This is a genomic window from Streptomyces desertarenae (assembly GCF_042681365.1).
Classification (GTDB): Bacteria; Actinomycetota; Actinomycetes; order Streptomycetales; family Streptomycetaceae; genus Streptomyces; species Streptomyces desertarenae.
Genome location: NZ_JBHUFU010000001.1, coordinates 1 through 57671 on the forward strand (window position 1 = coordinate 1; position 57671 = coordinate 57671).

General features: G+C 76.4%; 43 protein-coding genes and 1 tRNA gene. 23 read left to right on the forward strand and 21 right to left on the reverse strand.

Annotated elements, in window-relative coordinates; all coding sequences use genetic code 11:
- From ACFSJS_RS00005 to ACFSJS_RS00020, 4 genes are all read left to right on the forward strand, one after another.
- Positions 1-1003 (forward strand): acyl-CoA dehydrogenase family protein (locus tag ACFSJS_RS00005; protein WP_380895228.1); only part of this gene is annotated, 1003 nt, incomplete at its 5' end.
- Positions 1000-1851, forward strand: coding sequence for a phosphate/phosphite/phosphonate ABC transporter substrate-binding protein (locus ACFSJS_RS00010; RefSeq protein WP_380895230.1), 852 nt, complete (start codon positions 1000-1002; stop codon positions 1849-1851). The genes ACFSJS_RS00005 and ACFSJS_RS00010, both read left to right, overlap by 4 nt.
- Positions 1848-3059, forward strand: coding sequence for a ferritin-like domain-containing protein (locus tag ACFSJS_RS00015; RefSeq protein WP_380895232.1), 1212 nt, complete (start codon positions 1848-1850; stop codon positions 3057-3059). Before ACFSJS_RS00010 ends, ACFSJS_RS00015 begins: the two co-directional genes overlap by 4 nt.
- 192 nt (positions 3060-3251) lie before the next feature.
- The gene (locus tag ACFSJS_RS00020; RefSeq protein ID WP_380895234.1) at positions 3252-3563 is read left to right on the forward strand and encodes a DUF6416 domain-containing protein; all 312 of its coding nucleotides are present in this window, start codon (positions 3252-3254) and stop codon (positions 3561-3563) included.
- 471 nt (positions 3564-4034) lie between these two features.
- On the opposite strand, the gene ACFSJS_RS00025 is transcribed toward ACFSJS_RS00020, so the two are convergent.
- A tRNA-Arg gene (locus tag ACFSJS_RS00025) sits at positions 4035-4110 on the reverse strand.
- A gap of 300 nt (positions 4111-4410) precedes the next feature.
- Here ACFSJS_RS00025 and ACFSJS_RS00030 point away from each other — a divergent pair.
- From ACFSJS_RS00030 to ACFSJS_RS00060, 7 genes are all read left to right on the forward strand, one after another.
- Positions 4411-6048, forward strand: a complete 1638-nt coding sequence (locus tag ACFSJS_RS00030; protein WP_380895236.1) for a dynamin family protein — start codon at positions 4411-4413, stop codon at positions 6046-6048.
- Entirely contained in the window at positions 6045-8024 is a 1980-nt protein-coding gene (locus tag ACFSJS_RS00035; protein ID WP_417822921.1) for a GTPase, read from the forward strand. Before ACFSJS_RS00030 ends, ACFSJS_RS00035 begins: the two co-directional genes overlap by 4 nt.
- 157 nt (positions 8025-8181) lie before the next feature.
- Positions 8182-8577: a single-stranded DNA-binding protein gene (locus tag ACFSJS_RS00040; protein WP_380895238.1), complete on the forward strand. Its 396-nt coding sequence runs from the start codon at positions 8182-8184 to the stop codon at positions 8575-8577.
- A gap of 178 nt (positions 8578-8755) precedes the next feature.
- Positions 8756-10222, forward strand: coding sequence for a Cys-Gln thioester bond-forming surface protein (locus tag ACFSJS_RS00045; protein ID WP_380895240.1), 1467 nt, complete (start codon positions 8756-8758; stop codon positions 10220-10222).
- A gap of 708 nt (positions 10223-10930) precedes the next feature.
- Entirely contained in the window at positions 10931-12595 is a 1665-nt protein-coding gene (ettA, locus tag ACFSJS_RS00050; RefSeq protein ID WP_380895242.1) for an energy-dependent translational throttle protein EttA, read from the forward strand.
- Positions 12596-12609: 14 nt separating this feature from the next.
- On the forward strand, positions 12610-13050 hold the full coding sequence (locus ACFSJS_RS00055; protein ID WP_380895244.1) for an acyl-CoA thioesterase: 441 nt from the start codon (positions 12610-12612) through the stop codon (positions 13048-13050).
- Complete coding sequence (locus ACFSJS_RS00060) at positions 13047-13787, forward strand: DUF8010 domain-containing protein (protein ID WP_380895246.1); 741 nt, start codon at positions 13047-13049, stop codon at positions 13785-13787. The genes ACFSJS_RS00055 and ACFSJS_RS00060 overlap by 4 nt, the downstream gene beginning before the upstream one ends.
- Positions 13788-13845: 58 nt before the next feature.
- Here the strand turns inward: ACFSJS_RS00060 and ACFSJS_RS00065 are convergent, their stop codons facing one another.
- The 3 genes from ACFSJS_RS00065 to ACFSJS_RS00075 all read right to left on the reverse strand — a co-directional run bounded on the left by ACFSJS_RS00065 (position 13846) and on the right by ACFSJS_RS00075 (position 16188).
- Entirely contained in the window at positions 13846-14250 is a 405-nt protein-coding gene (locus ACFSJS_RS00065; protein WP_380895248.1) for a globin, read from the reverse strand.
- 82 nt (positions 14251-14332) lie between these two features.
- Entirely contained in the window at positions 14333-15463 is a 1131-nt protein-coding gene (locus tag ACFSJS_RS00070) for an ABC transporter permease (protein ID WP_380895250.1), read from the reverse strand.
- A complete protein-coding gene (locus tag ACFSJS_RS00075; protein ID WP_380895252.1) occupies positions 15460-16188 on the reverse strand; it encodes an ABC transporter ATP-binding protein in 729 nt (242 codons plus the stop codon). Before ACFSJS_RS00075 ends, ACFSJS_RS00070 begins: the two co-directional genes overlap by 4 nt.
- 85 nt (positions 16189-16273) lie before the next feature.
- Between ACFSJS_RS00075 and ACFSJS_RS00080 the strand changes: the two genes are divergently transcribed.
- The gene (locus ACFSJS_RS00080; RefSeq protein WP_380895254.1) at positions 16274-17314 is read left to right on the forward strand and encodes a methyltransferase domain-containing protein; all 1041 of its coding nucleotides are present in this window, start codon (positions 16274-16276) and stop codon (positions 17312-17314) included.
- 42 nt (positions 17315-17356) lie between these two features.
- Here ACFSJS_RS00080 and ACFSJS_RS00085 read toward each other — a convergent pair whose 3' ends face one another.
- The 7 genes from ACFSJS_RS00085 to ACFSJS_RS00115 form a co-directional block, all read right to left on the reverse strand.
- Positions 17357-18619 carry an FHA domain-containing protein gene (locus ACFSJS_RS00085; RefSeq protein WP_380895256.1) on the reverse strand — a complete coding sequence of 421 codons (1263 nt, stop codon included), beginning with the start codon at positions 18617-18619 and terminating at the stop codon, positions 17357-17359.
- A gap of 541 nt (positions 18620-19160) precedes the next feature.
- Positions 19161-20645, reverse strand: coding sequence for a PP2C family protein-serine/threonine phosphatase (locus ACFSJS_RS00090; protein ID WP_380896717.1), 1485 nt, complete (start codon positions 20643-20645; stop codon positions 19161-19163).
- A gap of 2 nt (positions 20646-20647) precedes the next feature.
- On the reverse strand, positions 20648-22816 hold the full coding sequence (locus tag ACFSJS_RS00095; protein ID WP_380895258.1) for a serine/threonine-protein kinase: 2169 nt from the start codon (positions 22814-22816) through the stop codon (positions 20648-20650).
- A 293-nt stretch (positions 22817-23109) separates the two neighbouring features.
- On the reverse strand, positions 23110-24369 hold the full coding sequence (locus tag ACFSJS_RS00100) for a hypothetical protein (protein WP_380896718.1): 1260 nt from the start codon (positions 24367-24369) through the stop codon (positions 23110-23112).
- Between the two features lie 217 nt (positions 24370-24586).
- Positions 24587-25696 (reverse strand): glutamate ABC transporter substrate-binding protein, encoded by a 1110-nt coding sequence (locus tag ACFSJS_RS00105; RefSeq protein WP_380895260.1) that lies wholly within the window; start codon positions 25694-25696, stop codon positions 24587-24589.
- 14 nt (positions 25697-25710) lie between these two features.
- On the reverse strand, positions 25711-27093 hold the full coding sequence (locus tag ACFSJS_RS00110) for a hypothetical protein (RefSeq protein ID WP_380895262.1): 1383 nt from the start codon (positions 27091-27093) through the stop codon (positions 25711-25713).
- A 178-nt stretch (positions 27094-27271) separates the two neighbouring features.
- Positions 27272-28006 (reverse strand): TioE family transcriptional regulator, encoded by a 735-nt coding sequence (locus ACFSJS_RS00115; protein WP_380895264.1) that lies wholly within the window; start codon positions 28004-28006, stop codon positions 27272-27274.
- A gap of 58 nt (positions 28007-28064) precedes the next feature.
- On the opposite strand from ACFSJS_RS00115, the gene ACFSJS_RS00120 reads away from it, so the two are divergent.
- Positions 28065-29282, forward strand: a complete 1218-nt coding sequence (locus ACFSJS_RS00120) for an erythromycin esterase family protein (protein WP_380895266.1) — start codon at positions 28065-28067, stop codon at positions 29280-29282.
- Positions 29283-29385: 103 nt separating this feature from the next.
- Here ACFSJS_RS00120 and ACFSJS_RS00125 read toward each other — a convergent pair whose 3' ends face one another.
- From ACFSJS_RS00125 to ACFSJS_RS00140, 4 genes are all read right to left on the reverse strand, one after another.
- A complete protein-coding gene (locus tag ACFSJS_RS00125; protein WP_380895268.1) occupies positions 29386-30393 on the reverse strand; it encodes an N-acetylglucosamine kinase in 1008 nt (335 codons plus the stop codon).
- Positions 30384-31655, reverse strand: a complete 1272-nt coding sequence (locus ACFSJS_RS00130) for a family 4 glycosyl hydrolase (RefSeq protein WP_380895270.1) — start codon at positions 31653-31655, stop codon at positions 30384-30386. The genes ACFSJS_RS00125 and ACFSJS_RS00130 overlap by 10 nt, the downstream gene beginning before the upstream one ends.
- A 121-nt stretch (positions 31656-31776) precedes the next feature.
- Positions 31777-33015, reverse strand: coding sequence for an ROK family transcriptional regulator (locus ACFSJS_RS00135; RefSeq protein WP_380895272.1), 1239 nt, complete (start codon positions 33013-33015; stop codon positions 31777-31779).
- Between the two features lie 106 nt (positions 33016-33121).
- Complete coding sequence (locus ACFSJS_RS00140; protein WP_380895274.1) at positions 33122-34222, reverse strand: mechanosensitive ion channel family protein; 1101 nt, start codon at positions 34220-34222, stop codon at positions 33122-33124.
- Between the two features lie 214 nt (positions 34223-34436).
- Here ACFSJS_RS00140 and ACFSJS_RS00145 point away from each other — a divergent pair, with 214 nt between their 5' ends.
- Positions 34437-34976, forward strand: coding sequence for an HNH endonuclease (locus tag ACFSJS_RS00145; protein WP_380895276.1), 540 nt, complete (start codon positions 34437-34439; stop codon positions 34974-34976).
- Between the two features lie 87 nt (positions 34977-35063).
- On the opposite strand, the gene ACFSJS_RS00150 is transcribed toward ACFSJS_RS00145, so the two are convergent.
- Positions 35064-38384 carry a beta-N-acetylglucosaminidase domain-containing protein gene (locus tag ACFSJS_RS00150; RefSeq protein WP_380895278.1) on the reverse strand — a complete coding sequence of 1107 codons (3321 nt, stop codon included), beginning with the start codon at positions 38382-38384 and terminating at the stop codon, positions 35064-35066.
- 492 nt (positions 38385-38876) lie between these two features.
- Between ACFSJS_RS00150 and ACFSJS_RS00155 the strand changes: the two genes are divergently transcribed.
- The 4 genes from ACFSJS_RS00155 (at position 38877) to ACFSJS_RS00170 (ending at position 43281) form a co-directional block, all read left to right on the forward strand.
- Positions 38877-39134 (forward strand): hypothetical protein, encoded by a 258-nt coding sequence (locus ACFSJS_RS00155; protein WP_380895279.1) that lies wholly within the window; start codon positions 38877-38879, stop codon positions 39132-39134.
- Positions 39135-39162: 28 nt separating this feature from the next.
- The gene (gene malQ, locus ACFSJS_RS00160; RefSeq protein WP_417822930.1) at positions 39163-41484 is read left to right on the forward strand and encodes a 4-alpha-glucanotransferase; all 2322 of its coding nucleotides are present in this window, start codon (positions 39163-39165) and stop codon (positions 41482-41484) included.
- 9 nt (positions 41485-41493) lie between these two features.
- Positions 41494-41790 (forward strand): hypothetical protein, encoded by a 297-nt coding sequence (locus tag ACFSJS_RS00165; protein WP_380895283.1) that lies wholly within the window; start codon positions 41494-41496, stop codon positions 41788-41790.
- Positions 41791-42066: 276 nt separating this feature from the next.
- A complete protein-coding gene (locus tag ACFSJS_RS00170) occupies positions 42067-43281 on the forward strand; it encodes an SMI1/KNR4 family protein (RefSeq protein WP_380895285.1) in 1215 nt (404 codons plus the stop codon).
- A 67-nt stretch (positions 43282-43348) separates the two neighbouring features.
- Here ACFSJS_RS00170 and ACFSJS_RS00175 read toward each other — a convergent pair whose 3' ends face one another.
- Positions 43349-45061: a TIGR03767 family metallophosphoesterase gene (locus ACFSJS_RS00175; RefSeq protein ID WP_380895287.1), complete on the reverse strand. Its 1713-nt coding sequence runs from the start codon at positions 45059-45061 to the stop codon at positions 43349-43351.
- A gap of 216 nt (positions 45062-45277) precedes the next feature.
- A complete protein-coding gene (locus ACFSJS_RS00180) occupies positions 45278-46030 on the reverse strand; it encodes a Clp protease N-terminal domain-containing protein (RefSeq protein ID WP_380895289.1) in 753 nt (250 codons plus the stop codon).
- Between the two features lie 191 nt (positions 46031-46221).
- Between ACFSJS_RS00180 and pepN (ACFSJS_RS00185) the strand changes: the two genes are divergently transcribed.
- Positions 46222-48792 (forward strand): aminopeptidase N, encoded by a 2571-nt coding sequence (gene pepN, locus ACFSJS_RS00185; protein WP_380895291.1) that lies wholly within the window; start codon positions 46222-46224, stop codon positions 48790-48792.
- A 70-nt stretch (positions 48793-48862) separates the two neighbouring features.
- On the opposite strand, the gene ACFSJS_RS00190 is transcribed toward pepN (ACFSJS_RS00185), so the two are convergent.
- Together ACFSJS_RS00190 and pepN (ACFSJS_RS00195) are read right to left on the reverse strand one after the other, a co-directional pair.
- Positions 48863-49957 (reverse strand): hypothetical protein, encoded by a 1095-nt coding sequence (locus ACFSJS_RS00190; RefSeq protein WP_380895293.1) that lies wholly within the window; start codon positions 49955-49957, stop codon positions 48863-48865.
- 267 nt (positions 49958-50224) lie between these two features.
- The gene (pepN, locus tag ACFSJS_RS00195; protein ID WP_380895295.1) at positions 50225-52828 is read right to left on the reverse strand and encodes an aminopeptidase N; all 2604 of its coding nucleotides are present in this window, start codon (positions 52826-52828) and stop codon (positions 50225-50227) included.
- Positions 52829-53052: 224 nt separating this feature from the next.
- On the opposite strand from pepN (ACFSJS_RS00195), the gene ACFSJS_RS00200 reads away from it, so the two are divergent.
- A complete protein-coding gene (locus tag ACFSJS_RS00200) occupies positions 53053-53700 on the forward strand; it encodes a DsbA family oxidoreductase (protein ID WP_380895297.1) in 648 nt (215 codons plus the stop codon).
- 136 nt (positions 53701-53836) lie between these two features.
- Here ACFSJS_RS00200 and ACFSJS_RS00205 read toward each other — a convergent pair whose 3' ends face one another.
- Positions 53837-55291 (reverse strand): amino acid permease, encoded by a 1455-nt coding sequence (locus ACFSJS_RS00205; protein ID WP_380895299.1) that lies wholly within the window; start codon positions 55289-55291, stop codon positions 53837-53839.
- A 406-nt stretch (positions 55292-55697) separates the two neighbouring features.
- On the opposite strand from ACFSJS_RS00205, the gene ACFSJS_RS00210 reads away from it, so the two are divergent.
- From ACFSJS_RS00210 to ACFSJS_RS00220, 3 genes are read left to right on the forward strand one after another with little or no spacing between them, the layout of a single operon-like run.
- Positions 55698-56306 carry a biotin transporter BioY gene (locus tag ACFSJS_RS00210; protein ID WP_380895301.1) on the forward strand — a complete coding sequence of 203 codons (609 nt, stop codon included), beginning with the start codon at positions 55698-55700 and terminating at the stop codon, positions 56304-56306.
- Between the two features lie 14 nt (positions 56307-56320).
- Positions 56321-56809 carry a ribose-5-phosphate isomerase gene (locus ACFSJS_RS00215; RefSeq protein ID WP_380895303.1) on the forward strand — a complete coding sequence of 163 codons (489 nt, stop codon included), beginning with the start codon at positions 56321-56323 and terminating at the stop codon, positions 56807-56809.
- A 7-nt stretch (positions 56810-56816) separates the two neighbouring features.
- On the forward strand, positions 56817-57644 hold the full coding sequence (locus ACFSJS_RS00220) for an Fpg/Nei family DNA glycosylase (protein WP_380895305.1): 828 nt from the start codon (positions 56817-56819) through the stop codon (positions 57642-57644).
- Positions 57645-57671 lie beyond the last annotated feature (27 nt).

The following is a 57671-nucleotide window of genomic DNA, read 5'->3' on the forward strand; positions in this document are numbered from 1 at the left end:
CGGCGGCGGGCAGGGGCTGCCCGCCGCCGCCCACGTGGTGGAGAAGCTCGCCGCGAGCTGCGGCTCGACCGCCATGGTCGTGCTGATGCACTACGCGGCCACGGCCCTGATCGAGGCCCACGGCCCCGCCGAGGTGCGCCGGGCCGTCGCGGGCGGCTCCCACCTGACCACCCTGGCGTTCTCCGAGGCCGGCTCCCGCAGCCACTTCTGGGCCCCGCTGAGCACCGCGCGGCCCGGCGGCGCCGACGAGGTCGTCCTGGACGCCGACAAGAGCTGGATCACCTCCGCCGGGGAGGCCGACAGCTACGTCTGGTCCAGCCGGCCGCTCGGGGCGGACGGGCCGATGACGCTGTGGCTGGTGCCCGGTGACGCCGACGGGCTGCGGGTGGCCGGCGGGTTCGACGGGCTCGGCCTGCGCGGCAACTCCTCCAGTCCCGTGACCGCCCGCGGCGTCCGCGTCCCGCGCGGGGCGATGCTGGGGGCCGACGGCACCGGCATGGACATCGCCCTGGCGACGTGCCTGCCGGTCTTCCTCGTCCTCAGCGCGGCGGCCTCACTGGGAATCATGGAGGCGGTCCTGGCCGCCGCCCGGAAGCACCTGACCGGCACCCGGCTGGCGCACCTGGGGCAGACCCTGGCCGACGACCCCTCACGGCGCGCCCGGTACGCCGAACTGCGCACCCGCGCGGACGGCGTGCGCGCCTTCCTCTCCGACACCCTCGCGGCGCTGGAGGCCGGCCGCGAGGACGCCACCGTGCGGGTCCTCCAGGTCAAGGCGGTCGCCGCCGAGGCCGCCACCGAGGTGACCGACGGCGTGATGAAGCTCTGCGGCGGCTCCGCCTTCCGCCGCGACCTGGGCGTCGAGCGCCACTTCCGCGACTCCCTCGCGGCCCGGGTCATGGCGCCCACCACCGAGACGCTCCACGACTTCACCGGCCGGGCGAGCCTCGGGCTCCCGCTCCTGGACGCCCCGGCGGGGCCCGGCGGAGGGGAGCGGCCGTGACGCTGCTGATGGGCGCGGTCGCCTACGACCCCAAGGTCGTCACCATCTGGGAGGGGTTCCGCACCTGGCTGCGCCACCAGGGCCTGCCCTTCGACTTCCTGCTGTACTCCCACTACGAACGGCTCACCGAGGACCTGGTGGCGGGCCGGCTGCACGCCGCCTGGAACTCGCCGCTGGCCTGGGTGCGGGCCCGGCGGCTGGCGCGGGCCCGCGGCCGGGAGGTCCGCGCCCTGGTGATGCGCGACACCGACCAGGACCTGACCTCCGTCGTCCTCGTCCGCAGCGACTCGCCCGTCACCTCGCCCGCCGACCTCAAGGAGCGCACGGTCGCCGTGGGCGCCGTCGACTCCCCGCAGGCCACCCTGCTGCCGCTGTCGCTGCTGCGCCGGACGGGGCTGCGGCCCGGCCGGGACTTCACCGTGCGCCGCTTCGACGTCGGCACCGGACTCCACGGCGACCACGTCGGAGGGGAGCGGGAGGCGGTGCGCGCCCTGCTGGCGGGCGAGGCGGACGCCGCGTGCGTCCTGGACGCCAACCACCTGCTGTTCGGACGGGAGGGCACGCTGCCGCCGGGCGGGGTGCGGCTGCTGGCGCAGACGGAGCCGTACGACCACTGCACCATGACGGTCGCCGGCACCGCGCCCCCCGAACTCACCGGGGAGTTCGAGCGGTTGCTGCTGTCCATGGCGTACGACGACCCCGAGGTGCGGCCCCTGCTGGACCTGGAGGGGCTCACCGCCTGGCGCCCCGGCCGCACCACCGGCTACGCCGCGCTGGAGACCGCCGTGGACGAGGCGGGCTTCTACGACGCGGCCGGGCGGATCACCGCCGCGGAGTACGCGCCGTGACCGCCCCCGGCGCCCCGGTGCTCCGCCTGGGGGCGCTGGGGTTCGACCGGGGCGCCCACCTGCTGGTGCGGCGCACGCTCGACGGTCTGCGCCCCGGCGAGGAACTGGCGGTGGCGGGCGGTGACCCGGCGCTGGCCGTCCACCTGCGGGCCTGGTGCCGCACGAACGGCCACGGGATGCGGGAGGCGGGGCCCGGGGAGCCGGACGGGGTGCGCGCCCGGATCGTCCGGGGCCGCGCCGACCTCGACCGCCGGACGGGCGCCGTCCGGGCGGGCGGCCCCGGGCCCGGCGGGGTGGTCGCCCACCCCCCGCCCGCCTGGGGACTGGCCGCCCGCGGCGCGCTGGTCGAGGCCGGCGGGCCGCCGGGCCCCTTCGACCTGACCGACCGCGACCACGTCTGGGCGGACGTCGCCCCCGCCCTCTACGCCCGCGCCGCGGCCTCCCAGTGGGACCCGGCCCGGGCCGTGGACTGGGACGCGCCCTTCGTCCTCCCCGACGAGGTGGAGCGGGCCGTCGTCCAGGTGATGACCTACCTGGTGGAGAACGAGCAGGCCGCCCTCGTCGTCCCCGCCCGGCTGCTGGCCCGGGTCCACCCCCACTTCCGCGAGGTCCTCCAGCTGCTGGCGGTCCAGGCCGCCGACGAGGCCCGCCACATGGAGGTCTTCACCCGCCGCGCCCTGCTGCGGGGCGGCGAGATGGGCACCTCCTCGGCCGGGGGCCGGGAGTCGCTGCACACCCTGCTGACCGAACCGGACTTCTCCCTGGCGGCCTTCCTGCTCTCGGTGCTCGGCGAGGGGAGCTTCCTGAGCCTGCTGGAGTTCCTGGAGCACCACGCCCCCGACCCGGTCACCCGCCGCGTCACCGCCCTGGCCCGCCGCGACGAGGCCCGGCACGTCGCCTTCGGCGTGGCCCACCTCCACCACCGCTCCACCGTCGACCCCGCCCTGCGCGGCCGCCTCCGCGCCGCCGTGGAGCGCCGCCACGACGCCCTGCAGGACACCGCCGGGCTCAACCAGGACGTCTTCGACTCCCTCGTGGTCCTCGCCGCGGGCGAGTGGACCCCGGAGGCGATCGCCCGCGGCCACGACGCGGTCGCGGGGCTGCGGGCCGCCATGGACGAGGGCCGGCAACGCCGCCTGGTCCACCTCGGTTTCCCCGCCGACGAGGCCGCCGAGCTCTCCGCCCTCCACACCCGCAACTTCATGTGACCGCGGCAGCCGGGCACCGGCCGGGAGGGCAACGCTTCCGTGGTGTGTCCGGAGCGGGGGCAGAATGAGGGCTCTCGAAGACCGGACGCGGGGGCAGAGGTGACGACGTACCTGACTGAGGCTGATCCGCGGTGGGCTGAGCACTCCGGCGGGGAAGGGCACAGCGATGCCCCGGACTGGGGGCCCGGGGACTTGGAGCGCGCTGCGGTGTTCCTGGCCGAGCTCGCGCCGCAGGCCCGGCGGGTGCTCGAGTACCTGCTGCGCAACCCCGGCCGGAGGGTCCACTGCACGGAACTGGTGGACAAGGTCCTGGGCGGGCCGGACGAGGGCGACCCGGCACGCCGCGTGGCAGGCGTGCTGTCCGGTATGAGCAGGGCACGCAGCAGGAGCGGGCGGCGGTATCCGTTCCACTGGTGGGAGGCTCCCGAGGGGAGTGCGGGTGCGACGTACGCAGTCCGCCCCTCGGTGGCAGCGGTGTTCCTGGCTGCTCGGCTCGGTCGGTGACTTCACCGCCCGCTGGGGACGGCCGGCCCCGTCGTCGGTGTTCCGGGCACGGTCGCAACGGCGCTCGTCGTCCTCCGCGGGGGCGCCGAGCGGGGGTCGGCCCGAGCGGTCCGCCGAGTCCCGGCCCGAGTGGGAAGACGGGCTCCGCCGGCGGCCGTCTGCCATCGGTGGGGCCCGCGGTCCTGCATCTTCGCGCTGTGGGCGTCGGTCACCTCGCGAGGTGCGGCCGGCGGTCGATCGGGATCCCGTGGGCGATTTCGCAGTGAGCGGCGGGCACCACGATGTCCGCCGTCTCCACGGGCCGCCCCTGGCCGCTGTGGTACGTCCGCCGGTTGTGCGTCACGGGTGCGGGCTTCCGGATGCCCGGGAGGGACGCCTCCTCGGCGGTCGCCTGCCTCGGCCCCGGCTGCTCCGGAAGACGGGAAAAGGTCTCTGGCCTGCAAGAGAACGGCCCAGCCGAGGCTGGGCCGGTGGCGCCCCCGGCAGGACTCGAACCTGCGGCCAAGCGCTTAGAAGGCGCCTGCTCTATCCACTGAGCTACGGGGGCCTGTGCGGTCACGGACGGACGGTGGGGACGCCCCCGGGGACCTTGCCGCGACAAGGATAGGGGTCCGGGCGCTTCCTCCCCGTTGCTTCACGTCCGCGACACCCTGTGGAGGTTCAGTGAAGCGGTCCGATAATCGCAGGCGAGTACGAATCATGCATCGGTTTGCGCGCTCCCGCGGAGGGGTGTTGTGCAGTCGTTATGCCGCTCGACCTCACCGTTACGCGAGGCACAGGGGTCAAAACACCCTGTTCTAGGCCGAATGCGCTTCAAAAAACGCTCTAAATTGGGCATTCTGCGCATGTGGCGATCTTGGAAGCTAGGACCGAACTTCTCGACGCGATCAGCACCCTGCGTGATCGCGTCGCCGCAGTCCGCTTTCCGCTGCCGCTGCCCGGGGCCGAACGCGCCCGCCGCTCCCGCGGCGAACTGCTCGCCCAGCTCGACGACTACCTGGTGCCCCGGCTGCGCACCCCCGAGGCGCCGCTGCTGGCCGTCGTCGGCGGGTCCACCGGCGCCGGGAAGTCCACCCTGGTCAACTCGCTGGTGGGGCGGCGGGTCAGTGACGCGGGGGTGCTGCGCCCCACCACCCGCACCCCCGTGCTCGTCTGCCACCCCACCGACCAGCACTGGTTCGCCGGTCCCCGGGTGCTGCCCCGGCTGAGGCGGGTGTGGACGCCCCGGCGCGAGGACCGCCCGGCGGACGGGGCGGAGCCGTCCGCCGTCCCCGACGACGACCACTGGGCCGAGGAGGCGGACGCCCCGCCCGCCCTGGCCGTGGAGACCGACGAGTCCGTGCCCGCCGGGATCGCCCTCCTGGACTCGCCCGACATCGATTCCCTGGTGACCTCCAACCGCGAGCTGGCGGCCGAGCTGTTCTGTGCCGCCGACATCTGGGTGCTGGTCACCAGCGCCTCCCGGTACGCCGACGCCGTCCCCTGGCACCTGCTGCGCGCCGCCCGCGAGTACGACGTGACCCTGGCCACCGTGCTGGACCGGGTGCCCCACCAGGTGGCCGCCGAGGTCTCCCGCCACTACACCGCCCTGCTGGAGCGCGCCGGACTCGGCGACGTGCCCTGCTTCACCGTCCCCGAACTCCCCGAGTCCACCCGCGGCGGCTGCGGACTGCTGCCCGCCACGGCCGTCGCCGAACTGCGCGAGTGGCTGCTCCACCACGCCCGGGACCCGGCGGTCCGCATGGTCGCCGCCGACCGCACCGCCTCCGGGGCCCTGGCCTCGCTGCGCTCCCGCGTCCCCGAACTGGCGGGTGCGGCCGCGGCCCAGCACGCCGCCGCGCTGCGGCTGATGCGCCACATCGACGGCGCCTACGACGCGGCGGGCGAGCGGGTGCGGCGGCAGCTCGCCGACGGGGAACTGCTGGCGGGCGACGCCCTGGCCCGCTGGCACGGCTTCCCGCAGGACAGCGGCGGCGACGAACTCCTGGACGCCTTCTGCGACGGCCTGTCGGCCCTGCTGCGCGGTGCCGTCGGCGACGCCGACGAGCAGGCCGCCGACGCCTGGAGCCGCGAGCCGGGTGCCCCGGAGTGCGGCCGCGCCGACGAGCTGGCGGCCGAGCGGATCGACATCCAGGTGCGGCGCTGGCGGCGCTGCCTGGAGGAGCTGGCGGAGGAGGAGCTGCGGACCGCCGACGGCTGCCCGCCGACGGCCGAGGAGACCGCCGCCCTGCTCGCGGTCGCCGCCCTGGGCGGGCACCGGGCCCCGAGCGCGGGCGACGCGCTGGCCGCCGCCCTGGGCGGCGGCGTCGCGGCACGGTTGCGCGAACAGGGCGACGAGTTGCTGGAGGAGTGCCTGGACCGGGTGCTGGGCGGGGAGCGCGCCTACCGGCTGGCGCCCCTTCAGGACCTCGACGCCACCCCGGACCAGCAGGTGGCCCTGATCGCGGCCCTGTCGGTGCTGCAGAGGGCGAGGAGGAGGAGGTGACCGAGATGACGGCGGACGTCCGTGCGGAGACGGAGCCGGGTGCCTGTGCGGGAGAGGGCGCGTACGGGGGAGGGGCCGCGGAGGCCGGCGGCTCCTGGGACGACGGGCTGATCGCCCGCCGGGCCCGCCCGGACGCCGTCCGGGAGGGCCGTGCGCCCGGCGCGCCCGGCGTGCGGGGAGGGGACCGCGGGTGGGACCCCTTCCCCCCGGAGCCGCCCGCGGGCGCGCGCTGGGAGGACGCCCGCCGGGAGGGCTGGGAGACCGGGTGGGACGCGGGACCGCGCGCCGGTGCCGCGCCGCCGCCCGGCGGCGCGGCGGAACCGCTGCGCGGGAGGCTGCGCGCGCTGCGGGAGCTGGTCGGTCTCTCCCGCACCCGGCTGGACGGCGGGGTGCTGGAGGAGGCCGGGCGCGTCCTGGACGAGGCGGCGGCGCGCCGCCGCCTGCCGCGCACGTACACCACCGTGGCCGTCGCCGGGGCCACCGGCAGCGGCAAGTCGATGCTGTTCAACACGCTCGCGGGGGTCCGGTTCTCCGAGACCGGGCTGCGCCGCCCCACCACCGCCGTCCCGGTCGCCTGCGTCTGGGAGAGCGAGTGGGACGGCGGCGCCGACGGCCTGCTGGAACGGCTCGGCGTGCCGCCCCGGGCCCGCCGCCGGGTGCAGCCCCGCGACCCGGCCCTGCGCGGCCTCGTCCTCATCGACCTGCCCGACCACGACTCCGCCGCCCCCGGCCACCGCGAGCAGGTCGACCGGCTGCTGCGCCTGGTGGACGCGGTGGTCTGGGTGACCGATCCGGAGAAGTACGCGGACGCCGCGCTGCACGAGCGCTACCTGCGGCCGATGGCCGGCCACGCCGAGGTGACGTTCGTGGTGCTGAACCAGACCGACCGGCTCCCCGCCGACGCCGTCGACACCGTCATGGACGACCTGCGGCGGCTGCTGGACGAGGACGGCATGGCCCTCGGCGAGCACGGCGAGCCCGGCGCGACGGTCCTGGCGCTGTCGGCCCTCACCGGCGAGGGCGTGGAGGACCTGCGGCACTCGCTGGGCGAACTGGTCGCGGGGCGGCGGGCTGCGCAGCTGCGGCTGGCCGCCGACGTGGACGGCGCGGTCGCCCGGCTCCGGCCCGTCTACGTGGTCGACACCCCCTGCGGCCCGGCCGGTCTGACCGAGCGGGCCCGCGAGGACTTCGAGGACCGGCTGGCCTCGGCGGTGGGCGCGGCGGCCGCCGGGCAGACGGCCGAGCGTCTGTGGCTGCGGCACGCCGAGCACGCCTGCGGCACCCCCTGGGCCCGGTTGCTGCGCTGGTACGAGACGCGGCGCGGGCGCGGCGGGACCGCCGCGGAGTCGCCGCGCCCGGCCGCGGGGGGCGCGGGCGGCGAGGTGCCCGGGGGACCTCCCGCGGTGGCCCGGCCCGTCCTGGCGCAGGCGGTGCGCACGCTGGCGGAGGAGGCGTCGGCCGGACTGCCGCAGCCGTGGGCGAAGTCGGTGCGCGACGCGGCCTGGCGCGGCGCCGCGGGGCTGCCGGAGGCGCTGGGGGAGGCGATCGCCGGGGGCGGGGACGACGGCGGGGGCGGCGGAGGCGCGGACGGCGCGGGGAGGGGGGTGCGGCTGCCGCGTCCGCGCTGGTGGACGGTGGCGGCGTGCACGCAGTGGCTGCTGCTGGCCGTGCAGCTCCTGGGCGCGTACCTGCTGGTGGACCTGATCGCCGGAGGGCCGGGGCGGGGCGGCGTCTGGCTCCCGGTGGGGCTGCTGACGGGCGGGGCGCTGGCCGGGCCGCTGCTGGCCTGGTGCTGCCGGATCGCGGCGCGCGGGCCGGCCCGCGCGTACGGGCTGGAGAGGGAGCGCAGGCTGCGGCGGCTCGCCACGGGCTGGGGCCAGGCGTGGGTGCTGGAACCGGTCGCCGCCGAACTGCTGCGCTACCGCGAGGTGCGCGAGCAGTACGCCATCGCGGCCGGCGGCGCCGACCGGGCCTGAGGCGCCGCCCGCCACCCCGTCACCCGCGGGGGTGACCGGGTTGTCCACAACCGGCCGGTACTCCACAGGGCGCGGCGGCGGACGGCGCGGCCGGGCAGCATCGGGCCGTGGAGGCGGTGCGGCCGGCGGCCGCGCCACGGCCCGGGACGGGGGAGACGTGAACGAGACGATGGTGACGGTGGTCGGCAACGCCGCGTCGGCGGTGGAGACGAGGACGACGGCGGCCGGCCGCCCGATGGCCCGGTTGCGGCTGGCCACCACGGTGCGGCGCTACGACGAGGCGCGGGGCGGCTGGACGGACGCGTACACCAGCTTCTACACCGTGTGGGCGTTCCGGGGGCTGGCGGAGAACCTGGCGGCGTCCGTGGGGATCGGCGAACCGCTCGTCGTACACGGGAGGTTGCGAGTGCAGCAGGGCGAACGCGACGGGAGACGCTGGACGTCGGCGGAGATCGAGGCCACGTCGGTGGGGCACGACCTGGCCCGCGGCACCTCGGCCTTCACCCGATGCGGCCGTCCGGTTCCCGGGAGCGAATCCGAGGCGAATACGTGACGGCATGTCATGACCGGGCGGTAACAACGCTGATGACGGTTAAAGACCGACTCCTGCGGATTCTCGATAACGATTCGGCTTCGGAGTGTGTACCGTTTGGCTTTCCTGGGGACCAGGGTCCGTTCGCTCCCTACGATCACCCCCTGAGACACGGGGGTTGACGAGGGGACGACCACAGATGATTTCTGTACGCGGACGGGGCCCTGCCCGTCTCGCCGCCGCGGCAGCCGCCACGGGCCTGCTGGCGGCAGGAGCGATAGCCGGCGCGGGGAACGCCGTCGCCGACGAGAACAGCCCGCACCCGGGGGGTGCGACCGCCACCCTGGGTGGTCTGAAGACCTACGACCAGGCCGTCATCCACGGTCGCGGCGGGGACAAGAAGATCGGCGCCGGTGTCTTCGAGATGGCCGTCGACGGCGGCGGCGTCCTGAAGACGTACTGCATCGACATCCACACCGGGACCCGCAAGGATGCCCGGTACAAGGAGGCCTCCTGGGCCGAGTCCTCGCTCCACAACAACCAGAACGCGGGCAAGATCCTCTGGATCCTGAAGAACTCCTACCCGCAGGTGAACGACCTCGTGGCGCTCGCGCAGAAGGCCGGCGCCGGACAGCTCACCGAGAAGACCGCCGCCGCGGGCACCCAGGTCGCGATCTGGCGCTTCTCCGACAACGCAAACGTCGAGGCGGTCGACCCGGACGCCGAGAAGCTTGCCGACTACCTGCAGCAGAACGCCCAGAACCTCGCCGAGCCCCAGGCGTCGCTGACGCTCGACCCGCCGGCCGTCTCCGGCAAGGCCGGTGAGAAGCTCGGCCCGATCACCGTGAACACCAACGCGCAGGCCGTGACCGTCGCGCCCGGCGCGCAGGCCGAGAACGCCGGTGTGAAGGTCGTCGGCGCGGACGGCGCCCCGGTCACCTCCGCCAAGAACGGCGACCGGCTCTTCTTCGACGTGCCCGAGGGCACGGCGGACGGCTCCGCGTCGCTGACCCTGCAGGCGGCCACCGAGGTGTCGGTGGGCCGGGCCTTCACCAGCATCGACCCGAAGAACCCGAGCCAGACCCAGATCCTGGCCGGCTCCAGCGGCTCCAGCGTCACCGCGACCGCGACCGCGACCTGGGCCACCGCGGCCCCGGCCCCGGCCGTCACGGCCGAGAAGAAGTGCGCCGCGGGCGGCGTCGAGGTCTCCGTGACCAACAAGGGCACCGAGCCCTTCACCTTCACCCTCGCCGGCAAGGAGCACCAGGTCCCGGCCGACGGCAAGCCGGTCTCCGTGCTGGTGCCGGTGAAGGAGGACCAGCCCTACAAGATCACGATCACCGGGCCGAACGGCTTCGAGAAGACCTTCGAGGGCACCCTCGACTGCGAGACCGACAGCGAGGGCACCACCGGCGCCACCGGCACCACCGGCGGCGGCGCGGAGACCCCGGAGCCCTCGACCGCGCCCAGCCCGGCCACCGTCGGCGGCGAGACCGGTGGCGACGCCGGCGGCGAGACCGGCGGTGAGGGCAACCTCGCCGAGACCGGCTCCAACAGCAGCACCCCGGTCATCGCGGGCGTGGCCATCGCCCTGGTGGTCCTGGGCGGCGCCGCGGTCTTCTTCCTGAGGAAGAGGAAGCCCGCCACGGCCGGCTCCGACGACTGACCGACCGCGTTCCACCGCACCACCGGTCCGGGCGTGACCGCCTGATCCGCCCGGACCGCCCGGCCACGTGCTGCCGCACCCCCACGCGGCAGCACGTGGCCTTCTCCGTCCCCGCCCCGGGGTGCGGCAAGGGGCGTGGCCACCGCTTCCCGAGCACCGCAACAGCCCTCCCGCAGCGGCTTCGCCGCCAACAGGGGGCGTCCCACGCGGCCCGGACCGTCTCCGGCTCCACCGGCGGCCCGGTGCGTGGCGCTGACGGCCCGTCGGCCCGGGCCGGTGCTCCCGGCCCTCCGGCCCCGAACCGGCCTCGAACCGGCCCCGGAACCGGCATCCGATGCGGTTCGGGGCGCCTGCCTGCGGCGCCGCCGGGAGGCGGGACCCCGGCAGGGGGCGTCCACGGCGCTGCCGACCGGCCCCCGGCGTCTCCCGCCCGCACCGGTCACGGCCGGAGAGCGGGGCGGCGTGCCGGGTGCTCGCCGGGGGCGTCCTCGCCGCGCCGGCCGCCTTCCGGGGCGGCGCCGTGCCCCTCGGCCACCGTCCCGGGCCGTCCCGGGCCGCCCGAAGGCGGCCGACACCGGCGGAAGCGACCGGTGAGTGCGCAGGCCAGGGGCGTGCCCCAGGTCACTGGCCCAGTCGTTTTCGCCCCAGCGCGGGGGTGCGGCAAGATGGGGTGTATCTGCCCACTCCCTGATTGCCGGACGGTTTCTCTTGGCTGAGTACATCTACACCATGCGCAAGGCGCGTAAGGCGCACGGCGACAAGGTGATTCTCGACGACGTCACGCTGAGCTTCCTGCCCGGCGCCAAGATCGGTGTCGTGGGCCCCAACGGCGCCGGCAAGTCCACGGTGCTGAAGATCATGGCCGGTCTGGAGCAGCCCTCCAACGGCGACGCCTTCCTCGCCCCCGGCTACAGCGTCGGCATCCTCCTGCAGGAGCCCCCGCTGGACGAGTCCAAGACCGTGCTGGAGAACGTCCAGGACGGCGTCGCGGAGATCAAGGGCAAGCTCGACCGGTTCAACGAGATCGCCGAGCAGATGGCGACCGAGTACACCGACGAGCTGATGGAGGAGATGGGCAAGCTCCAGGAGCAGCTCGACCACGCGAACGCCTGGGACCTGGACGCCCAGCTGGAGCAGGCCATGGACGCCCTGGGCTGCCCGCCCGGCGACTGGCCCGTCACCAACCTCTCCGGCGGTGAGAAGCGCCGCGTCGCCCTGTGCAAGCTGCTGCTGGAGGCGCCCGACCTGCTGCTGCTGGACGAGCCCACCAACCACCTGGACGCCGAGTCCGTGCAGTGGCTGGAGCAGCACCTGGCGAAGTACTCCGGCACCGTCGTGGCCATCACCCACGACCGGTACTTCCTGGACAACGTCGCCGAGTGGATCCTGGAGCTCGACCGCGGCCGCGCCCACCCCTACGAGGGCAACTACTCCACCTACCTGGAGAAGAAGCAGGCCCGCCTGAAGGTCGAGGGGCAGAAGGACGCCAAGCGCGCCAAGCGCCTCAAGGAGGAGCTGGAGTGGGTCCGCTCCAACGCCAAGGGCCGCCAGGCGAAGTCCAAGGCGCGTCTGTCCCGCTACGAGGAGATGGCCGCCGAGGCGGAGAAGACCCGCAAGCTGGACTTCGAGGAGATCCAGATCCCGCCGGGCCCGCGCCTGGGCAACGTCGTGGTGGAGGTCGAGCACCTGCACAAGGCGTTCGGTGACAAGGTCCTCATCGACGACCTGTCCTTCTCGCTGCCGCGCAACGGCATCGTCGGCGTCATCGGCCCCAACGGCGCGGGCAAGACGACGCTGTTCAAGATGATCCAGGGCCTGGAGCAGCCGGACTCCGGCACCATCAAGGTCGGCGACACGGTCAAGATCTCCTACGTCGACCAGGCCCGCGAGAACATCGACCCGAAGAAGACGCTGTGGGCCGTCGTCTCCGACGAGCTGGACTACATCAACGTCGGCCAGGTCGAGATGCCCTCGCGCGCCTACGTCTCCGCGTTCGGCTTCAAGGGCCCGGACCAGCAGAAGCCGGCCGGCGTCCTCTCCGGCGGCGAGCGCAACCGCCTCAACCTGGCGCTCACCCTCAAGCAGGGCGGCAACCTGCTGCTCCTGGACGAGCCGACCAACGACCTCGACGTCGAGACGCTGTCGTCGCTGGAGAACGCGCTGCTGGAGTTCCCCGGCTGCGCCGTGGTGGTCTCCCACGACCGCTGGTTCCTGGACCGCGTCGCCACGCACATCCTCGCCTACGAGGGCGAGTCCAAGTGGTTCTGGTTCGAGGGCAACTTCGAGTCGTACGAGAAGAACAAGATCGAGCGGCTCGGTCCGGACGCGGCCCGTCCGCACCGCACCACCTACAAGAAGCTCACCCGGGGCTGAGGGGCCGGCGAGAGGTGCGGCACACATTCCCCTGCCCGCTGCGCTGGTCGGACATGGACGCCTTCGGGCACGTCAACAACGTGGTCTTCCTCCGCTACCTGGAGGAGGCGCGGATCGACTTCATGTTCCGGCTGGCGCGGCAGGCGGCGTCGGAGTCCTTCACCGGGGGCTCGGTGGTGGCCCGGCACGAGATCGAGTACCTGCGGCCGCTGACGCACCGGCACGAGCCGGTGGTCGTCGAGCTGTGGGTGACGAGGGTCGGCGCGGCGTCGGTGACGGTCGCCTACGAGGTCAAGGACGGCCCGGGTGACGGCGACACCGTCTACGTGCGGGCCTCGACGGTCGTGGTCCCCTACGACCTGGACAAGGAGCGGCCCCGCCGGCTCTCCGAGGAGGAGAGGGCGTTCCTCAAGGAGTACCTGGACGACAGCGCGACGGGAGCCGCCGCCGCATGAGCGACAGCGACCGGACCCGGCACCTGGTCCTCGGCGACCCGGGGGAGGCGGCGGAACTCGCCGCCCTCCTGGGCCGGCTGCTGCGCTGGGAGAGGAACGCCGCGGTGCGGCTGAGGGCCACCGAGGACGGTGTCCTGGGCGTCTTCGCCCGGCCCGCCCGCTTCGAGGTGCTGGCCGTGCGCACGGCCCGGCTGGCCGAGCCCGTCCCGCTGGACGCCACGGTCTCGGCCGGGGAGCTGCTGGAGGGCCTGGACGAGCGGGCGGGGACGGCGGCCGTGCCCGCCCCCGTGACCGGACCGCCCTGGGCCGGCCTGCTGCCGCCGCGCGGCGGCTGGCGCCCGCTGGGCGAGCTGCCCTACGAGGCGGTGCGCGCCGCCGCGGCGGCGGTGGTCGCCGAGTTCCGGCGGCGCAGCGAGGAGCTGGGCGAGACCGGGCGCACCCGTGAGGCGCTGGACGCGCTCGCCGAGGAGATCTGGTCCCGCCCCCTGGGCGGCGGCGCCGGGCTGCCGCTGCGCGCCGTCCACGCCGCCCAGGCGCTGGGGATGCTGCGGGCGCGCGGACCCGTCCTCGCGGCCGGTCCGCGCGGCGGTCCGCCCGCGCCGGGCGGCGGGGCGGACGCCCCGGTGGTCACCGTGCTCGCCGCGGGATCCTGGCAGCGGCTGCGCACCCCCTACGGCTCGGTCGCCCTGCGCGGCCGGGGCGGCGGCGCGGGGGGACTGAGCGTCACCCCGCTGTGAGGGCGGCGGAGCGCCGCCCGGCCCGGCGCCGGACCGCCCCCGCCCGGGGCGGCCCGGGTCAGTCCGGAGTGTTGATCATCGAGCCGGCCGCGTAGACCAGGTAGTCCCACAGCTGCCGCTCGTGCTCGGGCTCCAGGTCCAGGCTGTCCACCGCGTCCCGCATGTGCCGCAGCCAGGCGTCGTGGGCGGCGCGGTCGATGGTGAAGGGGCCGTGCCGCATCCGCAGCCGCGGGTGCCCGCGCTGCTCGCTGTACGTCCTGGGCCCGCCCCAGTACTGCATCAGGAACAGCACCAGGCGCTCCTCGGCCGGCCCCAGGTCCTCCTCCGGGTACATCGGCCGCAGCAGCGGGTCCCCGGCGACTCCCTCGTAGAACCGGCGCACCAGGCGCCGGAACGTCTCCTCGCCCCCGACCTGATCGAAGAAGGTCTGCGTCTGCAAGCTGCCGCGCGGAATCTCCATCACGCCCCCATGGTCGCAGATGCTCCGGCCGGGGGACCCGGCCCGGGACCCGCGCCCGGCCCCGGGCCGCGGGATCCGGACGCCCTCAGGCGTCGTCCCAGCGGAACAGCCGCGCGGCGATCGCCGTCATCACCGCGGCGAACAGCAGCAGCCCGCCCATGACGGGCAGGGCGGCCTCCCAGCCCTGGCCGCGCGAGAGGACGTCCTGCATCGCCTCGGTCAGGTGCTTCAGGGGCAGCAGGTCGGCCAGCGCCCGCAGCCAGGCGGGAGCGCCGTCCAGGGGGAAGAAGGAGCCGGAGAGGAAGGCCATGGGCAGCACGATGACCTGCGTCACCCCGTTCGCCGCCTCCTCCGTCCTGGCCCGGGCACCGACGACCAGGCCGACGGACATGAAGGCCAGCGTGCCGCAGACCACCAGCGGCAGGGACAGCCACCAGTACCCGGTCAGCTCCAGCCCGTAGAAGGGGAGCGCCGCCACCCCGACGAAGACCAGGGTCTGGACGAGGGCGAGGGCGATGTTGACCCCCACACGCGCGGCGATGACCGCGCCCGGTCCCACCGGGGCGAGCCACAGCCTGCGCAGGATGCGCTTCCTGCGCCAGTTGACCAGGGTGAGCGCCGATCCGACGACCGCGCTCATCGCCACCGCCCAGCCGAGCATCCCGGGGGTGAGGAACTGGATGGCCCTCAGCGACTCGTCCTCCACCCGGGAGGCGGTCAGCTCGTACGCCGGGGGCCGCCCGGTCGCCGCGATGTTGGCCTGCTGCACCAGCGAGTCGACGATCGCCCGGACGCTGCCCGCCCGGGTCGGGTCGGCCGCCGAGTAGCGCAGCCGCACCCGGTCGCCCTCCTGCCACAGCACCGCGTCCACGTCCCCGGCGCGGACCTCCTCCAGCGCCTGCCCGCGGTCGTCGGAGGTGCGGATGGTGAGGAAGTCCTCCAGGCCCGCGCGGACCTCCCGCGGCAGGGAGTCCAGCGCCTCGACCCGGCCGAGCTGGACAATCTCCGCGCGCGGTGTGGCGTTGTCCTTGAACAGCGCGCCGAACAGCACCAGGAACATCAGCGGGAAGACCAGGATGAAGAAGACGGCGGTGCGGTCCCTGAGCATCCCCAGGGCCATCGCCCTCGACAGGCTGGCGAAGGCCCGTCCGCGGGTCCGCTCCGCGCCGGCCGCGTCCGCCGGGTTCCGCCCGCCCGCCCCGCTCCGCGCGCTCACTGGCGGTACTCCCGTCCGGTCAGCTGGAGGAAGACGTCCTCCAGGGAGGCCGCGCCCAGCTCCCCGATCAGTTCGGCGGGGGAGCCCACGCGCAGCACGCGCCCGTGGTCCATCACCGCGACCCGGTCGCACAGCGTCTCGGCCTCGTCCATGTAGTGCGTGGTGAGCACCACCGTGCGGCCCTCGTCGTTGATGGAGCGCAGCAGGTCCCACAGGTTGCGGCGGGCCTGCGGGTCCAGCCCGGTGGTCGGCTCGTCGAGGAAGACCAGTTCCGGGTCGTGGACCAGCGCGCACGCGATGGAGAGCCGCTGGGCCTGCCCGCCGGAGAGCTTGTCCTCGCGGGTGCCGGCCTTCCCGGTCAGGCCGACGGTCTCCAGCATCGCGTCGGCGCGCTCGGCGGGGACGCCGTAGAGGGAGGCGAAGGTGAGGATCTGCTCGCGGGCGGTCAGCTTGTCGAAGAAGGCCGACGACTGGAGCTGGACGCCGATGCGCCGCAGCAGGGAGGGGTTGCGGGGGAAGGGCGACTCGCCCAGCAGCCGCACCGTGCCCTCGTCCGGGCTGCGCAGTCCCTCGGTGATCTCCAGCGTGGTCGTCTTGCCGGCGCCGTTGGGCCCGAGGATGCCGTAGAACTCGCCACGTTCGACGGTGAAGGACACCCCGTCGACGGCCTGCACGTCCCCGTACCGCTTGCGCAGCCCCTCGACCGTGATCGCGGAAGTGGTCATGGGAGCGGAGCGTATCGGCGGAACATCACCTTCCGGCCCCCTCGGTGATCTCGCGCGGACGACGCCCGGGCAGCACAGTGGTGACATGACCGACATGCGAGGTGCGGCGGAGGGCGACGGCTCCGGCGGCGGGCTCGACGGGACGGCCCGGGCCCTCTCCCGCGCGCTGGTGGAGGCCCTGGAAGCGGAGGGGGTCCTGACCGACCCGGCCTGGCGGGAGGCGTTCGAGTCCGTGCCGCGCCACCTGTTCGTCCCCGAGTACCACGTGCCCCGGGCCGGCGGGTACGAGCGGCGCCGGTACGACGACCCCGATCCGCTCGGGCGCCGGCTCTGGCTGGAGGGTGTGTACGAGGACGTCCCGCTGGCGACGGTGCTGCGGGACGGGGAGCCGGTCTCCTCCTCCAGCCAGCCCTCCCTGATGGCGCTGATGCTCCGGGCGCTGGACGTCCGGGACGGGGTGGACGTGCTGGAGGTCGGCACCGGCACCGGCTGGAACGCCGCCCTCCTGGCCCACCGGCTCGGCGACGGCCACGTGACCAGCGTCGACGTGGACCCGGAGATCACGGGGGCGGCCCGGGAGCGGCTGGCGGCGGCCGGGCACCGGCCCGCCGTGGTCACCGGGGACGGGGCGCTGGGCTGCCCGGAGCGGGCCCCGTTCGACCGGATCGTCGCGACCTGTGCGGTGGACACCGTCCCGGCCGGCTGGCTCGCCCGGTGCCGGCCGGGCGCGCTCGTCCTGGCACCCGTGGCCACCGGGTTGCTCGCCCTGCGGGTGGAGTCCGCCGACCGGGCGGAGGGCCGCTTCCTGGACACCCCCGCCTACTTCGTCCCGCTGCGCGGGGCGGGCCCGCCCCGCCCCCGGATCGATCCGGCGGACCTGCCGCGCGAGGCGCTGCGCACCGAGTCGTTCGGCTTCCTGCTGTCGCTGACCGGCGGTGAGGGGGACCCGGGCGCCGTCTACGAGGCATGGCGGCGGGCCGGGCGGCCGGACCGCACGCGCTACGGCGTGACGGTGAACGGCCGGGAGCAGTGGGTCTGGCTGGACGACCCGAAGGGTCCGGTCCGCTGGCCGCTGCTGCCGGGGGGCGGGACCGGGTCCGGTGGGAGCGCCGGCGGGGCCGGCTGACCCCGGCCCCGCCGGCGCCCCGGGCGGGCCCGGACCGGCGGCTCAGCCCCGGTACACGGTGATCGTGGTCCAGGCGCCGACGTGCACCCGGTCGCCCTCCCGCAGCGGGACGGGCACGAACGGCTGGATCGGCTCCTCGGCACCGTTGATGGTCGTGCCGTTGGTGGAGTCCTGGTCGACCACGGACCAGCTCCCGTCGGGCTGCTGCACCAGCACCGCGTGCTGGTGCGAGACGCCCGGGTCCTCCGGCTGGCGGCCCAGGTCGATGTCGGGCGACTCGCCGGTGGAGTGGCGGCGGCGGCCGATGGTGACCTGGGGGCCGTTGAGCTGTATCCGCTGCTCGGAGGCGTAGGCGGGGATGTTGAGTCCGGCGGCCTCCGGACCGCTGCGGCGCATCATCGCGGTGAAGTACTCGTGGTCGGGCCCGATCGACGCCATCCAGGTCGCCGGCTGCTGCTGCTGGGGCTGCTGGTGCTGCTGCGGCGGCCCCTGCTGCCCGTACTCCGGCTGCCCGTACTCCGGCTGCCCGTACTCGGGCCGGCCGTAGCCCTGCGGCCCGCCCTGCTGCGGGGGTGCGGGGGGCTGGGGCGGCTGGGGCTGGGGCGGCTGGGGGTAGCCGTAGCCCTGGGACTGCTGGGGCTGGTGGTGCTGGGGCTGCTGGGGCGGCGGTCCGAAGTCGGGCCGTCCCGGCTGCTCGTGCGGGTGGTGCTGGGGCCGGGCCGGGCCGGGCGGCGGCAGCGTCCAGTCGTCGCCGCCCTGCTGCGGGGGTGCGGGGGGCTGGGGCGGCTGGGGGTAGCCGTAGCCCTGGGACTGCTGGGGCTGGTGGTGCTGGGGCTGCTGGGGCGGCGGTCCGAAGTCGGGCCGTCCCGGCTGCCCGTGCGCATGAGGCCCGGGGCCGAAGTGGCCGGACGCGCCCGGCGGGGGCGGCGGGGAGGGCGGGCCCTGCGCCTGGAAACCGGGGGGCAGGTTCAGGGAGCCCATGCTGCCGCCGGGTGCCTGGGACGGGGGCGGCGGCGGAGGGGGCGGGGCGTAGCCGGCGGGGGAGTGGGCGAGGAAGTTGTACCGGCACTCCCCGCACAGGGGCGCCTGCCCCTCGCGCGGAGTGCGGCACTGCGGGCACGATTCGGCCTGCATGGTGGAGTCACCTCCCGGTCCGGGGTAGCCGTAGCCGCCCTGGCCCGGCATCGCGGGAGGGGGCGGCGGGACGGCACCGGCGGGCGCGCCCGGGGCCGGGGGCATGCGGTGGCCGCACACCTCGCACCAGTCGTCGGCCGCCGACTGGTGGCCGTTCGGGCAAGTCGGCATGTCGGTCCTTCCCCTCCGTGCAGCTCCGTGTCGTGTCGCTCGCCGGTCGGCTGTCGTGCGCGGCCGGTCTCGGCCGCGTGTCCGGCGTCGTCTCGTCGGCCTCGGAGACCTCCGCCGTCAGCGGAACAGTACCGGCCGCCGCGGCGCCCGCGCCCGTCGCCCGCGCGGGCGACGGGCGCACCCGCACGCCCGCCCGCGCGCGAGGCGTGCCGTCCGGCCGCCCGCGGTGCCCGCCCGCCATGTCCGGCTGGGGCGGATTGCGGCGATCGGGGCCGCTGCGGGGACCCGCCCCGGCCGCCTTCCGGGCACACCGCTGTGACCTGCGGTTTTCCTCCACGTCAGGGCGCCGGTCCGCTCTGCGGGGGCGGCCGGAGGGCGTCCTCCTGCCCGGGTCCGGGCCGGCGGTCGGCGGCCGACGTGCGGCACGGCGGGCGGGTTCCGTGATCTGCGCCACCCCGTTGCGGCCCGCCTCCGCGCAGACACCGGAAAGAGACACCGGAAAGAGGTGCCCCGGGACGGGCCGGCGGAGGCGGCCGAAGGCTCAGCCGTTCCCCGCCGCACCGCCGGACGCGGCCGGGAAGGGCAGCACCGCCACCGTCACGTTGTCGTGGCCGCCGCCGTCCAGCGCGTGTCCGACCAGGCGCTGCGCGCAGTGCAGCGGACGGGTGCGGGCGTCGGCCGGGACCACCGCGGCCATCTCCTCGGCGGACTCGGCGTAGTTCCACAGTCCGTCGGTGCACACCACGACCACGCCCGGCCGGTCCGGGGCGAAGGACGCGGTGTGCGGGTCGATCTCGTGCGCGTCGGCCCCCAGCCAGCCGGTGATGGCGTGGGCCCGGGCGTCCGCGTACGCCTCGGCCTCGCCCATCAGCCCCGCCGCGACCATCTGGGCGGCCCAGGAGTCGTCCTCGGTGAGCCGCGCGGCCGGCGCCGACCGGTCGTCGGGGATCCAGTAGGCACGGCTGTCGCCGATCCAGCCGACGGTGAGGAGGTTGTCGGCGACCACCGCGCTGACGATCGTGCAGGCCGGGGCGTTCTCCCCGGGGTCGCGGGACTCCGAGGCCAGGGCGTCGACCGCCCGGGCGGCGCGGAGCAGCGCGTCGTGCATCGCCTGCCGCGCCCCGACGCCGCGCGGCAGCGCGCCGGCCATGGCGGAGCAGGCGGACTCGGCGGCGGCGGCCGACGCCTCGTCGGGGCGGGTGGCGGAGGACACCCCGTCGCAGACGACGGCGATCACGGCCGGCGCGCCGTCGGGCAGCGTGGTGGCGGAGACCGCGAAGGAGTCCTCGTTGCGGTGGTGGCGCCGCCCGCGGTCGCTGGCCGCCGCGACCCCCTCCACCTCCTGCTCCACGTGGTCGCGCTCGTGCGGCGGCACGTGGCCGCAGTGCCCGCATTCCCGGGTCCCGTCCGCGGCGGCGGCGTCCGCGCCGCACGCGGCGCACCGGGTCTCCGGATCCGCCGCGCCGGGCTCCTGGGGGGACGGCCGGCCGGGGAGCGGACGCGGCCCGTCCGCCCGCGGCTCCGGGCCGGTCCGCGGCACGGGGCCGCGGGGGGCGGCGGCGTCCGCCGGGGCCGGGGCGGGCGGCGGCAGGACGTAGTCCCCCTCGTTCCAGTCCCCTTCGTTCCCGTCCCCTTCGTTCCAGTCCCCTTCGTTCCCGTTCCCCTCGTTCCCGCGGCCTGCGGGCCGCGCGGCCGCGGCCGGCGGCGCGGGGGGCCCGGGCGGGAGCGGCGGTACGGCGGAGACGCCCGGCCGCGAGGCGGCGCCCGCACCGTCCTGCGCGGTCCCGGCGTGCTCCGCGGGCGGCGCCGGGGGCGCGGGCGGCATGGGCGGCATGGGCGGCATGGGCGGTACGGACTGCACGGCGGGTGCCGCCGGGGGCGCGTCCGGTGCGTCCGGCCGCGCCGCGGTCCCGGGGCCGTTCACCGCGGCCGCCAGGTCGGCGCCGCACGCACCGCAGAAGCGGTCGCCGCTCCCCAGCGGTTCCTTGCAGCGGGGGCAGACGGAGAGTTGGTCGAGCTGCGGCATGGTCACACCCATGTTCTAGGGCGGAGACGGTTGGCCCGTTCCACCAGTTCGATCCTTTCGGTGCCGGTCTGCGCGAGTCTGGCGAGCAACCGGAACGAGCGTTCCAACCCCAGCCGGAGTCCCCTCTCGTCCAGCTCGCAGCCCAGCAGGGGCGGCGGGCGCCCCGTACCGGCGCCGGCGGGGGAACCCTGACGGCCCGCCAGCACCCAGTCCAACGCACTGCCCAGTACTTCGACGGTCAACCATTCACGGTGCAGCGGATCCAGACCGGCCTCGCGCAGCAGCTCCACCTGGCGGGCGGCCGCCCGCAGGTCCTCCAGCAGCGGCTCGTACGGGGAGCGTTGCCGCAGTCTGGCACGTACGGCGGCCGTCCGCGCGGCCGTGTGGTGGACGGAGACCTCCGGCACGGACTCCAGCACCCGCACCGCACCGCGGCGGTCACCGGTCGCCAACCGTACCCGGGCCAGGGCGAACGCGGCGCCCACGAAACCGCGGTCGGCCGCCCACACCAGGCGGTTGTACTCCGCGGCCTCCGCCGGGCGGTCCAGGGCCTCGGCGCAGACGGCGAGCGCCAGCTTGGGGGCGGGATCGCCGGGGAAGGCGCCGTGGACCGCGTCGAAGGCCGGCGCGGCCGCCTCCGGATCGCCGGTCACCAGGGCGTACAGCCCCCGGTGCCAGACGACCCGCCAGTCGCCGGGGTGCCGCTCCTCCAACTCGGCCAGGGCCGCGGCGGCGTCCGCGGAGCCCGCCGCGGTCCCGTCTTCCAGCAGGGTGCGCAGCCTCCGCAGGCGCAGCTCGACGGAGTCGGCGGGCACGCGGCGCAGCGCGGCGTTCCATGCGGCGGGGGAGGGCGCCGGCCACCCGCTCAGCAGGGTGGCGCCGGGGTCGGACGGGTCCGCCAGGGGCACCGGGAGCGCCAGGGCGGCCGTCCGCGCGTCCAGCGGAGCGAGCGCCGGTGCCGCGTCCGCCGCGCCCGCGTCCGGCACGGCGGGCGCAGGGGTGTTCCGCGCGGTGCGCGCCCGGCGCACGATGCGCCTGCGCCCGGCAGCCGGACGGGCGGCACCCGGCAGGGGGACGTCCGCACCGGCGGAGAGGGCCGAACGGGCGTCCACGACCCGCACCTGCGGTCCGAACAGCGTGGAGACCGACGGCCGCGGGACACCCGTGCGGAGTGCCACGATCTCCCGCAGCACACCCATGAGCTGCTCGGACATCTCGTCGGCCGAGGCGAACCGACGCCGCGGATCGGGATCGGTGGCCCGCAGCAGCAGCCGGTGGAACGACTCGTACCGCCGGAAGACGGCTATGTGCTCCGGTTCCGGGAGGGAGTGCGCGAACACGGTGGCGCAGCCCTGGAAGTCGAAGGTGAGCACCGCCAGCGTCCGTGCCACCGTGTACAGGTCGGACGCCACCGACGGGCCGGTCTCCACGACCTCCGGCGCCTGGTAGCCCGCCGTCCCGTAGACCGGGCCGGCGGTGTCGTCCGACCGCCGCACCGCCCCCATGTCGATCAGTTTGAGGCGGTCGCCCTGCTGGATGGCGTTGTCGGGTTTGAAGTCGCAGTAGAGCAGGCCGCGTCCGTGGAGGTGGCCGAGGGCCTCCAGCGCCTCGACGCCGTACGCGCACGCCTGCTCGACCGGCAGCGGGTCCCGGCGGCCGTCCGGTGTGCGGCGGGAGTTGGCGATCTCCCCCAGCGACCTGCCGCCGACGTACTCCATCACGATGTAGCCCTCGGGGCGGCCGGTGCGCGGGTCCGGGTGCTCGACGAAGTTGTGGATGCGCACGATGGAGGGGTGCTCGATCTCCGCCAGGAAGCGGCGCTCGGAGATCGCCGCGGCCGTGGCGTCCCGGTCGCCGGTGTCCAGCAGGCCCTTGAGCACGACCCAGCGGCCGGAGACGGCGTGGTCCACCGCCAGGTAGATCCAGCCCATGCCGCCGTGCGCCAGGCAGCCCACCACCTCGTACTGGTCCCGCACGACGTCGCCCGGCCGCAGCCGGGGAACGAAGGAGTACGGGTGCCCGCACCGGGGGCAGAGGCCCTCGGCGCGGCCCGGCGCACCGCCGCGCGACCGCCCCACCATCGCACCGCACGCGCGGTCGGCGCAGAACCGCTTCCGCTCCGGCACCTCCGGGGCGGCCAGCACCGCCGACCGCGGGTCCGGACGCGGCACCGGGGGCACCTGCACCAGCCCGGCGCCCAGCGCACCCCGGCCGGAGGAGCCCGCGGCCCCGGGACGGGAGCCGGAGCCGGGCAGGTCCGGTTCCCGTCCGGCCGCCGGCGGCCTCGGGGGCGGGTGCGGCGCCGTGGCCCGGGCGGGGGGCGCGAGGACGACCGCGGTCGTGGGCGGCGAGCCCACCGTGCCGTCGGCCAGAACGGCCGGGGCCGGCGCACGGGCGCCGCCGGGCGGCGGACCCTCCGGCGGCCGCACCGCACCGGGACTGCCGGGCGCGCCGGCCCCGGCCGTCACCGGGCGCTCCCCTCCCCGGCCGCGCCGCCGTCCGGCGCCGGCCCGCCGTCCGGTGCCGCGGCCTCCAGCGCCGCCTCCCGGTAGCGCCGCACGGCCTGCTCGGCGGCCCGCAGATCGCACGGCGCGCTCCACAGCAGCCGCCGCGCGATGTCGTACCGCTCGGCCAGCAGCGGATCGCCGGCCAGGCCCTGCCGCACCAGCCCGGCGCGGTACGCGTCCAGCCGGCCGCGCAGCTCCGCCCGCACCGCCAGCGGCTCGGTCACGGCGGCCAGCGAGGCGCGGGCCCGCTCCAACTCCTCGTCCGCGCGCTCCTCCAGGCTCTCCAGCAGCGGGGAGAGCCGGTGCCAGCGGGCGTGCCTGCGGTGCTCGGCGGCGGTGGCCACCTGCTCGTACAGCGCGGTCGGCGGGCCGCTCACCGCCGGCACGTCCACCGCCGCGATCTTCGCCAGCACCTCCCCGCGCGCCGTCCGCGCCTCGGCCAGGGTGCGGTCGGCGCGGGAGAGCACGTCGCGCACCCGCATCAGCCGCTGCTCGGCGTCCTGCCGGACCTGGAGCACGGCCTCGATCTCGCGCCGGATGTCGTCCAGCGCGCGGGCCACCCGGTCGTACCGCTCGGTGTCGGGGCGGCCGCCGCCGGGCGCCGAGCTGCCCCCCGCCGGAATCCAGAAGGCCAGCGGGTCGGCGACGACCTCGGCGCGCAGCGACGTCAGCTCCTCGGTCGTCCGCTCCAGCTCGTCGCCGGCCGGATGCTCCCCGGGGCGCACGCCCACGGAGTGCGCCAGGGAACGCACGCGCTGGAGTTCGGCGGAGAGCATGTCTATCCGGGCGGGCAGCGCGGACCACACGGACTCGGCCGCCGCCACCACGTCCAGCGCCAGGGCGTACCAGGCGTTCATCCGGTCCACCAGCTCCGCCAGGCCGATCCGCTCGGCGGAGCCGTCCTCCGCCGGGACCGCCACCGCCGGGCCCCGCAGCCTGCCGGTCAGCTCGGCGAGGTCCTCGGGGGACGGCCGGCGGCTCCTGCCGCGCAGCTCGCGGGCCGCCTCCAGCGCCGCGGTGTAGGCCTCGAAGCCGGTCCACAGCAGGGAGACCGCCTCCTCGGCCCGTGCCCACCGCTCCTTGGTCACACCGGTCAGCGCGGCGCCCGCCAGCAGTCCGCGCCCCGCGTGGTCCTGAAGGGACAGCAGGCACGTCTCGACCGCCTCGTGCTCCGCGCCGAGCCGTGCCAGGGCGCGGTCCACCTCCTCGCGGTCCATCACCGGCCCGCCCGGCACACCGGGGCCGAGCCCGGCTCCGGCACCGGATCCGACCGGTACCCCGTCCGGTCCGGGGTTGCCGTCCTCCCCCATCGGTCACCTCGCCGCTCTCGTCGCCGATTCCGTCGTCCTCGCGGTCGTCCCCGGGCGGGGGCCGCGGTGCGGTCCCGCCCGGAACGCGCCCGCCCCGCCGGGCGGTCCTCCGGGGCCTCCACGCTCAGTCCCGGTAGACCGGCTCCGGGGGAGCGGGGTCCGCTACCTCCATCTTGTCGGCCAGCCACCGCTTGTATGCGGCCGTCCACCGACTGTTCCCACCGCCTCGGCGGTAGTCCTCGAGCGCCTTGTTGACGCGGCGGACCAGATCCCCGTCCCGGAGGTTCATCGCCACGCCGTACGGCTCGGTGGTCAGCGGGCCGCCGACGAGGTGGACCGAGGGGTCCTGTGCGGCCTGCCCGGCGGCCAGGGCGCTGTCGGTCATCACCGCGTCCACCTCGCCCAGCTGGAGCCGCACCAGGCAGTCGAGCTGGTGGTCCGCGTACACCGGGTACGCGCCCCGCGCGTCCCGCTCCAGCAGGGCCTGCGCCGTGGAGCCGGCCGCCGTGCACAGCCGCCTGCCGCGCAGTGTCGCGTCGAACCCGGTGACCGGTGAGGACCGCGGCGCGAGGATCTGCTGCCCGGCCTCGAAGTAGGCGGTGGAGAAGGCCACTTCGGCCCGGCGGTCGCAGGTGATGGACATGGTGCGCACCACCATGTCCACCTCGCGCCGCCGCAGCGCGGCGATGCGCCGGTCGGTGGGGATCGTCTTGTAGACGATCTCGGGGTCCTCGCCGAGCAGCTCCTCGGCGAGGAACCGCACCAGGTCGATGTCGAACCCGGCGAGTTCGCCGGAGGACGGGTCGCGGTAGCCCCACAGGTAGCTGTTCTGGTCCACGCCGACCACCAGCCGTCCGGCGCGCCGGATGCGCCGCACCGCCGGGCCCGCCCCGTCCGACGGCCGCAGGCTCGCGGCCGGGTCGCCGCCGTCGGCGCACCTCTCGCGCCCGGAGCGGGCGCCGGCGGCGGTCTTGGAGGGGCGCCCCGCGGCCGGACGCGCGGCCGGGCCGGCCGGCGGGCCCGCGGCGCGGGACGCCGGGAGGGGAGCGGACGCGGCCGGGGGCGCGGGCACGGAGCCGGGCGGGGGTGCGGGAGGCCCCGCCGGCAGCAGGACCTGGAGCAGCACCGCGGCGGCCAGCGCCGGCCCGGCCGCCGCCGCGCGCGACGCGCCCCGGCGGGCCCGCCCCGCGCGTCCGCCGGCCGCTCCTTCGTCCGCCTCCCGCAGTGGTCCCACCCCCTCCGCCGGCCTCACCGGTACTCCGACAGCCTGCGCCCGACGCCCAGCACCACGCCCGCCGCGCCCAGCACGGACAGCGCCAGGCTCCCGGCGGCCAGCCCGCCGAGCGCGGCCCGGCCCCGCTGCGCCGCCCGCTCGAACTCCCGCTGCTCGTGCCGCACGGCCTCGGCCAGGGCGCCGTCCACCGCGTCGAACGCGCTCCGGGCCGTCCCGCGGCCCGGTCCGACGACCACCGCCACCGCCTCCTCGTAGCGGCCGCCCGTCTCCAGCGCGCGGGCCGCGGCGTGGCGCTCGCGCCAGGCGGCGGCGGCCCGCACGGCCTCCTCCACGGGCTCGCGTCCCGCCCGGTCGTCGGCCAGCTCCAGGGCCCGGCCCAGCAGGCCCCCGGGGCGGCGGCCGGGCTCCGCGGCGCCGGTGAGCTCGCGCATCCCCCGGAGGTAGTCCTCCTCGTACGCGGCACCGCCGCCGCGCGCCACCAGCATCAGGTTCTCGTCGCCGCGCGCCCTGAGCGCACCCGCCCAGGCCTCGTTGAGCGCCTGGAGGGAACGGGAGCCGCGGCGGTCGGACTCCTCCAGGGCGGAGCGCGCGAGTCCGTGCCCGGCGGCCAGCCACAGCACCCCGGCCGCCGTGGCCGCGGTCGCCGCCGCCAGCCCGAGGTTGACCACCCGGTTCGTCCGCCGGCGGTCGCGGCGCTGGGCCCAGCAGAGCGCGGCCAGCGCGGCCGCACCGGTGAGCAGCGCCCCGGTGGGCCGGGACCGGGCGGCCGCGTGGTCGGCGCGGAGCCGGGCCGCCTCCGAGCGGTGGAGGGCCGCGGCGGCGGGCAGCAGGTCCTCGCGCATCCGCTCGCCGGCGTGGCGCAGGTAGGCGCCGCCCAGCGGGAGGCCCTGGCGGTTGTTGGCGCGGGCCGCCTCCACCAGACCGGTGTAGACGGGGAACCGCTCGGTGAGCCCGGCTATCTCCTCGTGCGCCCGGGCACGCTCGGGATCCGGCCCCGGACCGCCGTTCTCCGCGGCCGCCTCGGCCAGCAGCCGGGCGACGGTGCGCACGTCCCGCTCGTAGCGCTCGCGCAGTTCGGGGGGTTCGGCGCCGCCGGCCAGGAAGGCGCCGGCGGCGGTGGTGTCGGCGTCGGCCAGGTGGCGGTGGAGGCTCGCGGTGCCGGCGGTCAGCGGCTGGCTGCTGCCGATCACGGTGTCGGCGGCCGCGGCGCGCTGCGCGGTCTGCCAGGCGGCCTGGGCGCCGAAGGCCAGCACCAGCGCGGTCAGGGCCGCCCCGAGGATCCGCAGCCGTCCGGGCTCGGTCGCCGCCGCGCGGCGCAACCGGGCGGCACTCCCGGCGGGGGCCGGGGGACCGGCGGGTGAGGCCCCGGGGAAGGGGGAGGCCGACGGGTGCGCCACCGCTCCTCGCACCTCCCCACCGGCCGCCGGCCCGCGCCCCCCTGCGCGGTAGGGACCGGAGGCCCGGTCAGCAGTATGGCGGTCCGGGCCCCGGCGGGCACCGTTCCCGCCGGGATCCGCTCCGGACCGCGCTGCGGAGGGCCGGGCCGCCGCCGGCCCCCGGCCGGAGCACGGGGCCTCATCCGCGCTCGCGGAGGTACGCCTCCAGTTCGGCGGCTCCGGCCAGCATCGCCCGCCCGCGGGCGGACAGCCGGCCGTGCCAGTCGCGCAGCGCCGCCCCCAGCGGCTCCAGCCCGCCGGCCGCCCGCACCTGGGTGATCAGCGGGGCGATCTGCTCCAGCAGGTAGCCGCCCCGCCTGAGCTGGCGGACCAGCCGGGCGTCCCGCACGTCGGCCTCGTCGTAGACCCGGTACCCGGTCAGCGGGTCGCGGCGCGGGCGCACCAGCCCGGCGCGCTCCCACGCGCGCAGCGTCGCGGGACGGATTCCGAGCTCCCCGGCCAGCGGCCCGACGAACGTGCCGCCGGACCTGGGCGCCGCCGCGCCCGGTCCGCGGGCGCCGGCGGGCGCCAGCTCGCGGAGGGCGCTCTCCACGGCCCGGAGGGTCCGGCGGTCGTCGAGGAGCCGGGCGTGGCTCTCGTCGATGAGGCGGAACGCCTCCTCGGTCGCGCCCCCGTTCACCGCCCGCATGATCGACGTCGCCGTCCGGTGGCCGTGGCCGGGCACCAGGGCGAGGAACGCGCGCAGGGCCGCCGCGTGCAGGGGGGTGTAGGTGCGGTGGCCGTGGGGCGTGCGGTCGGCGGCCGGAAGGACGCCGGCCTCCTCGTAGTTCCTGACCGCCTGCGTGGACAGACCGTGCCCGCGTGCCAGGTCGATCGGCCTGAGCCGCTTGGCGCTTTGAAGGTTTCGCCCCATGAAGCCGACGATATCGCGGAAAAGTTTCAACCGAATGTTCAACGATACCGTTGAGGGCATGGCGACTGACATCAGGGACACCGCCCATGCCGTCGAGGCTGCCGCCGTCATGGGACTGCTCCCGGCCCGGCCCCGGCTGCTCGCCCTGGGTGAGCCCACCCACGGCGAGGACGCGCTGCTGGACCTGCGCAACGGACTCTTCCGGCAGCTCGTCGAGCAGGAGGGCTACCGGACGATCGCGATCGAGATCGACTGCCTGGCGGCCCTGGCCGTGGACGACTACGTCACCTCGGGCACGGGCACCCTCGACGAGGTCGTGGAGCACGGGTTCAGCCACGGCTGGGGCGCCTCCGCGGCCAACCGCGACCTCGTGCGCTGGATGCGCGCCCACAACGTCCGCGTCGACAACGACGGCCGGCCCGCGTCCGAGCGGCTCCGCTTCGCCGGTCTCGACGGCCCCCTGGAGATCACCGGCGCCGCGAGCCCCCGGCAGGCTCTCACCGCGCTCCACGGCTACCTCGCGGCCCGGCTGGACGCGGACCTGCTCCCCTGCACCGCCGAGACGCTCGACCGCCTGCTCGGCGCCGACGACCGGTGGACCGACCCCGCCGCGATGACGGACCCGGCCCGGTCCGTGGGGCGGTCGGCCGAAGCCGGGGAGCTGCGGCTGCTCGCCGACGACCTGGTGGCGCTGCTGGACGAGCGGACGCCGCAGCTGCTCGAGGAGACCTCGCGGGAGGAGTGGGACCGGGCGCGCCTGTACGGGCGCACCGCGATCGGCCTGCTGCGCTACCACCACCGGATGGCCGACGCCTCGCCGGCCCGCATGTCCCGGCTGTGCGCGGTGCGGGACGCGATGATGGCCCACAACCTCCTCGCCCTCGCCGAACGGGGTCCGGCGCTCGTCCACGCCCACAACTCCCACCTCCAGCGGGCCAGGAGCTCGATGCGGATGTGGCAGGGGCCGGTGGAGTGGTGGAGCGCCGGCGCGATCGTGAGCGCCCGCCTGGGCGGGGAGTACGCCTTCGTGGCCGCGGCCCTCGGCACCATCCGGCACCGGGGAGTGGACACGCCGCCGCCGGACACCCTCGAAGGGCTCCTGTACGCGCTCCCGGAGGAGCGCTGCGTCGTCGACGCCCGCCGGCTGGCCGCCGCCCTCGGCGACACGCGGCCCGCCCCCCGCGTGTCCCCCTGGTTCGGCTACGCCCCGCTCGATCCGGCCCGCCTGGCGGACAGCGACGGCATCGTGTTCGTCGGGGACGTCCCGCAGGACTGAGCGCCTGCGCGGGCCGGGGCCGCTCCCGCCGCGGGGGCCGTCCAAGGCCCCCGGAGCGCCCGCCGGCGACCGGGCGCGGGCCCCGGCGGGCGCCCGCGCCCCCTCAGGAACGCGCGGCGTAGTGCGCGCGCAGCCGGGCGCAGGCGGCGGGGCCGGCGCCGAGGCGGTCCAGGGCCAGCAGTCCGGCGCCGAGCACCGGCGGGGCGGTGACGACGTCGACGGCGGCCCGGGGCAGGCGCTCGGCGAACAGCGCCAGGACCCGCTCGTGGAGGACGGGGTGACGGGCGGCCACGACGCTGCCGCCCAGCACCACCGGGAACGGCGAGTCCGCCAGCCCCAGGCGCTCGGCCGCCACCGCCGCCATGGCCGTGATCTCCTCGGCCTGCCGGCGCACCAGCGCCAGGGCGGCCGCGTCACCGGCGGCGGCCACCTCGAAGAGGACGGGGACCAGGTCGTGGCGGCGCGCGGCCGCCAGGTCCCCCAGGTGGAACGCCTCGATCAGCGCGTACATGCTGGGCAGCCCGAAACGGGCGGGCAGCGCCCGGGCCAGCTCGGTGTCCGCGCCCCGGCCGTCCTCGGCGCGGGCCGCGTGCCACAGCGCCTCCTCGGCCAGCCCGCCCCCGCCGCCCCAGTCCCCCGAGAGCCGGCCGACGGCGGGGAAGCGGTGGGTGCGGCCGTCCCCGGCCACCCCGACGCAGTTGACGCCCGCGCCGCAGACGACCGCCACCCCGTGCCGCACCGACCCGTCGTCGGGCAGCCCCGCGCGCAGGACGGCGAACGTGTCGTTGGCGACCTCGCTCGTGCGGCCCCAGCCGCGCGCCCCGACCAGGGCAGCCAGCTCCTCCTCCTCGCGCGGCAGGTCGGCGTTGGCCAGGCAGGCCGAGACGTGGCCGGCCAGGGGGACGTCCGCCCGGAGCTCCAGCCCCGCGTCCCGGGCCGCCCGGGCCACGATCCCGCCCAGGGTCTCCACGGCCGCCTCCGCCCCGACCGCCGGCGGCTGGAAGCCGCCGCCGCGCGCGGTGCCCAGGACGGTGCCGTCCTCGGCGACCAGCGCCGCGTCCGTCTTGCTGTTGCCCGCGTCGACCGCCAGCGCGGCGGGCGTCAGGCCCATGCGAGGTGCTCCCGGTTGTGCGCGATCAGGCGGTCCGTCAGCTCCTCGGCGAGCGCGTACTGCCCGACGAGGGGGTGGGCCAGCAGCGCGGCGGCCACCCGGTCCCGGCCGCCGTGCAGGGCGGCGTCCAGAGCCAGGTGCTCGTACGCCGTCACGGCCGAGACCAGGCCCGCGTACAGCGGGGAGAGGGGTGGGACGGGCAGGGGTTCCGCCCCCGCCGGGGTGACCTCGGCCGGCACCTCGATCACCGCGTCGTCGGGGAGGAAGGGCAGGGTGCCCTCGTTGCGGGTGTTGACGACCTGCACGCCGCTCCTGCCGCCCGCGTCGCCCAGCAGGGCGGCGGCCAGGGCGACGGCGGCCTCGGAGTAGAAGGCGCCGCCGCGCCGGGACAGCAGCTCGGGCTTGGTGTCCAGCGCCGGGTCGGCGTACATCTCCAGCAGCTCCCGCTCCATCGCGGCGACCTCGGCCGCCCGCGAGGGCCTGGTGCGCATCTCGGCCACGACCTCGTCGTGCGCGTAGAAGTAGCGCAGGTAGTACGAGGGCACGACGCCCAGCCGGTCCAGCAGGGCCTTCGGCAGCCGCAGGTCGGCCGCGATGGTCCCGCCGTGCTCGGCCAGCAGCCCCGGCAGGACGTCGGTGCCGTCCGGCCCGCCCAGGCGCACCCCCAGCTCCCAGGTGAGGTGGTTGAGGCCGACGTGGTCCAGGTGGACCTCCTCGGGGCGGGCGTCCAGCAGCGCGGCGAACTTCCGCTGGAGCCCGATGGCCACGTTGCACAGGCCCACCGCGCGGTGGCCCTCGTTCAGCAGGGCGCGGGTGACGATGCCCACGGGGTTGGTGAAGTCGACGATCCAGGCGCCGGGGCTGGCGCGGCGCACCCGCTCGGCGATGTCCAGGACCACCGGGACGGTGCGCAGCGCCTTGGCCAGCCCGCCGGCGCCGGTGGTCTCCTGGCCGACGCAGCCGCACTCCAGCGGCCAGGTCTCGTCCTTCTCCCGGGCCGCCTGCCCGCCGACGCGGAGCTGGAGGAGGACGGCGTGGGCGTCCGCGACGGCCGCGTCCAGGTCGGTGGTGGTGGTGACGGCGGCCGGATGGCCGGCCCGGGCGAGGATGCGCCGGGCGAGCCCGCCCACCAGCTCCAGCCGGTCCTCGGCGGGGTCGGTCAGGACCAGTTCGGTGACCGGCAGGACGTCCCGCAGGCGGGCGAACCCGTCCACGAGTTCGGGGGTGTAGGTGGAGCCGCCGCCCACCACTGCGAGTTTCACGGGTCCTGGTCCTCCTCGGGTGCGGCGGCCCGCCGGGAACGGCGCGGGTCGGCGTCGGTGTCGGGTGCGGTTGCGGGGGTGGTCCGGGGCCGGGGCGCGGCCGGGGCCGGGAGGCGCCGGGTCACCGCCCGCGCGAGGTGTCGAACACCTCGTCGCGGGTGGCGGCCAGGGCGCTCTCCAGCGCCCCGCTCAGCACCGGGTGCTCGGTGACGGCGCCGATGGCCAGCCGGGGCCGGGGCGCGGCCAGGTCGGCCAGCTCCTCCTGGACGAGTGCGCGCAGCGCCTCGCCGCCCGCGGTCAGCACGCCGCCGGAGAGCACGACGAGTTCGGGGTCCAGGACGGAGACCACCGCGGCCAGCCCGGTCGCCAGCGCGGTGGCCGTGCGCCGCAGCAGTTCGCCGTGCGGGCCGTCCGGGGCGCCGTCCGCCCCGGTGCCCCCGCCCGCGCCGGCGGCGGCGCGGGCGAGCAGGGCCGCCGCGGCCTCCTGGTCCGGCCCGGCGGGCACCTCCAGGCCCAGGTCGCGGGCCGTCCGCACCACCGCGCGGGCACCCGCCAGCTCCTGGAAGCCCCCGCCGCCCGCCTGGGCCACGCGGCGCATCAGCGGGACGCCGGGCACGGGCAGGAAGCCGACCTCGCCCGCGCCGCCCGTCCAGCCGCGGTGCAGCCGCCCGCCCAGCACCAGGGCGGCGCCGATGCCCTGCTCGTTCCAGAGCAGGACGAAGTCGTCGTGGCCGCGCGCGGCCCCCAGGCGCTGCTCGGCGACGGCGGCGAGGTTGACGTCGTTGTCGTACTCCAGCGGCATCGGCAGCGCGGCGGCCAGTTCCTCCAGCAGGGTGGGGGAGTGCCAGCCGGGCAGGTGCGAGGCGTAGCGCAGCCGGCCGGTGCGGGGGTCGAAGGCGCCGGGGGTGCCGATGACGACGCGGTGCAGCCCGTCGCGGGTGAGCCCGGCGGCCTTGGCGGCGCCGTCCACGGCCGCCGCCACCTGCCGGACGACGGGCTCGGCGGACTGCCGCGGGGGGACGGGCAGGTCGAAGGAGCCGACGGTGCGGCCGGTGATGTCGGCGACCGCGGCGCGGATCCGGGTGGTGGTCACGTCGAGGCCGGCGACGTGCGCGGCGGCCGGGTTGAGGGAGTACAGCTGGGCGTCCGGACCGGGGCGGCCCCGGCTGGTGCCGCTGGCCCGGACCAGGTCCGCGGCCTCCAGCCGCGCCAGGAGCTGGGAGGCGGTCGGTTTGGACAGGCCGGTCAGCCTGCCGATGCGGCTGCGCGACAGCGGGCCGTGGGCGAGCAGGAGTTCCAGGGCCGCACGGTCGTTCATGGCGCGCAGCACCCGGGGCGTCCCGGGGGTGGGTCCGGTCATGACCTCTCCCGCTCATTACTGTCAGGAAAGTTTCCTGTTGTGCGGGGGCGACACTAGGGCCCGCCTCCGCACGGCGTCAACGGCCGTGCCGCGGCGGCGGGCCGCACTACGGGGAGGGCCGCGGACCGCCGCCGGGGCCGGCGGCCCGCCCGCCCGGCTCCCCGGCCGGGGCCCCCGTCCTGCCCGGGCCCTTGGCCATGTCCACCGTGTTCGTGACCGTCCCCGGCGCCTTCACCGCGCCCGGCTCCTTCACCGGGCGCCCGCTGCCCAGGTCCCGGCCCAGGTGCTCCAGGTCCTCGTCCAGCTTCCGCAGGGCGGCCACCGACTCCCCGTCCACCATCCGGATGCCGCGCGCGTCCAGCGCCTTCTTCACCCGCCAGCGCAGCTCGCGCTCCACCGGGATCGACTTGCCCGGCATGGTCCTGGCCGAGACGCGGACCACCATGGTGTCCAGCGTCACCGAGTTCAGGCCCAGCACCTCCACGGGCGCCCACAGCACCTCGTCCCACGGGGCGGTCGTCGACATCTCCTCGCCGGCCGCCGCGATGGCGGCCCGCACCTCGTCCAGGTCCTCGCCGGAGCGGACCTCGACGTCCAGGGAGGCCGTCGCCCAGCCCTGGCTGAGGTTGCCGACCCGCTTGATCTCGCCGTTGCGGACGTACCAGATCTCGCCGTCGTCACCGCGCAGCTTGGTCACCCGCAGCCCGATCTCCAGCACGGTGCCGGTCGCCTCGCCCGCGTCGATCCGGTCGCCGACCCCGTACTGGTCCTCCAGCAGGACGAACACCCCGCCCAGCACGTCCGTGACCAGGTTGCGGGCCCCGAAGCCGATCGCCACACCGGCGACACCGGCACTGGCCAGCAGCGGAGCGAGGTCGATGCCGAGCGTCGACAGCGTGATCAGCGCCGCCGTGCCCATGATCACGAACGTGGAGACGCTGCGCAGCACCGACCCGATCGCCTCGGTGCGCTGGCGCCGCCGCTCGGCGTTGACCAGCAGGCCGCGCAGCGCGTTGCCGCTCGCCTCGGCCTCGGAGCTGCGGTTCATCCGGGTGATCAGCCGGGTGATGGCGCGCCGGATCACCGAGCGCAGCACCACCGCGATCACCAGGATCAGCGCGATGCGCAGGCCGGTGGCGAGCCAGATGCCCCAGTTCTCCTCTATCCAGCCCGCGGCGTTCGTGGCCGTCTCGTGCGCGTCGTTCATGGAGTCCACCCCCGACACACTAACGGGGGACACCCGGCCGCTCCGGTCCCCGCACTCCGGGTAGCGCCGCTGCCAGCAGGGGAGTAATGGCGTGTGGGCGAAAACACGCTCAGCGCGTTACGCGATCGTGGTGGCGCCGCCACCGGGACGCGGGACACACTGGGGGAGATCGTCCCGGCGCGAGCCACGCGCCGCCGACGTACAAGGAGGCACCGTGCCGCACGTCCTGGTCCTCAACGCGTCGTACGAGCCGCTCGGCGTCGTACCGCTCCGCCGCGCGCTCATCCTCGTCCTCAACGGCAAGGCCGTCAGCCTCGAGGATTCCGGCGCCCTCATGCACAGCGCGACCCAGGCCATACCCGCCCCCAGCGTCGTCCGGCTGAAACGCTTCGTGCGGGTGCCGTTCCGCGGCACCGTGCCGCTCACCCGCCGCGCCCTGTTCGCCCGTGACGGCGGCAGGTGCGCGTACTGCGGTGGCGTCGCAACCAGCGTCGACCACGTGATCCCGCGCAGCCGCGGCGGGAAGCACTCCTGGGAGAACGTCGTGGCGGCCTGCCGCCGCTGCAACCACGTCAAGGCCGACCGCCACGTGGCGGAGCTGGGCTGGCGGCTGCGCCACCAACCCGCCCCGCCGACCGGCCTGGCCTGGCGGATCATCGGGACGGGGCACCGGGACCCGCGCTGGCTGCCCTACCTGCGGCCCTACGGCGCGGACGACGCCCTGGCCCGGATCGACGGCAGAACACCTGCCTGAGATCCGGGTCTTGTCGTACGGGGCCGGTGGCGGCCCCCGCGCGGCGCGCCCGCCGGGCCGGACGGCACCGCCCCCGGCGGGGGCGGGTCACCGCCGGGGGCGGCGGCCCTCCCCGCCGCCGGCGTCCGCGCGCCCGTCGGCGTCCCTGCGCCCGTCGCCGTCCGTGCGCCCGTCGCCGTCCGCGCGGACGGCGTAGGCCTCCAGGGACCACAGCGAGAGCCCGAAGCGGGTCGCCCGCTCGTCGCCGACCACCCGTACGAAGCGGGTGCCGGCCGGGGAGTCCAGCCGCACCGTCTCCCGGCCGCCGCGTCCGTCGCGGACGGTCGCGGCCGTCGTCCAGCTCCTGCCGTCCGGTGAGACCTGGACGCGGTAGCGGGAGGCGTGCGCCTCCTGCCAGTGCAGCCGCACCTCGCCGACGCGGGCCGGCCGGTCCAGCTCCACGCCCAGCCACTGCCTGTCCTCCGCCGGGGAGGACCAGCGGGTCCGCGGGTCGCCGTCGACGGCCGCCGCGGCGGGGAAGTCCCCGGTCTCGTCGGCCGAGGACAGCGCCCGCGCGCCCCGGGCCAGGTCCGGCCCGCCGGTGGGCGGCGCGACGCGCACGGTCAGCACCTCCCGCAGGGTCTCGCCGTCGGCGGTGAGGGCGACCGGGACGCGGTACGCGCCCGGCGCCGCGCCCTTCTCCGCCCGGACCTCCACGGCCGCCGCCACCGGCACGCCGCGCCGCAGCGTCACCCGGCGCGGCGCCCGGACCGTGAGGCCCTCCGGCGCCCGGACGGTCAGCCGGCCCTGCACGTCGGTGGGGCGGTGGCCGGTCAGCCGGGCCTCGACCACGGCCGGGCCGCCGCCGACGACGGCGTCGGTCTCGGAGCGGGCCAGGTCCAGGCCGGCGCCGGGGGAGTCGGAGTACCAGGGCGTCAGCTCGTGGATCACCGGGGCGGCCGAGCCGTCCTCCCAGGCCAGCCGCAGGGCGTCGATCCGCAGGCCGCCGGCGCGCAGCTCCGTCCAGCCCTCGTCCGACAGCGCTCCCAGCCGCCTCCACCCCCCGCCCGGCACGTGCGCCTCGACGGCGGCGCGGACGCCCGCGCCCGGCTCCGACTGGACGGTGACCGCCTCCAGGACGCGCGGCCGGGACGGCCGCAGCACCAGTTCCTCGGCGCCGGTGAGCGCTCCGGGGGCGCCCGGAGGCGCGGCGGACCGGCCGGGGGAGCCCGGCTCCCCGGCGGCGCGGAAGGCGGTGGCGGGGTCGCCGTCGGCGGCGTGCTCCAGGGGCGAGCCGGGCAGCGCGGCGGGCCCGCCGCTCACCCGCTCGTCCGGGCGCCCGCGCCCGCCCTTCCCGCCGCGGGCGCCCGACCAGGCGTCGGCGGCCTCCAGCGCCCGGTCCACGAAGCCGGGCAGGACGCCGTCACCGACGGTCGCCCCGCTCCGGCGGGCCTCGTCCCGCAGCCGCTCCAGCTCCAGCCGGGCCTTCCAGGCCGCCGCGCCGTCCCCGCCGCGCTGGGCGGCCAGCATGTCCAGCGCGTGCTCGCCGGCGCGCCCGTAGCGGGCGAGCTGCCGCACCCAGGGCTGCGCCTCCTCACTCAGGGCGCCGCCGGCGACGCCCGCCAGGTGCCCGGGGGCCCCGCGCAGCACGGCGAAGGCATCGCGCAGCCTCCCGGCCGCCGCGGCGAACCGCCCGTCGTCACCGGTCCGGTGGGCCGCCCAGAAGGCCTCCACCAGCGGGACCAGGTAGGCCGACTCCTCCTCGTCGAGCACCGAGGAGGCGCTGTTGGCGGCGAGCACGCGCAGCGCCTCGCGGGTCGCGGGGTCCGCGCCGGTCCCGACGGGGCCGGCCGCGTCGCCCCGCCCCCGCCCGCCGGTGGTGGCCGCCAGGTCGTCGACGGCCGCCCGCCAGGACTCCCCGGGCCGGTAGGCGCGCGGGTTCCAGGCGTAGTCGGCGACGGTGAACAGCGGGATGCGGGAGGCCGTCGCCTGCTCCATCGCGTTGGCCAGCAGCTCCGCCGACCGGTTGGCGACGGCCGGGTCGCGCCCGGTGTAGGGGCCCAGGAAGAGGCGGTCGGCCGCGTAGTCGTTGACCGGGTAGTTGTCCACCGTGGCCAGCGGGTGGCGCAGGGCGGCGCGGGCCTCGGCCACCTCCGCGCCGGTGATGGCGGCCGGGACGACCCCGACGCCGCTCCAGGCCACCTCCACGTCCTGCCGCAGCCGTCCGGCCAGCTCGTCGCGGTACTCGGTGCGCCCGTCCTGGTAGAACTCCGTCGGCAGCACCGACAGCGCGACCGCGCCGCCGCGCCCGGAGCCGTACCGCTCCGCCAGGTGCGCGGCGACCTCGCCGGCCAGCTCCGCGTGGGCGCGGGCCGCGGCCTTCGGGCCGGAGCCGTAGCGGTCGGCGTCCTCGTCGCAGTGCCACTCGTGGTAGCTGGCGTCATCGAAGCGGAGCTGGACGGCCCGCACCCCCAGCGCCACCATCGCGTCGATCTTCCGCAGCAGCGCCCTGCGGTCGTCGGCGGAGGCCAGGCACATCGACTGCCCCGGCGAGACGGCCCAGCCCAGCACCACGTGGTTGCGGCGGGCGCGGTCGGCCAGCTCCCGGAAGCGCGCGCGCTGGTCGGCGGGGTAGGGGTCGCGCCAGCGGGCCTGGCGGAAGGGGTCGTCGCCGGGCGCGTACAGGTAGCGGTTCTGCTTGGTCCGGCCCAGGAAGTCCAGGTGCGCCAGCCGCTCCTTGTGCGACCACGCCTCGCCGTAGAAGCCCTCGACCGTGCCGCGGACGGGGGCCGCGGGCCAGTCGCGCACGACGACGCCGGCCACCCGGGCCCCGTCCCCGTCGACCGTGATCAGCTGGCGCAGCGTCTGCGCGGCGTGGAACAGCCCGTCGCGCCCGGTGCCCGCCAGGGCCACCGTGCCCGCCCGGCCGTCCAGGCCGTCGGCGCGTCCCACCGCCAGCCGGTAGCCGCCGGGGGGCAGGTCGCCGCGCCCGGGCGCGCGCAGGAGGCGCAGGGCCCGCTCGGCGGCCTCGTCGCCGGCCCGCACCACCAGGCCCTCGGCGCCTCCCTCCGCGCCGGGCCGCACGGTGCGCACGCTCCGCGCCCCTGCCGAGCGCAGGGCGTCGCGGACGACGTCGAGGGCGTGGGGGTCGGCGTCCCCGCCGGCGACCAGGACGACCTCGTCACCGACGGGCACCGGCGCCCCGCGCGTGCGCAGGGACTGCGGACGCGGCCAGACGGGGGGGACGCCGCCTTGTGCGGCGGTGCGGCCGTCGCCGGGGTCGCCCGCCTCCGGGCCCGCCGTCCGCTCGGGCTGCGGCGGTGCGGCGTGCGCGCCGGGCGCGCCGCCGAGCAGTCCGCCGAGAACCGCCGCGACCAGCGCCGTCGCCCCGGTACGGCGCGCGCCGCGGCCGTGCGTCGCATGGTTCACGTCTCACCGGTCCCTCTCGCCCCGTTCACCGCGTTGCCGACCGGACCCGCCGGTCGGCAACGACCCCACCACCGGGCCGGTGAGGGTGTCAACGACGGGGGCCGAAGTGTCCGACTTGTCGACGGCCGAAGGGGGAACGGGGCGGAACCCGGCGGTCCGCGCACCGGATCCCGTCCGCGCGGGGCGTGGCCGCGGACGGGGCCGGGGGCGGCGCGCCGCGGGGGCCGCCTCGCTCCGGGGGGCTCCGGCGGACGGCAAATCTTCGGCCGAGATGCCCGCTTTGATCGAATGCCCTACGCTGGCAGGCGCGTAACGCCGTGAAATCGTCGGCGCCAGGTCGAGTGACCTGGGTCACGTTTGTGGCGCCGAACGTGTCTGGTTTCCGCCCCAGTGGGTAGAGCGTCAGATGGTCGGCCCATGGGCCCGCCGACTCGGCCGACCCCAGTTCCCGCCCGAGCCCCGCACGACCGAAACCGACGAACGGAGGCCTCCGTGGCCGCGTCCGCTGAAGTGCTGTACCCCCTCCTCCCCAAACAGGGGCGGGAGCCGATCGACCTCTCCGGCCTCTCGGACCCGGACTCCGGCCTGGACGGCTCCTGCGCCTGCGGCTGCCCCGAGACCCCCCTGACCAGCGAACCCCCGCTCGCCGACAGCGCTCCGCTCACCAGCGAGCCGCCGCTCTCCGCCGAGACCCCGCTGACCAGTGAACCGGTCGCGGTGGGATACGGCACGGAACCGGCGGACATCTAGACCGCAGGGGTCCCCGCCGACCGGAGGGATGTACCGGATGAGCCGACTGGCACGGCTGGCCGCGGCACACGGAGTCTGCACCTCCTACGACCCCGCTCCGGGCCGTACGCTCCAGGTGCCCGACGCCACGATCGTCGAGGTCCTGGCCGCACTGGGCGTCGACGCCTCGACCCCGGACGCCGTCCGCGAGGCGCTGGACCGGCACGCCGGGGAGGAGGCCGCCCGGCTGCTGCCCCCCACCGTCGTCGTCCGCGTCCCCCGTCCCCCGCGCCCGGACGCGCCGTACGCCGCCGAGGCCTCCGCGGTCCGCGGCGTCCTCCCGCCGCTCCCCGACGGCACGGTGCTGAGCGTGGAGACCGAGGACGGCCGCGTCCTGGAGCGGGTCGCCCAGGCGGCCGGCCCCACGGCCGGGCGGCTGCCGCCGGGCTGCCACACCCTGCGCGCCCAGGCGCCCGACGGCCGCACCGCCCGCGCCGCGCTGATCGTCGCCCCCGACCGCTTCCCGGCGCCCCCGGGCCGCTCCTTCGGGCTCCTCGTCCAGCTCTACTCCCTGCTCTCCTCGCGCTCGTGGGGCATGGGCGACCTCGCCGACCTCGCCGACCTGGCCGCCTGGGCCGGGCGCGAGGTCGGCGCCGGGTTCATCCAGCTCAACCCCCTGCACTCCGCCGTCCCCGCCGGAGAGGGCGAGAGCATCGACCCCTCCCCGTACCGGCCGTCCTCGCGCCGCTTCGCCGACCCGGTGCACCTGCGGATCGAGGAGATCCCCGAGTACGGCTACCTGCGCGGCGAGGCCCGGGAGCGCGCCGCGGAGCTGGTGGACCGCGCCGCCGGGCTGCGCGAGGCCACCCTCGCCGAGGACGGCAGGATCGACCGCGACGCGGTCTGGGAGCTCAAGCGCCGGGCCCTGGAGCTGGTCCGCACCGTCCCCCTCAGCCCCGGCCGCCACGTCGCCTACTGCGACTTCCTCGCCGAGCAGGGCCAGGCACTGGAGGACCACGCCGTCTGGTGCTCCCTCGCCGAGGTCCACGGCCCCGACTGGCGCTCCTGGCCCGGCGGCCTGGACGACCCGCGCTCGTCCGCCACCGCGCGCGCCCGCGCCGAGCTGCTGGACCGGGTGGACTTCCACAGCTGGCTGGCCTGGCTCACCGACTCCCAGCTCGCCCGCGCCCAGCGCACCGCCCGCGACGCCGGCATGCCCGTCGGCCTCGTCCACGACCTGGCCCTGGGCGTCCACCCCTCCGGCGCGGAGGCCTGGTCCCTGCGCGACTACCTCGCCGACGGCATCTCCGTCGGCGCCCCGCCCGACGCCTTCAACGCCAACGGCCAGGACTGGGGCCTGCCGCCCTGGCGCCCGGACGCCCTGGCCGCCGCCGGGTACGCCCCCTACCGCTCGCTGCTGTCGGGGCTGCTGCGCCACACCGGCGGGCTGCGCATCGACCACGTGATGGGCCTGTTCCGGCTCTGGTGGGTCCCCCAGGGCCGCCCGCCGACCGAGGGCACCTACGTCCGCTACGACGCCGGGGCCATGCTCGGCATGCTCGCCCTGGAGGCGCACCGCGCCGGCGCCGTCGTCATCGGCGAGGACCTGGGAACCGTCGAGTCCGGGGTCCGCGCGGAGCTGGCCGCGCGCGGTGCGCTGGGCACCTCCGTGCTGTGGTTCGAACGCGACTACGAGTACCTGCGCACCCCCCGCCACGAGACGCCCCGGCCGCTGGACCCGCAGGACTGGCGCGCCGACTGCCTGGCCACCGCCACCACCCACGACCTGCCCAGCACCGCCGCCCGGCTCAGCGGCGACCACGTCCGGCTGCGCGACCGCCTCGGGCTGCTGGCCGGCGCCTTCGCCGACGAGCAGACCCAGGACGCCGCCGAGACCGCCGAATGGGTGGCGCACCTGGACCGCCTGGGCCTGCTGCCGGAGGGCGCGGGCGAGGAGGAGAGCGAGATCAGGGCGGTCTACCGCTTCCTGGCCCGCACCCCCGCGAAGATGGTCGGCGTCTGGCTGCCGGACGGCGTCGGCGACCGGCGCCCGCAGAACGTGCCCGGCACCTGGGGCGACCGGTACCCCAACTGGCGGCTGCCCGTGGCCGACGGCGACGGCAGGCCCGTCACCCTGGAGGAGCTGGTCGCCTCGCCCCGGCTGCGCGCCCTGCTGGAGACGGTGTACGAGGAGCTGCACGGCCCCCGGGAGGGCCGTATCCCCGCGCCGGGGGAGCACGGCGGGCAGCGCGAGGAGGACCTCGGCGCCCACCCCGGCGGCCGCGAGGGGCACCACGACGGGCACCGCGCCGCCCCCCGGCCGGGCGTGCAAGGCCACCCTGGGCGCGTGCCGTCCGGCGACGTTCGCTAGCGTTGAACCGTGGACAACAAGGTCACCCAGAACGTCAAGAGCGCCGGCACCGCCGTGCGCGCCGGAGCCGTCACCGCCCTCACCACGCTGACGCTCCTGGTCGCCGCTCCCACCGCCTCCGCCAACCTCTACCGCGACGACGGCGACGACCCGGGCACCGGCCTGAGCGTGGCCGAGACCCTCGGCCTGTACGTCGTGCTGCCGGTCGTGCTGTTCCTGGTCATCACCGGGCTGGTGATGGCGGGCGACAAGGCCTCGCGCAAGAGCGGCCAGATCGCCGGCCGCCAGGAGCCCAACCGCGGCTGACCCGTCCTTCCGCGGCGCCCCCGCCGCCCGGGGCGCCGCGCCCCGGCAGGACCGCGGGGCGGGGAGTCGTCCGGATGGACGCGCGGGAGGGCCCCGTCCTCGCCCTCCTCGGTCCACGGCTCCCGTGGCCGGGTGCCCCTCCGTCCACCGGCGGGGCGCGGGTGCGCACGGCCTGGCCCCGCCGCCGGCCGGAACCCCGGGCGCACCGCGGTCGCCGCGGCCGGGGCCACCCCCGGACGGTGCCGGTTCCGGGCCGGGATGCCACCATGTGCCCCCATGGAACTGCTCTCGCTCGTCGCCCGGCTCGCGCTCCCCGCGCCGGTGCGGCCGTCGGACCCTCCGGCCGCGCCCGCACCCCTGCCCGTCGACTGGGCGGCGGTCGAGGGACGGCTGGGCCTGCGGCTGCCCGCCGACTACAAGCGGCTGGTCTCCGCCTGCGGGCCGCTGGAGCTGGGCGGGCGCCTGTGGCTGCACGCGCCGTGCGAGCGGGGGGAGCGCTTCGAGTACGGGGACTGGCTCTGGGAGACCCACCGCGAGTGCCGCATCGCCTCCCGCCGGACCCCGCCGTACCAGCCCCCGCCCTTCCACCCGGAGCCCGGCGGGCTGCTGGCCTGGGGCGAGACGCGGGACGGCGTCCGCCTGTTCTGGGACACCGGGGCCCATGACGACCCCGACCGCTGGCCGGTCGTCGCGCACGACCGGAACGCGGGCGGCGAGGAGGACCCCTGGCGCCGCTGGGGGACGACGCTGACGGAGACCGTGGCGGCGCTCCTGGCCGACGGCCTCCCGCTGCCCCGCGGCAGGACGCTCGGACCGCTCCCGGCCACCGCGTGCCGCACCGCCTTCCTGGTCGGTGCCCGCCCCTGGACGCCGCCGGAGCGGGACCCCGAGCCGGCACCGGAGGCCGGGGGCGTACGGCGCGCCGCGCTCACCGGGGGGAACGGGCTGGAGGCGCTGACCCGGCTGGTGCCGCCGCCCGCCACCCCGTACCTCGGGGACGGCACCTGGGAATGGCTCTTCGAGGAGCTCGGCACCCGGCTGCCCGACGAGTACGTGACGCTGATGGAGCGCTACGGCTCCGGGCACTGGGGGAACTGGCTCGGCTTCTTCGCGCCCCTGCGCACGGCCGGGAACGGTCTCGCGCACCACGCCCGGCGGGCGGCCGACACCTACCGCGGGCTGCGCGGGAGGTCCCCCGAGCACCACCCGCTCGCCGTGTGGCCGGAGCCGGGCGGTTTCCTGCCCTTCGCCGTCTCCGTCGAGGGCGACCACCTGGGTTGGCTGACCGAGGGGGAGCCGGACGACTGGCCGGTGGCCGTCTGGCCCCGCCGCGCCGGCCAGGGGCCGCCCCTGGCGGGCACCCTGACGGACGTCCTGCTGGAGTGGCTGCGCGGGGACCTCGTCACGGAGGGGCTGGCCGGGCTGGGCGAGGAGGACGACCCCCTGGCGTTCGCCGGGTTCTCCCCGGGGAGCGACGACACCCACTGGTGACCCGGCGAGCGGCACGGGGAGGACGGAGGGGCGGAGGGGAGCGGACGCCGGGCCCGCCCGGGAGCGGTCAGCGCCTCCGCGGCAGCAGCAGCTCGGTGTTCCGGTCCCCCGGCTCACCGGCCAGGCCGGTGCCGCGGCCCGGCGCGTTGAAGGCCAGCTCGCGGTAGAGGGAGGCCAGGCCCGCGGGCGACAGGTCGCCGGGATCGGCGGCGTAGGGGGCCGCGGACTCCACGCAGGTGGTGAAGAGGGAGAGCGTCCCGTCGCCGTTGTCCGTCAGCTCGATCACGCGGGCGAGCTGCGGGTGGTCCACGTGCGAGGCGGTGGTGACCTCCCAGAAGCCGCGGTGCGGGGTGATCCGGTTGCGGTGGCTGTGCCCGTTGATCCACGCGACCACGTTCCCGTGCCGCTCCAGCAGGGCCAGGAGTTCGGCGCCGCCGGTGGTGATGGAGTCCCCGCAGTGGTGGCTGAAGACGACGACCGGGCCGTCGCCGTGGCGCGTCAGCTCGCGGTCGAGCCAACGCAGCTGGGCGGCGGAGACGTGGCCCCGGTAGTCGCCGCCGGGCGCGGTGGTGTCCAGGCTGATGCCGGTGACGCCGTCGGCGGCGCGGAAGGAGTAGTACAGCCGCCCCTCCTCCAGGGACTCGCGGGTGTGGCCGTGCCCGACCGGCCCCGGACCGGTGTACGCCGGGTCCAGGTGGAGCTCGGCGTACTGGCGGGTCGTCAGCGGGGCGCGGGACGGGTCGGGGGTGACGGTCCGCATCCTCCGGGCGTGGGTGCGCAGCAGCTCCCGCAGGCCCTCGCCCCGCACGTCCCCGCCCGCGCGCACCGTCCTGTGCAGGGCCAGGCCCTCGGCCGCCGACAGCTCGTACAGCTTCCGGTCCCCGACGGCCGTCTCGGCCAGCCACCCGCCGCTCGCGAAGTGGCCGCCGTGCAGGTCGTCGTGGTTGCCGACGGTGGAGTACCACGGGAGGCGCAGGCCGGGGCTGACGATCCGGCGGCGCGCGGCGTCCAGCAGGCCGTCGACGCGGGGGAAGCCGTGCTGCTTGTCGAGGTCGCGCACCGGGTCCTCGGGGTGCCAGTACAGGGGGAGACCGGAGTCCTGGACGCCCTCGTAGCGTGCCGGGTCGCCGGTGTCGGGGGTGATCCGGCCGCCGCTCATCGCGGTGAGGAACCACTCGGTCTCGGCGCGGCAGTTGTTGTCGGTATTGTCCCCGGTGGTCACCGCGAAGTCCAGGGGCGCGCCGGTGGCCGGCCCGCCGCTCAGCGAGTTGATCCGCTCCACCAGGGAGACCAGGCCGTGGACGGTGAGCGCCTCCTGCGGGCGCCAGGCGCCGGGGCGTCCGTTGCGCTGGAACTCGAAGCGCAGCGGGTGCTGGACGTCCGTGATGTGGGTGTCCGTGAGCTGCACGAAGCAGGCCAGGGGCGTGCGCCGCCGGACGCGGGCCCGGCCCGCGGCCGCGAGGTCCTCGCGCACCACCCGCTCCCAGCCGCGGCCCGCGCCCAGCCTGCGGTAGCCGGCGGTCCCGCGCGGCGCCGCCACGCTCTCCAGCGTGGTGCCGGCGGGGGAGGGGGCGGCGGCCGCGGTGCTCCGGGCGGACGGGGCGGGCGGCGGGGGGACCGGGGCCGCCGGCGCTGCGGCCCCGGCCGGCGCCCCGCCCCCGCCGAGGGCCGCTCCCGCGGCGGTGGCGGCGCCGGCCGCGCCCGCCGCGGCGAGCAGGGTGCGGCGGTCCAGGACGCGGTGGGCGGCGGATCGGTGGGCGGGCTGGCTGCGGCGGGACATGGGCGTCTCTCCCCGGATGCGAACGCGGCGCCTTGGGGGCGGGGCGTTCCCCCGCCCACCGGGGATCGTCGGCATCCGCGGTGACCCGCACTCCAACGGTGCGCGAACGCCCGGCACCGATCAGGGCGCATGGATCACCGAGGACGCGGCCGCCACGTCCCGCTCGCCGTCCGGTGCGGCCCCGCTCACCGCCCGTTCACCCGCCGACCGCGGGGGTCACTCCTCCTCGGAGGCCTTCGCGCGTTCGGCGGACGCGGCGAGCGCGGCGAGGGCGTCGGCGACGTACGCCTCGACGGCGGCCTTGCGGATGCCGAGGCCGCCGAGCGGGCCCCTGCCGTCCTCGAGTTCGAGCAGGGCGAGCAGGAGGTGCTCGGTGCCGACGTAGTTGTGGCCCAGCCGCAGCGCCTCCCGGAAGGTGAGCTCCAGTGCCTTCTTCGCCCGCGCGTCGAACGGGACGAGTTCGGGCGCCTCCCCGGCCGCGGGCGGCAGCGCCGCGGTGAGGGCCTCCCGGAGGCTCTGCGGCGTCACGCCCTGCGCGGCGACCGCCCGCGCGGCGAACCCGTCCGGTTCGCTCAGCAGGCCCAGGGCCAGGTGCTCGGGCCGGATCTCGGTGTGGCCCGCCGTCCGGGCCTCGTTCTGCGCCGCCACCACGACGTTCCTGGCCCGGGGGGTGTACCGGCCGAACCCCTGGGCGGGGTCGAGGTCCGGCGCGGATCCCTTGGGGACGAAGCGCTTCTGGGCGGCCTGCTTGGTGATGCCCATGCTGCGGCCGATGTCGGTCCAGGAGGCACCCGAACGCCGGGCCTGGTCCACGAAGTGGCCGATGAGGTGGTCGGCCACCTCGCCGAGGTGCTCGGCGGCGAGGACGGCGGTGGACAACTGGCGCAGGACGTCGTCCTCGGTCTTCTTGATGCCCTCGATCAGGTCGTCGAGGCGGACGGTGGGAGGAAGGGAAACCGGATTCTCCATGCGTCAACCATAGGTTGACGCATGGAGGGGCGTCAACCCCGGGTTGACGATGGGCTCGGACGGGCGGTCGGACCCCGCTCCGCCCCTCCCGGCCCCGCTCACCGGGCGGGCCGGGAAAAGGACTCCGTGCCCGCCGGTGCGGGCGTGCGAGGATGGCGCCGGAGACCCGCAGACAGAAGGAGATGACGCAGGTGCCTGGTACGAACCTCACGCGCGAAGAGGCGCGGGAGCGGGCCCGTCTGCTCGAGGTGGACGCGTACGAGATCGAGCTCGACCTCTCCGGGGCGCAGGAAGGCGGCACCTTCCGCTCGGTCACCACGGTGCGGTTCGACGCGCGCGAGGCCGGGGACAGCTTCATCGACCTGGTGGCGCCCACCGTGCACGAGGTGGTCCTCAACGGCTCCCCCCTGGACCCGGCCGAGGTCTTCGCCGACTCGCGCATCGCCCTGCCCGGCCTGGTCGCGGGCCGCAACGAGCTGCGCGTCGTCGCCGACTGCGCCTACACCAACACCGGCGAGGGCCTGCACCGCTTCGTCGACCCGGTGGACCGGCAGGCGTACCTCTACACGCAGTTCGAGGTGCCCGACGCGCGCCGGGTCTTCGCCAGTTTCGAGCAGCCCGACCTGAAGGCGACCTTCGCCTTCACCGTCACCGCCCCCGAGGGCTGGACGGTGATCTCCAACTCGCCCACCCCCGAGCCCCGCGGCACCGTCTGGCGCTTCGAGCCGACGCCGCGCATCTCCTCCTACATCACCGCGCTGATCGCGGGCCCCTACCACTCCGTGCACAGCACCTGGGAGGACGGCAGGGGCCGCACCGTGCCGCTGGGCGTCTACTGCCGCCCGTCGCTGGCCGAGCACCTGGACGCGGACGCCATCTTCGAGGTCACCCGGCAGGGCTTCGACTGGTTCGAGGAGAAGTTCGGCCTGCCCTACCCGTTCGCCAAGTACGACCAGCTCTTCGTCCCGGAGTTCAACGCCGGCGCGATGGAGAACGCGGGCGCGGTGACCATCCGCGACCAGTACGTCTTCCGCTCCAAGGTGACGGACGCCGCCTACGAGACGCGGGCCGAGACGATCCTCCACGAGCTGGCCCACATGTGGTTCGGCGACCTGGTCACCATGGAGTGGTGGAACGACCTGTGGCTGAACGAGTCGTTCGCCACCTACACCTCCATCGCCTGCCAGGCCGCCGCCCCCGGCAGCCACTGGCCGCAGGCGTGGACCACCTTCGCCAACTCCATGAAGACCTGGGCCTACCGCCAGGACCAGCTCCCGTCCACGCACCCGATCATGGCCGAGATCCGGGACCTGGACGACGTCCTGGTCAACTTCGACGGCATCACCTACGCCAAGGGCGCCTCCGTCCTCAAGCAGCTCGTCGCCTACGTCGGCGAGGACGCCTTCTTCAGCGGCGTGCGGACGTACTTCAAGCGCCACGCCTGGGGCAACACCCGTCTGACCGACCTGCTCACGGCGCTGGAGGAGACCTCCGGGCGCGACCTGAAGACCTGGTCGAAGGCGTGGCTGGAGACCGCCGGCATCAACGTGCTGCGCCCGGACGTCACCGTCGGCGACGACGGCGTGATCACCTCCTTCGCGGTGCTCCAGGAGGCGCCGGCCCTGCCCGCCGGCGCCAAGGGCGAGGCCGTCCTGCGCCCGCACCGCATCGCCGTCGGCTCCTACGAGCTCGACGGCGGCAGGCTGGTGCGCACCGGCCGGATCGAGCTGGACGTGGACGGCGAGCGGACCGAGGTGCCCGAACTGGCCGGCACCCGGCGCCCGGCCGTGATCCTGCTCAACGACGACGACCTGTCCTACGCCAAGGTCCGCCTCGACGCCGAGTCGCTGGCCACCGTCACCCAGCACCTGGGCGACTTCGCCGAGTCGCTGCCGCGGGCCCTGTGCTGGGCCTCGGCCTGGGACATGACCCGCGACGGCGAGCTGGCCGCCCGCGACTACCTGGAGCTGGTCCTCTCCGGCATCGACAAGGAGTCGGACATCGGCGTCGTGCAGTCCCTCCAGCGGCAGGTCAAGCTCGCCCTGGACCTGTACGCCGCCCCCAGCTGGCGCGAGGCCGGGCTGCTGCGCTGGTCCGAGGCGGCCGCGGAGAAGCTGCGCGCCGCGGCCCCCGGCAGCGACCACCAGCTCGCCTGGGCGCGGGCGCTGGCCGCCACCGCCCGCACCGACGAGCAGCTCGGCCTGGTCGCCGGGCTGCTGGACGGCAGCGAGAGCGTCGAGGGCCTGACCGTGGACACCGAGCTGCGCTGGGCCCTGCTCCACCGGCTGGCCGCCACCGGGCGCGCCGACGAGGCCGCCATCGAGGCCGAGCTGGAGCGCGACCGCACCTCGGCGGGCGAGCGCCACGCGGCCTCCGCGCGGGCCGCCCGGCCGACGGCCGAGGCCAAGGCCGAGGCGTGGGCGTCGGTGGTGGAGTCCGACAAGCTGCCCAACGCCATGCAGGAGGCGGTCATCGGCGGCTTCGTCCAGACCGACCAGCGCGAGCTGCTCGCCCCCTACACCGCGAAGTACTTCGAGGCGCTGGCAGGCGTGTGGGAGTCGCGCAGCCACGAGATGGCCCAGCAGATCGCGGTCGGGCTCTACCCGGCCCTCCAGGTCTCCGAGGAGACGCTGCGGGCCACGGACGCCTGGCTGGAGTCGGCCGAGCCCACCGCCGCCCTGCGGCGCCTGGTCACCGAGTCCCGCGCGGGTGTCGAGCGGGCCCTGAAGGCCCAGGCGGCGGACGCCGCCGCGGCCGTCTGACGCGCCGGGGGACCGAAGGGGGCGGTGTCCGCGCGGCCGGCGCGGGCGCCGCCCCCTCCCGTTCCCGGGGTCAGCGGGGCAGGACGGCCACGTAGGCGGCCGGGGGGCGCCTTGATGCCGCCTCCAGGGCGGCGCCCACCTCCTGCGCGGGCCGGCCGGGCCGGTCGCGGAGGTCGGCGGGGGTGACGTGCACGACCGTGACGCCCAGGCGTTCGAACTCCTCGCGCTTGCGGGCGTAGCGGACGCCGAGCCCGCCGCCCGGCGCGCTCCCGGCGCCCCTCCCCCCGCTCCGCCCCCGGACGTCGATCTCGACGGCGACGGCCTGGTCCGGCCAGTAGGCGTCCACGCCGCCGAGGTGGGGGCCGCCGGGCAGCCGCAGGTCCACGTTCCAGAAGGGCTCGGGCAGGCCGTGGGCGCGGACCATCCGGTACAGCAGGCCCTCGGCCGTCGCCCGGCTCTCGGCGACCAGGGCGGCCGCGGCCTCCGCCACCGCCGGGCGGCCCAGCAGCCGGGCCCGGGACAGCTCGGCGACGACGGCCTGGGCCTCGCAGCGGCAGTCGCGCACCGCCTCCGTCAGCAGCCGGCGCACCGCCCCGGCGTCGGCGAGCCGGGCGGCGGTGTCGGCCAGCGCGCGGGGTGCGGGCGCCACCGGCAGGCCGGTGATCTCCTCGGGCTCGGGGAGGGAGCGGGTGCGCACCACGCGGGCGAAACCGGCCGAGCGCAGCCGGCGCCCGCTCGGGACCAGCACGTCGATGTGCTCCAGGGCCGGCAGCGGGGGAGAGGAGGAGAAGCCGTGCAGGGCGAGCGCGGCGGGCCCGGTGATCACCGCGTCGGGCCCGGGGGCGGCGGCTTCCTCCGCGGGGTGCCCGGCGCGGTCCGGAGGCCCGGCGCACGTTTCGTGCAGCGCGCCGCACTGAGTCGGAACACGCTCCCGGCTCGCGTACAGCAGCACGGCATGCAGCCGCTCCTCGCTGGTCGGCGGGCCGGGGTGCAGCAGGTAGACGCCGGGCAGCGGCATCTGCCACGGGCCGCCCGGCCGGCAGCGCTCGCCGGCGACGGCGGCGGAGACGCCCAGCTCGCGCAGCGCGCGGGAGGTCACCACCCGGCGCCTTACGTGCGAGAGGTGGCGGACGGGGCGGGAGGAGAGGGGGGTCTCGTGGTTCATGTCCCGGCGATTCCCCTCCCGGCTCCGCCCGCCAACCTCTGTTACGCGCCTGTCGACGAATGCGGACAAGCCCGTCCTAAAGTACGGGCGTTCGAGCGCCGATCAGGGGCAGGCCGGTCGCCCGCCGAAGGCGGGGGGAGCAGCGGGGGAGGGAGCCGGTGGCGGGACGGCCCGGCACCCGGCCCGACCGCGCCCGCCCGCCCGCCCGGCGCGGCGAACGTGCCGGGCGGGCGGGCGGGCGCGGCCTCGTGCGGGGCGGGACCGGGATCAGGCGGACGCCGCCGCGTCGCACCGCTGCGCGCGCAGGGCGCGCGCCGTGTCGTCGCGCGCCTCCAGCACCAGCCGCCGCAGCGCCGGTGCGGCCCCCTCGTGGGCGGCCAGCCAGGCGTCCGTCAGCTCCAGCACCCGTCCGCTGTCCTGGAGGGCGGGGTAGAGACCGCGGACGACCGCCATGCCGATCTCGATCGACCGCTCGGCCCAGACCCGCTCGATCACCTCGAAGTACCGCTCCGCGTACGGCGCCAGCAGCTCCCGCTGCCCCGGCAGGTCGAAGCCGGCGATGGTCGCCTCCACCAGCGCGTTGGAGAGCCGGTCGGAGTCCACCACGTCCGTCCACGCCCGCGCCTTGACCTCGGCGGACGGCCGGGAGGCCAGGCAGCGCACCTGGTGCCGCCGGCCGGAGGCGGTGTCGTCGCGGGCCAGTTCGGCCGCCAGCCGCTCCTCGTCCGCGGCGCCCTCGGCGGTGAGGGCCGCCAGGAAGGCCCAGCGCAGCTCCTGGTCGATCTCCAGCCCGTCGATCCGGCCCGTGCCCTCCAGCAGCCTGTCCAGCATCTGCAGGTCGTGCTCGTCGTGCGCGACGGACGCGAAGAACCGCGCCCAGGCGAGCTGGTGGTCGCTGCCCGGCTCGGCCTGCCGCAGATGGCGCAGCGCGCCGCCCGCCAGCAGCCGCGCGCCCTCCGCGCGCCACTCGGGCGCCACGTAGTGCGCCAGGGCCGTGCGCGCCCAGGCGTGCAGCATCTGCACCACGCCGATGTCGCCCTCCTGGCCGCCGAAGCGCAGCACCAGGTCCAGGAAGTCGCGGGCGGGCATCAGCGCGTCGCGGGTGAGGTTCCACAGCGCCGACCAGCACAGCGCGCGGGCCAGGCCGTCGGAGACCGAGCCCAGGTGGGAGCGGAGGGTGTCCAGGGACACCTCGTCGAAGCGGACCTTGCAGAACGTCAGGTCCTCGTCGTTGACCAGGATCAGCTCCGGCCGCTCGGCCCCGGTCAGCTCCTCCACCACCGTCCGCGCCCCGGCGACGTCCACCTCGGCGCGGGCGTAGCGCTCCAGCGGGCCCCCGGCCGTCCGCCGCCGGTAGAGGCCGACGGCCACCCGGTGCGGACGCAGCACCGGGTGCGACTCCGGCGCCTCCTGGAGGACCGCCAGCTCGGTGATCCGGCCCGCGGAGTCGTAGGTGGCGTGCGGGGTGAGGGAGTTGACCCCGGCGGTCTGGAGCCAGGCGCGCGCCCACTCGCCCATGTCGCGCCCGGAGGTCTCCTCCAGCACCGCCAGCAGGTGCTCCAGCCGGGTGTTGCCCCACTCGTGGCGCTTGAAGTACCGCCGCGCGCCCTCCAGGAAGGCATCGCGCCCCACATAGGCCACCAGCTGCTTGAGGACGGAGGCGCCCTTGGCGTAGGTGATGCCGTCGAAGTTGAGCTTGGCGTCCTCCAGGTCCCGGATGTCGGCGGTGATCGGGTGGGTGGAGGGCAGCTGGTCGGCCCGGTACGCCCACGCCTTGCGGCGGTTGGCGAAGGTGGTCCAGCCGTCGGTGAAGCGAGTGGCCTCCACCATCGAGAAGGAGCCCATGAAGTCGGCGAAGGACTCCTTGAGCCACAGGTCGTCCCACCACTCCATGGTGACCAGGTCGCCGAACCACATGTGCGCCATCTCGTGCAGGATGACGTTGGCCCGGGCCTCGTAGGAGGCGTCGGTGACCTTGCCGCGGAAGACGTACTCCTCGCGGAAGGTCACGCAGCCGGGGTTCTCCATCGCGCCGAGGTTGTACTCGGGCACGAAGGCCTGGTCGTACTTGCCGAACGGGTACGGGTAGTCGAAGTGGTCGTGGAAGAAGTCCAGGCCCTGCTTGGTGACGGCGAAGACGTCGTCGGCGTCGAAGTGCCGGGCCAGCCCCCTGCGGCACAGGGCCCCCAGGGGGACCACCAGCTCGCCCCCGCCGGGCAGCTCGCGCCGGTAGACGTCGGTGACGTGGTGGTACGGGCCCGCCACCACGGTCGTGATGTACGTGGAGATCGGCTTCGTCGTCGCGAACCGCCACACCGCCGCGCCCTCGCCGGCCGGCTCCGGCTCGCCCTCGCGCGCGCCGTTGCTCAGCACCGTCCAGCCGGCGGGGGCGGTGACGGTGAAGGTGAAGGGGGCCTTGAGGTCGGGCTGCTCGAAGTTGGCGAACACCCGGCGGGCGTCGGCCGGCTCGTACTGGGTGTAGAGGTAGGTCTCCCCGTCCTCCGGGTCGAGGAAGTGGTGCATCCCCTCGCCGGTGCGGCTGTAGGCGCAGTGGGCGTCCACGGTCAGGGTGTTCTCGGCGGCCAGGCCGTCCAGGGCGATGCGGGTGCCGTCGAAGACCTCGCCCGGGTCGAGCGCGCGGCCGTTGAGCGTCACCGAGGAGACGGCGGGCGCCAGCAGGTCGGCGAAGGTGGAGGCGCCGGGCTCGGCGCAGCGGAAGCGGACGGTGGTGGTGGAGCGGAAGGTGCGGGGCCCGTCCCCGGTGTGGGGCCCGACCGCGGACCGCAGGTCGAGCGCGACGTCGTACCCGTCCACGGTCAGCAGCCGGGCGCGCTCCCGGGCCTCGTCACGGGTCAGGTTCTCACCGGGCACGGCGGGACTCCCTCGTCTCACATGGCGAACACAGGAGGTCAGGATCGCATGCGCGGCCGCCGGGCCGTGCGGGTGGCCGGGCGGACGGTGCGACGGACGGGCACGCGGGAATCACCGCACCGCCCCCGCGCGTTCCCCCTGCGCACGTTTCCGCGGCGGCCGGTCCCCGTTCGCCGCCGTCCCACGCGTACGACCACGAGTCACGAAACGGCGAGGAGAGCCTCATGTCCCGGACGCCCGAGAACACGAGCAGAGTCACGGCCGACTTCTGGTTCGACCCCATCTGCCCGTGGGCCTGGATGACCTCCCGGTGGATGCTGGAGGTGGAGAAGGTCCGCCCGGTCGACGTGCGCTGGCACGTGATGAGCCTGTCGGTCCTCAACGAGAACCGCCTGGACGAGCTGCCGCGGGAGTACGTCGAGCTGATGGAGGCCGCCTGGGGCCCGGTGCGCGTGCTGATCGCCGCCGAGCAGAAGCACGGTCCGGAGGTCCTCGGCCCGCTCTACACCGCGCTGGGCACCCGCTTCCACAACCAGGGCCGCCCCAACGAGCGCGCCACGATCGCCGAGGCGCTGGAGGAGGCCGGGCTCCCGGCGGAACTGGCGGACGCGGCGCACTCCGACGCGTACGACGAGCGGCTGCGCGCCTCGCACGAGGAGGGCATCGGGCTGGTCGGCCAGGAGGTCGGCACCCCGGTGATCGCCGTGCCGGGCACGGACGGGGAGCGGACGGCGTTCTTCGGCCCGGTCGTCACCCCCGCCCCCAAGGGCGAGGCGGCCGCGCGGCTGTGGGACGGCACGCTGCTGGTGGCCTCCACCCCGGGGTTCTTCGAGCTGAAGCGGACCCGCACCGAGGAACCGCGCTTCGACTGAGCCGCGCCGCCCCCCGCGCGCCTTCGCCGGGGCGGACGCGGCGCGGGACCGCGGAGGAGGGCGGGACGGCCCCCGCGCGCCGGCGCTCCGGCGCGCGGGGGCCGTCCCCCTCCCGTGCGGACCGCGCCCCCGGCGGCTACCGCCGCTCCTCCGCCGGGGCGGACGCGGAGCCCTCCCGCGCGGCACCGGCCGCCGCCCGCCGCTGGCGCACCAGGCCGGCCACCGACAGGGCCGCGGTGAGCGCGGCGGTGAAGGCGAGCTGGGTGCGGGTGTCGCCCTCGCGGAGCATCAGCAGCAGCACCGCCGCCACGCCCGCCAGCGACGCCCAGGTCAGCGCGGGGAACAGCCACATCCGCACCACCAGCCGCTCCGGCGCCTCCCGCTCCAGCCGCCGGCGGGTGATCAGCTGGGAGACGGCGATGAAGCCCCACACCACCAGCACCGCGGCGCCCACCATGTTCAGCAGCCAGGCGAAGACGGTGTCCGGCCACCAGAAGCTGAGCAGGACCGCGAAGAACCCGAAGGCGGAGGAGGCCAGCACCGTGCGGCGCGGCACGCCGCCGGTCACCTTCCCCAGGAACGCGGGGCCCTCGCCCCGGGCGACCAGGGAGTACGCCATGCGCGAGGCGCCGTAGATGTTGGCGTTCATCGCGGACAGCAGCGCGACGAGCACCACCGCGTTCATCACCTCGGCGGCGGCCGGGATGCCCAGGTGCTCCAGGACGGCCGCGTACGGGCCGGAGAGCACCGACTCGTCGTCCCAGGGGATCAGGGTGACGACCACCGCGATCGACCCGACGTAGAACAGCGCGATGCGCCACATCGCCGTGCGCACCGCCTTGGCCACGCCCCGGACCGGGTCGTGCGACTCGGCCGCCGCGATGGTCACCGTCTCCAGGCCGCCGTAGGCGAAGACGGAGGCCAGCAGGCCCACCACCAGGCCCTCGGCGCCGTTGGGCAGGAAGCCGCCCCGCCCGGTGAGGTTGGCGGCCCCGGGGGACTCGGTGCCCGGCAGCAGGCCCAGCACGGCCAGCAGGCCCAGCACGAGGAAGGCGACGATCGCGGCGACCTTCAGGGCGGCGAACCAGAACTCGTACTCGCCGAAGTTCCGCACCGCGAGCAGGTTGGTGCCGCTGAAGACCGCCATGAAGACGGCCACCCACAGCCACTGCGGGGTGCCCGGCAGCCAGCCCGACACGATCGCCGCGGCGCCCAGCGCCTCCACGGCGACGGCCACGCACAGCAGCGTCCAGAAGATCCAGCCCGCGGTGAAGCCGGCCCAGGGGCCGATCGCGCGCTCGGCGTGGACGGAGAAGGACCCCGAGGCGGGGTGGGCGGCCGACATCTCGCCCAGCATCCGCATCACCAGCATCACCAGGAGGCCGGAGAGGGCGTAGGCGACGACGATCGACGGGCCCGCGGCGGCGATGCCCGCGCCGGAGCCGACGAACAGGCCGGCGCCGATCACACCGCCGAGGGCGATCATGGACAGGTGACGCTGCTTGAGGCCGTGGCCGAGGGAGGAGTGCTCGGTGTCGTCCGGGTCCCGGTGGGGGGAGCCGGCGGTCTTCAGATCGGGCGTGCCGGACATGGGGGGATGCGCCGTCCAGGGATCGGGGAAGGGGGCGGGGGAAACGGAGTCATGCGCTCCGAACCCGGCCAGTGTGGTGCGCGGACCCCGCCGGCGGCAACGGCCGCGGAATTCCCGTCCGCTATACGGACGAGTTGGTCACAGACCGTGCACATCCGGAAGACGCCCGGAGACACCCGGAGAGGCCCGGCGGCGCACACCCGCCCGCGCCCCGGCCCCGTCCGCGGGCGGGCCGCCGGCGGATCGCGCGCTCCGCGCACGCCCCGGCCTCCAGCCTCCCTCCGGTCGCCTCCCACAAGCTCCAGGAGTATTTCTTTGTCGCCAATCTCACGGGGGAGCGCCGGGTAACGTCGGTTAACGTCGGGACGTCCCCGAACTCCCCCGACCTCATGACACCGGAGCCGTGATGACCCTTCCCGTCGCCACCACAGCCACCGTCCGCCCGGGCGCGGTCCTCGCCGACGTCCTGCCCGCCTCCACCGCGGCCCGCGCCCGGGTGCGCGACGCGGCGCTGGTCCTCGGCGGCGCCGCGCTCACCGGTGTGGCCGCCCAGCTCGCCGTGCCCGTGCCCGGCTCGCCCGTCCCCGTCACCGGCCAGACCTTCGCCGCCCTCCTCGTCGGCGCCGGCCTGGGCGCCCGCCGGGCGCTGGCCTCCCTCGGCCTGTACGCCGCCGCGGGCGTGGCCGGGATGCCGTGGTTCGCCGAGGGCGGCTCCGGTGCCGCGATGCCCTCCTTCGGCTACATCCTGGGCATGCTGCTGGCCGCCGTCGTCGTCGGCGCCCTCGCCCGCCGCGGCGGCGACCGCGGGGTGCTGCGCACCGCCGGGACGATGGCCGTGGGCACCGCGGTCATCTACGCGGTCGGCGTCCCCTACCTGGCCCTGGCCACCGGCATGTCCCTCGGCCAGGCCGCGGCGGCGGGCCTGGTGCCCTTCCTGGTCGGCGACGCCCTCAAGGCGGCCCTGGCCATGGGGGCCCTTCCCGCGGCCTGGAGGCTGGTCGGCCGGAAGTCGTGAATAGACTCCGTCCCATGCGCGTCTACCTCGGCTCCGACCATGCCGGCTACGAACTGAAGAACCACCTCGTCCAGTGGCTGAAGGAGACCGGGCACGAGCCCGTCGACTGCGGCCCGCACATCTACGACGCGGCCGACGACTACCCGCCCTTCTGCCTGCGCGCCGCCGAGCAGACGGCCGACGACGAGGACGCCCTCGGCATCGTGATCGGAGGCTCCGGCAACGGCGAGGCCATCGCCGCCAACAAGGTCCGCGGCGTGCGGGCCGCCCTGGCCTGGAGCGTGGAGACGGCCAGGCTGGGCCGCGAGCACAACAACGCCAACGTGCTCGGCATCGGTGCCCGGATGCACTCCACCGAGGAGGCCGTCTCCTTCGTGGAGGCCTTCCTGCAGACCCCGTTCAGCGGGGACGAGCGGCACGTGCGGCGCATCGACATGCTCTCGGCGTACGAGCGGACGGGCAACCTCCCGCCCGTCCCGGACCACCACCCGCGGCAGGACTGACCCGCCCGTGCCGGAGGGCCACACCATCCACCGGCTGGCCGCCGACCTCGACGACAGGTTCGGCGGCCGGCCCGTGCGCGCCTCCAGCCCCCAGGGCCGCTTCGCGGCGGGCGCCGCCCTCGTCGACGGCCGGGTGCTCGCCGCCGCCGACGCCCACGGCAAGCACCTCTTCCTGGGCTTCGACGGCCCGGCCGGGGGCGACTGGATCCACATCCACCTCGGTCTGTACGGCTCCTTCCGGCACGGCACCGGGGAGCCGCCCGAACCGGTGGGGCAGATACGGCTGCGCCTGGCCACCACCGGGGCCCCCCACGCCCACGCCGACCTGCGCGGCCCCGCCACCTGCGAGCTGGTCACCGACGAGGCCCGCCGGGCCGTCGGCGAGCGGCTGGGCCCCGACCCGCTGCGCGCCGACGCCGACCCCGAACGGGCCTGGGCGCGGATCTCCCGCAGCCGCACCACGATCGCCGCGCTGCTGATGGACCAGAAGGTCGTCGCCGGCGTCGGCAACGTCTACCGCGCCGAGGTCCTCTTCCGGCACCACATCGACCCCTACCGGGCGGGGAAGGACCTCACCCGCGCCGAGTGGGACGCGGTCTGGGCCGACCTGGCCGGGCTGATGCGCGAGGGCGTGCGCGCCAACCGCATCGACACCGTGCGGCCCGAGCACACCCCCGAGGCCATGGGACGGCCGCCGCGCGTGGACGACCACGGCGGCGAGGTGTACGTCTACCGGCGCGCCGGGATGCCCTGCCACGTCTGCGGCGAGGAGGTCCGCACCGCCCCCCTCGCCGCCCGCAACCTCTTCTGGTGCCCCGGCTGCCAGAAGCCCTGACCGGCCGGGACCGCCCGGTCCCGCCCC

Coding starts and splice junctions, on each gene's coding strand:
- ACFSJS_RS00045 (WP_380895240.1), top strand. CDS start 8,756: ATGATTTCTGTACGCGGACGGGGCCCTGCCCGTCTCGCCGCCGCGGCA.
- ACFSJS_RS00060 (WP_380895246.1), top strand. CDS start 13,047: ATGAGCGACAGCGACCGGACCCGGCACCTGGTCCTCGGCGACCCGGGG.
- ACFSJS_RS00075 (WP_380895252.1), bottom strand. CDS start 16,188: ATGACCACTTCCGCGATCACGGTCGAGGGGCTGCGCAAGCGGTACGGG.
- ACFSJS_RS00080 (WP_380895254.1), top strand. CDS start 16,274: ATGACCGACATGCGAGGTGCGGCGGAGGGCGACGGCTCCGGCGGCGGG.
- ACFSJS_RS00085 (WP_380895256.1), bottom strand. CDS start 18,619: ATGCCGACTTGCCCGAACGGCCACCAGTCGGCGGCCGACGACTGGTGC.
- ACFSJS_RS00090 (WP_380896717.1), bottom strand. CDS start 20,645: ATGCCGCAGCTCGACCAACTCTCCGTCTGCCCCCGCTGCAAGGAACCG.
- ACFSJS_RS00100 (WP_380896718.1), bottom strand. CDS start 24,369: ATGGACCGCGAGGAGGTGGACCGCGCCCTGGCACGGCTCGGCGCGGAG.
- ACFSJS_RS00115 (WP_380895264.1), bottom strand. CDS start 28,006: ATGGGGCGAAACCTTCAAAGCGCCAAGCGGCTCAGGCCGATCGACCTG.
- ACFSJS_RS00120 (WP_380895266.1), top strand. CDS start 28,065: ATGGCGACTGACATCAGGGACACCGCCCATGCCGTCGAGGCTGCCGCC.
- ACFSJS_RS00125 (WP_380895268.1), bottom strand. CDS start 30,393: ATGGGCCTGACGCCCGCCGCGCTGGCGGTCGACGCGGGCAACAGCAAG.
- ACFSJS_RS00135 (WP_380895272.1), bottom strand. CDS start 33,015: ATGACCGGACCCACCCCCGGGACGCCCCGGGTGCTGCGCGCCATGAAC.
- ACFSJS_RS00140 (WP_380895274.1), bottom strand. CDS start 34,222: ATGAACGACGCGCACGAGACGGCCACGAACGCCGCGGGCTGGATAGAG.
- malQ (WP_417822930.1), top strand. CDS start 39,163: ATGTACCGGATGAGCCGACTGGCACGGCTGGCCGCGGCACACGGAGTC.
- ACFSJS_RS00170 (WP_380895285.1), top strand. CDS start 42,067: ATGGAACTGCTCTCGCTCGTCGCCCGGCTCGCGCTCCCCGCGCCGGTG.
- ACFSJS_RS00175 (WP_380895287.1), bottom strand. CDS start 45,061: ATGTCCCGCCGCAGCCAGCCCGCCCACCGATCCGCCGCCCACCGCGTC.
- ACFSJS_RS00180 (WP_380895289.1), bottom strand. CDS start 46,030: ATGGAGAATCCGGTTTCCCTTCCTCCCACCGTCCGCCTCGACGACCTG.
- ACFSJS_RS00190 (WP_380895293.1), bottom strand. CDS start 49,957: ATGAACCACGAGACCCCCCTCTCCTCCCGCCCCGTCCGCCACCTCTCG.
- ACFSJS_RS00200 (WP_380895297.1), top strand. CDS start 53,053: ATGTCCCGGACGCCCGAGAACACGAGCAGAGTCACGGCCGACTTCTGG.
- ACFSJS_RS00205 (WP_380895299.1), bottom strand. CDS start 55,291: ATGTCCGGCACGCCCGATCTGAAGACCGCCGGCTCCCCCCACCGGGAC.
- ACFSJS_RS00210 (WP_380895301.1), top strand. CDS start 55,698: ATGACCCTTCCCGTCGCCACCACAGCCACCGTCCGCCCGGGCGCGGTC.
- ACFSJS_RS00215 (WP_380895303.1), top strand. CDS start 56,321: ATGCGCGTCTACCTCGGCTCCGACCATGCCGGCTACGAACTGAAGAAC.